Here is a 43,161-nt window from a genome sequence, read left to right as displayed (position 1 = left end):
TACTGACTTGGACTACACAATTGCGCTCAGTCCCGCCAGATCGTGACGCGATCGCACAATGTTTAAGAAAGATGTGGGTAATGCATAGCACGCCGGGGAGAGGGGAGCAAGAAAGGTGTTATATTCCAATTCCCCTTCTCCTGTGCAAAAAAAGCGAAGCATCCTCTGTCCTCCCCCCTGCAAAAAAAGCGAAGCATCCTCTGTCCTCCCCCCTCTTGTAGGGGGGAACGAGGGGGGAACGAGGGGGGTAGGGGGGAACGAGGGGGGTCTGGAGAAGGGGTTAGGGGATGAGGGTGAAATGCTCGCCCTGTATTAGTTTTCTACCTTAAGTTGACACCAATGCACGTCGGTGCGCCCCTACGGGTATCATGAATTATCGGGTGGCGCACCTGTAATCGTAAACGCCGCCCAATAATAGGGATGTTGAAATGGTTTTGCTTGCTGCTTATCGGGTTCCATGTCACGGATTTTGCCCAATTCTATTCTAATCTTGGGGCGGAGGGTATTTTCTTCTTTCGGTAGTTGTTGCTCAAACTCCTGATAATATCGCGCCAACTCCTGATAGGTGAGATTCTTTAACCACTTTTGAGTCTTCGTCAACGCTACCCCAGGCGGTTTCCCTTTTTTCAGTTGACAGTAAAAATAAACGATGAACAGCGAACTACTTATATCATCAAGAATTATCCACAGCGTACTCAAGACATGGGAAACCCCTTGATAAACAAACGCACTGACTAATCCTACATAATCCTTTTCAATCGTTTCTCTTCCAGTGAGCGCCGTTTCACAGGCGGCGAGAGTGACGAGGTAATAGGAATTTAAGCAAAGCTGACGGATATCATTAATCGTTAATTTATCCTGATGATTGAGGAGTAAGGCTGAGTTTTGGGGTGTCTCGTACTCATACGTTCCATGTCCGCTAAAGTGGAAGATAGTGTAATTTCCGTTAAGGGCATTAGTAACCGTGGTTTTCGTGGCTTGCTTACCGGAAATGCGCTGAGAATTGGGGAACAATTGGGCAATTGCGGCTGATTCAATAACGGCGTTGGGAAGCGATTTACAGTTTTGGTGAGGGGGAGAATCAATCAGTAGGGGCAAAATAGGGTGTATCTCTCCACGGTTATGTAAATTGAGTCCAATTTGGGCGCTGGGGAGATAGGTAATCGTAAATGTATCGGGAAATAATGCATGGAGGGGGAAGCGGTGTAAATCGCGGTGGGGAATCAGAATTAGATTTTGAATTTGAGGGGTGGGATTGGGGATGGATTCGGGATTCAGTTGAGTTAAAATTGCGGGAATATTCAGGATATGCTGTAATTCTTCGAGTAAGTTCGGCAATTTATCCTGCCAAGATTGTCCCAATTCTTGCTCATCCATTTTATCCCCCTTCCGTCCCCCTTTTCGATCCCCCTCCCGTCCCCCTTCAAAAGGGGGAAGCCAGATGTTGCTTCGCTTTTTTTGCACGGGGGGCTGGGGGGGATTCTTCCGATACTCTTGATAGGAGTCATCCCAGATTTTAATCCAATCTTCTAAGGGTTTAATCCCCCTAACTTCCCCCGACGGGGAGAAAGACGCATCAATACTAATCGGATTCTCGCTATTGTGTTTAATAATAAACGTCGTCAGAGCATTTGGACTCAGATGCCAATAAACAATCGCGGTTGTGGGATTAGTGAGAGATTGAATCTGGCGATAATCGGGACTAAGCGTGGTTTCTTTGCGGGCATCAAGTATCCAGGTGAGATAGAGATTCTTATTTGTTTCGGCGGTTTCTAATGCCAAGATAGGTTCACCCTCTTCAACTAAAACATCGACCCCGATTTGAGAGAAAGGGAGGAATTCAGCCAGGAGTCGGCGTTTCTGGAATGTGGAATTTTGACTATTTAATAAATTATGGAATACCTTTAAGCCTTGTTTGCGCCATTTTTTGGCTTCTGTGTCTTGGTTTAAGCCCAATAAGACACGAATTAAGTCTTGGATAACCTTTAAATGTAGTTCAGGATAGGCGTCTGGGGTGAGGGTAATCAAGGCTTGGTGATATTCGGTTACGGCTTTATGCCAATAGTCGCGGTAATTGCGCTGGTACTTTCCTTGCTGATAGTGGGCGTTTCCTATTGCTTGATGCAATTGTCCCCAACCTTCGGGGTGGGTGTCTTGGAGACAATGCTTTAAGCCTTCTTGAAAAGATAACAATGCCCCTTGATAACCCCGTTGAGTCAGAATGGGATTGGGCAAGATTGGGGAGGTATTAGGGAATTGGAACTGTAAAAAAGTCGCCGCTTCGGGATTATAGTGTCGGGATTTTCCAGCAGCAACCCCTCGGTTTAGCCAAGCTTCGTGGAAATCAGGTTTGATTTGAAGGGCTTTGTCAAAAGAGGCGATCGCCTCTTCATGTCGTTGTAAATTATTGGACAGTAAAGTGCCCCGGTTGTGCCAAGCTTTGTGTTGATCAGGTTTGAATTGAAGGATTTTGTCAAAAGATGCGATCGCCTCTTTATACTTTCCTAAGTTAGCTAGTGCTTCACCTCGTGTGTTCCAAGCATTGACACAATCGGATTGAATGTGAAGGGCTTTTTCAGAAGAGACAAACGCTTCTTCATATCGTCCTAAGTTAAACAGGGGTAAGCCGCGATTGCACCAAATTTGGTGGCAATCGGGTTGGATTTTCAAGGCTTGATCATAGCAAGTGAGTGCTGCTTCATATTGCCCTAGGTTATCCAGAGCCATGCCCCGACTGTTCCAAGCTTCGTAGTAATCAGGTTTGATTTGAAGGGCTTTGTCATAAGATGCGATCGCTAATTCATATTTACCTAACTGAGCCAGTAACACACCCCGGTTATTCCAAGTTTCGTGGTCGTCAGGTTTGATTTGAATGGCTCTGTCCCAAGATGCGATAGTTTTTTCATATTCTCCTAAATAAGCCAGCACCACACCCCGGTATACCCACGCTTCGTAGAAGTCAGGTTTGATGTGAATGGCTTTCTCAACAAAGGCAAATGCTTGTTGAAACTGCCCTAACTCCAGCAGGTATTTACATCCCTGATGAAGCCATTGCTGCACTAAATATTCATTAATATCCCGTCCTTCTGGTGGTGTCATTTAACAAAGTTCTCCTTCTGTCAAATCGCTTCCATCCCTGACTTATCCCAGTTAGCAGTTGCCCAAATAGCTGCTGATAGTCTGCATCACTGAGGCGTTGACGTTTCACCCGCCTGTGTGGTTTCTGTTTGAGGAAGGGGGGTAATAGGGGCTGAATTAGCCGCATCAGCCAGCGCCAAAACTGCTTCACCATTGGCTTGTGGGAAAGGGGGTATTGTTTGTGATTGTTCACGGGACGTAGAGACGCGCCATGGCGCGTCTCTACAATAGCCCAGACGCGCCATGGCGCGTCTGGGCGGGTTTAGTTACATCTGGGTGCAACCGAAAAGATAATAGTGAAACCCGCCCCTACAAACATTGCGCCACATACCGTGAAAGTCTGGGTATTGTTTTATGGTACATCCTTCTTCTGTCGGGGTTGGGTCGGATGCGATCGCGGGTTTGGAATTCATGCGCCATTTAAGTAAAGGGCGACCCGATACAATTGAGTGGATGGGTAGTGTTCATTGATGCAGGCGAGTCGCCCCTACAGCATCGTCGGCTTGTGTTTGTTCAAATTCACCGCTATGAATCTCGTTTAAATATCTGCCGAATGTGGGTTCTAAAACGGCGACAAAGGACGCCTATACTGTACCTGTAGGGGAGCGTGTAGGAAAACATCACGATTTAGAAACCTGCGAAGGCAGGTTTTGTTTGTGTAGATGCGGTTTTAACCGCCCTATCCTAATTTAATGAAGACTGCCTGTAGCAGCTTCACCAGTTCAAAGGTGACAAAAATAGCGAGGATGGCTGTAACCAAGCTATTCAAGAAGCGATTATTGCCATAGCCAAAGACAGAGGCGGTAAATTTGATCAACACAAAGGTGAGACAGGTAATGACGGCAAGTTGCAAAAAAGTCATAGGTTCTTGTTTAACTAAGTATTTTTGCTGATTAGACTATATCACCTATCCATCGACTCAGGGTGATTGGGCGTGTTGGACAACTTCTTTCAGCAATCCCTATAATAACGTTGTCTCAATCTCTTGTCTTACAGTAGCTGTGAGCTGACAATTACTCTTGAGACAGTCTACGATTAACCGATTGGCATAATCATAGGAATCAAACCGTTTTTGCCATAGCGCACCCAAGTGCCATTCATACCCTATATTTCGATGGTCAATCATTACCGATCGCAACTGTGCTACCCACTCTTGACTATGCTGACGCCACCACTGCTGAATCTTATCTTTATCGTCTTGGCAGTTAGGCAACTGCTGTTTCAATTGCCGGAGTGCGGTACTAAGTGGAGTATCTTGGGTTAGATAGTCGAGTTCAAGGGCAAGGTGTAAGGCATTGAGTCGATCATCAACCAGATCAGGAGTCAGCGCGATCGCAACGGCTAATGCTTGAGTTAAGGCTAAATCTAATCCGATATCCCCAGCTAATTCACCTGCGAGTCTAGGATCAATGGCTAAGGCTAATGTGGAGTCACCCGCGAGTCGATGATTGGGGGGTAAAGCAAGGGTTAAGTAAAAAGCCCGAACAGCCGCCGATTTATAGGAGGTGGTGACAGTCAAGGCTTTTTTTCGCACCCAGTCAAGTAGCCCTGGTAACGTCTGGGCGGTGGGTTCAGCAGGGGACAATTTGGCGGGCGATCGCTCGTTTTTGTGCGGCTTCTCTACCTCTGCCACAACTAAAGCATCAATCTGTTGCTTGAGGCACTGTATCATTCCATCAGCATTGGGTAACATCTGGGCAGTGAGTAAAATCACTTCTCGCCAGCGTTTTTCGGTGAAATGGGACAATAACTGGGGAATAGAGGTTTCAGCATTAGCGACAATTGCCCTTGCTGTAAAATACTCTTGAAAGGTTAAATGAGAAAACGAATAAATTCCCCTCGCCCGTTCAACTAATAAACCATGCTGCGCCTCAATGGATTTCAACACCGCCGCACTATCTAATTCTAGGGTAGCCAGATCCAGGCGATCGCCTAACTGTTGCTGTAAATAGTCACCAATTAGGTGGACGAGGGTGCTTTCGGTAAAGAAGTAATCCCCTTGCTCAAATGTTATGGCGGCTATCTGACTCAGCAATTGTAGCTTATGGGATAAGGATAAATTACGATAAATATCATCCCGTTTAATCCCTCTGGCTTCGTCCCAGCGAATCAGCAGCAGATCAAGTCCTTGTTTGTAGAGATCACAGCGTTTTTTGGGGAATTCTGTTTTAGTTTGAAAGACTAAACAACTCAGATTTAACAGAACGGGCGTCGTTGCCAGTTCTCGAATCGGTTGATTTTCGGGACTTTCTAACTGTTCCAGAAATAGCGCCGCCTTTTTTAATCCTGATGCAGGTTTATTCCGGGCAACGGCGATAAACCAATTTTTGACAAACTGTTCAAGTTGAGGGCGTTTGAAGTCAGCCAGTTCGACCTCAGTAAAGCCGGGAAACCTGTATTCTTTAGCGGCAATCCGACAGGTAATAATAATCTGGTTTTTATAATAGTGGTCGGCTAGCTGGCGAATCTGGCGAATGACGGCATCACTCCAGCTATCTGGCACTTCATCCAAGCCATCGAGTAAGAGCAATGCTCTGCCTTGATTTAAAACCGTTTCCAGCTCTGGGGCTGTCACCTGGCAACGCTCAAATTCTTGGGTAATATAGTTAAAAAGATTCCCATTATTTTCACAACAAGCATCCTCGGCAAAGTTTTTCAGGCGGATAAAAATGGGAACCTGTTCCGGTTTAAATTTACCCGTATTACATTGAATCGCCAAATGTTGTAAAAATGTGGTTTTCCCGGCACCAGGTTTTCCTAATACCATTAATTTGCCATATCGTTCCACGGCTTTGAGTCCGGCAAGCCCTTCCAGTCGAACATTGCCTAAGCCCAAGCGATCAAAGTCTTTTGATTTGTCGCCTTGTAGATCATTGAGGTCGAGCCATCGTTGACTGCTAATTTCTTCGAGGATATTAACATCGACATAGAGTTCATCTAAATCAATCGGTCGGGTAATATCTAATAGACGTAGGGTTCCACATTGATGGTGCAGTTTATCATGATGCTTTTGTCGCACTTGATTGACGAGAGTATTAATATCATTGTCAATCGTTTGAACATTCGGCTTGGGGTGGGGGTTAGCCGTTGACGGTAACGCGGCTATTTCGTCGAGATCAAGATCGAGGCGAAAGCAAATTTCGATAAAAACGTGATGATCAACAGGTTTCCCCTTAAAAAATTTCCAAATCGGCTGACGAGTTTCTAAACCTACTTCTCCGGCTAAGTATTCCTGTGTCCATCCCTTACGCAGGAACGCTTGTTTGGCTTTTTGGATGCCTTCTGTAGATGCTTTGAGCGAACGTCTTGCCATAGCCTATCGGTGATCAAGTGCAGGACAAATCCTACTGGATTTAGCTAGAGTGTTCCCACTTATTTGGTAAAATGCGACATTTTAGGGATTTTTTGAGATATTGGGATAGATAAATCGATGACTTGGTGTACTAAAATGGAGAGGTCGGTCGCTACTGGCAGATGGGTGAGCGTATCAAGTTTGCCAATAGCGCGGATGTGTAGGTGTTTTTTGAGGCGGCTCTAGAAAAATGGCTGAATCGCTTGGTGTATCAGGGGTTGAACACCATTGCCGTAAAATCTCAGCCGCGCAATTCCTGAAAGGTATACTGTAACTGGTTTTCAGCGAATTGTATAAATAGGCTCTTGTCAAACTTGATGCCTGAAATGCTATTATTTTTATCAGTCGCGCAACTGTACCTTGATAACTACATAGTCTCAGGCTTACAGATGACCGCCCTCGGAATTCCCCTGAATCCCTATCAGGGATTGAAACCTCCAGATCCTCTAGGTAGTCGAGCAGTGCAGCCTCGGAATTCCCCTGAATCCCTATCAGGGATTGAAACGGATCAACTGGATAAAACTGAATCGAATACTGACTACTCGGAATTCCCCTGAATCCCTATCAGGGATTGAAACGAATATCGGCTCAATTGGAATCAACTCTTGGGCGACTCGGAATTCCCCTGAATCCCTATCAGGGATTGAAACAGATTTGTATAACGAGACTCTGGAGAAGATTAGAGACTCGGAATTCCCCCTCATCCCCTAACCCCTTCTCCCTCCGTGGGGAGAAGGGGAACCGGATTCTCTTGCTCCTTCCCTGGTGTGCCGACTTTTTCCATGGTTTTTGATGGAAACACCTTGCATCACCTATGTTTTGGGCTAGTAAGCTGTTCGACATTTAAACCTTAATATCAATAATGGTGAAATCCTTGTAGTGCGTTTAGCGAAGCCATGCCGCAGGCTTTGCATCTTGCTCGCTACTAATACCCAATTTAAATGCATAACAGCTTAGCTATGCCCTAATTACAGTAGGAGCCAGGGCAACCCTAGACAAACTCCTAAAGTATAGCAACCGCCATGGCGGTTAGGACACATCATTTATGTAGAGACGCGCCATGGCGCGTCTGGAACAATGGTGCCGAAAGTCCTAATCGATGTGTCTACTGCTATATGTGAAAAATCAGGAAAAACCAGACTAAGGATGCTGCCGCTTATTATCTTCGTTTCGCACTCCTGGGGACTGCGCTTAACTATTTCGTTCAATCTGAATTCAAACGCTTGTTAATCTGGTTCATCAGTCCAGTGAACAGCGCACCTGCCATTAAAAGACCGATCGCGGGTGTAAAGACAGGGTTCCACAAGCTATACCACAGGTCTAATCCCAGTGAAACACCAATCGATCGCCCCAACAGCGCGATCGCGAACCAGAAGAAGCTGAATAAAACCAGGAAGAAATCAGCAACTAATAACTGATTTACCCAATAGATAAGTTTGTCTTTCATAATAGGTAAGTTATCTTCAGAGAATAGGACGTGAATGGCACAACGTCAATGCTTACTATACAATCAAGGACTTATACCGTATACCGTCGCCTGGGAACAACAGCGATCGCTCCTGTCACAACGGATTAACGATCCCACCCTTGATGATGTTCTCTTATTAATGGAACATCCACCAGTCTATACTTTAGGTCAAGGTGCAAGTTTAGACTTCCTCAAGTTCAACCCTACAGAAGCTGATTGGGAGGTTCACCGCATCGAACGGGGAGGTGAAGTCACTTACCATTGTCCCGGTCAACTCGTCGGCTATCCCATTCTCAATCTACGATATTATCAGCAAGATTTACATTGGTATCTGCGACAGTTAGAAGCCGTCTTAATTGAAGTGTTGGCGGTTTATGGACTCAAAGGCGATCGCGAAACCGGGATGACTGGTGTTTGGCTTGAGGGACGCAAGGTTGCCGCCATTGGCATTAAAGTTAGTCGTTGGATTACCATGCACGGCTTTGCCCTAAATGTTGACCCCGACTTAAGCGGGTTTAAGCGCATTGTCCCTTGTGGAATTGCCGATAAACCAGTGGGTAGTCTTGCCCAGTTTATTCCTAATATTACCGTAGACCAAGTCCGCCCCATAGTAATTGCCAAGTTTGCCGAGGTTTTCCAGGTTAGGTATCACAACTCAGACCGATTTAACCCGGTTTAAGTCAAGTTTTCCGAACAGCGAGTCGCTAAGAACTTATTCAGATCAGCATAGGTTCCCGCATAGGTAGTGGTTGGCTTCTCATACCCTTTCAGGCTAACAATATGTTGTTTAAAGCCCAGGTTGTTGTATCCTAGCTGTTCCAGATAGCTATAGGTATCTTCTCCCAAAGCAATATCCAGACCAATTTGTTTCGTCGCCGACTCCAGACGAAACGCCGCATTCACTGTATCGCCAATTGCAGTATAGTCAGGGCGATCTCCACTGCCCGTATTTCCCACCATCGCATAACCCGTATTCACTCCCGTACCAATGCGTAGCGGGAAAGGTAGGGGGTACTGACTGGAAAGGGATGCCGTCATCCGGTGCAAATCGCTAACCGCTTGCAACACATTCATGGCTTCGTCTTTACTCACCCCTTTATGCCCATGAAACCAAATTGCCATCACCGCATCGCCAATATATTTATCCACCCAACTTCCCGATTTGCGGATAATATTTCCCGATTGGCGAAACCAGGTGCCAATCACGGCAGAGAGAATCTTTTCATCCAGTTGGCGAGTTAGAACCGTAAAGTCACGGATATCCACCACCATCACCGACATGAGGCGGCGCACATGTAACGTAGAGGTTAGGGTTTCACTACTTGCGGGTTGGCTATAATCGCGGGTACGGGTATCGGATGGTGAATGAAATTCCAGTTCAGTCTGACCAAACATCAGCTGATCGCCATTTCGTAATGTCACCGGAATACTCACTCGGCGTCCATTCACGAAAGAACCATTGCGACTTCCCAAATCAATTAGATAGAAATCACCAGTTTCAGTACACTGTAACATCGCGTGATTTCGGGAAATCCAACGATCAGAGAGGACAAAATTGTTATCATCTCCGCGACCAACTGTCCAGCAATTACTACCCACCAGGGGGAGGTAGCGGTTACCTGTCTCAGTCGGTAGAAGTAAATAGGGAGTGGATCGTAGAGTCACCACAGGCACAGAAGCAACGACGGGTTAAAAAATAAACAGAGGATTAAGTCTATATCCTAGTAGATGCATTCTGAAGCCAAACGAGTGATTCCGGAAACTTCACTACCCTTATGGTTTGATGTCAATATTTGTTTACTGTAGACATTCATGAGCTTTTATTGCAGTGTAGCTGCTAGCCAAAATAGGCTATCTACCAAAATTGTACTCAATACTGCCCCACTAAATGCCCACCACGGCAATCGCCCTCGGGTCAATGCCCCACATCCTACTAATCCTAGTGTACATCCTAAAACCGCTGCCCAGCTAATTCCCCAAGGGGTTTGTACTTGTGCGATCGCCTCTTGCAAGATCGGGGTGATCAAGGCTGGATCAACGTCCATGATTTGACGCCAGTAGGGAATCAAATCCGTTAAATAAAAATATACATCGGTGAGAGCCGTCCCGAACAGAGAACCCAGGTAAAACAAATTACCTACAGCGCCTCTACCCCGCCATAACCCCCACAGGGCAAACGGTAGACCAATGGCTTCGATGGGTAAATGTAACAGCGGTTCAGCCCGCAGCCAGCCCCAATAAATTGAACCGGCTAGCCAGCACCAACTAAAACCCAGTAACAAATCTCCCCATACTCGCATCTCTGGACGCGCCAGTAGCTTGAATCCCAGCCAGATCCATCCTAAGGTCAACAGTAAACTCAACCAGGGAAGTTGCCGGACTAATGGCGCTTGCACAAACACAGGGACAGAAACCAGAAATGAGGCAGCAGCAAACAGCCACCAGCCTTGAACTCTAGCTTTTGAGCCTATCCCTAGACCATTCAGGGGGCTACGGATTGACCTCAAAAGCCAAACCTCTTCTGATGGATCGGAGTAGTTGGAGGATGTATCAGAAAACATACTATTGCGAAACACGATTTGTTTAATTTTCTTTACTTATGTTTACATATCTCAATATATCATGAGCATTATCCCCCCTAGGGGGATATGACCTATTATAGGGTATAGCTAGCACCTCCAGAAAGTTTGCGATCGCGATCAAGCTATGCCAGAATTCCGATTAAAGCGGGTGACTGGTCATTAGTAATTAGGGATTGGGAATTTTAACAAGCCTCAGCTCCTGACTGTTCCCTGTTCTCTTGTCCTTATGCTCAACTTGAATTATGTCCGACTACTTATCCGACTACTTACATGATCAAATTGCAGTGGCGGTGGTCTAAATTTTTAAGGATTAGCCTTCTGAGTGCCTTACTCACCATACCGTTGAAGAGTTTTGGCACCACCATTCCCACAGACGTCGCCGTACCCACAACCCAATCCACCTCCCAGATGAACATAGTTCAGGCGTTGGTACTGGGAATGGTGCAGGGGTTAACGGAATTTATCCCGATTAGCAGTACAGCGCATTTAAAAGTCGTGCCTGTGGTATTAGGCTGGGGTGATCCGGGGGTGGCTTTTACGGCAATCATTCAACTGGGGAGTATTGCCGCCGTGCTGTGGTATTTTTGGTCAGACTTATGGCAAATTTCCACAGGCACAATTCAAGCGATTCAGAGGAAGGATTACCAAGCCAACGATTTTCGCATGGCGGTGGGTATCGGCTTAGGTACTTTACCGATTGTCTTCTGTGGCTTGTTAATTAAGATATTTATTCCCGATTTTGATAATTCGCCCCTGCGGAGTACCGTCGCGATCGCCTGTGCTTCGATTTTTATGGGGCTGCTGTTGGGCGTTGCGGAAAAGATCGGTACGAGAGAGCGCAATTTCGATAAGTTGGGTATGCAGGATGGCATCTTGATGGGATTTGCTCAAGCCTTGGCACTTGTTCCTGGCGTATCGCGATCGGGTTCAACGATTACAGCAGGCTTGTTTATGAGATTGGAAAGAGGAACAGCCGCCCGCTTTTCCTTTTTGCTGGGTATCCCCGCGATTACCCTAGCCGGGTTAGTCGAGTTAAAGGATTTATTAGAATCCGGAGTTGGGGAGGGGGGATTCATGCCTCTCACCGTGGGCGTGATATCATCAGCCATATTTTCTTATGCTGCGATCGCGTGGCTGATTCGTTACCTACAAACCTCAAACACTTGGATCTTTGTCTGGTATCGCGTCGCCTTTGGTGTGGCAATTTTAGCCGCGATTATCGCCGGGATAATGCCCGATAGTTAGGTAGTGAGGGGAGGGAACAGGGGAGCTGGGGGAGCTGGGGGAGCTGGGGAAGCAGGGGAAGCTGGGGGAGCTGGTGGAGCAGAGACATTCTGATGAAACATCTTTTGTAGGGGCGGGTTTTACCACTAACGTTTCGTTGTCACCCTGATATAACTAAACCCGCCCCGACCTAACCGTTCAATTATCACAAATGACGTAGTTTGCTTCTCAAGGGAGCGAGTATAACAAATGACAGATGACGATCCTCGCCATTAACTTTAATTTTTCCCACCGACTTATTCAGGCTGTTCATTAACTTCTGGTAGTGAGTTGTCAGCTTCATTCGTGCGTTGGGCAAATCCCCACAGGAAGATCAAGGCAATAATGGTAATCATTAACCATTCGGGCGGCACGAATTCTGGATTAATCGCTCTAACCAAAAGTCGCAATCCGACTATACCGACGGTAATGTAACCTGCATCCTCCAGATTGGCATACTCCTGTAGCCAGCGGATGAATAAACCTGCCATAAATCGTAGGGTAATCACACCAATAGTGCCACCTGCCAGAACCAGCCAGATTTGGTCAGAAATTGCGATCGCGGTGGTGACACTATCCAAGGAAAATGCTAGATCAGTAATGGCGATCAGAGGAATTACTTGTAACAGTGATGTAAATCGGGGTCCATGATGGTGATGTTGTTCATCTTCCTCGGAGGTGAAATGCTCGAAGACTAACCAGAGCAAATAAGCCGCGCCGAGAAGTTCAAATTGCCAAAACTTGACCACCCACGTTGCCGTCAGAATCAGACTGATCCGCAGAATGTAAGCCACCACCAAGCCAAAGTTCAGCGCTTGTCGCTGAAGTTGCTTGTCTTCTAACCCTTGAGCAATTGTTGCCAGCGCGATCGCGTTATCGGCTGACAGCACCGCTTCGAGGGCAACCAAAATCAGCAGGACTAAGGGGGCTTCTATTCCTAGATTGAACGGTAACTTAAAAACTTGATCCAGCATTAATGAAATAAATAATGATTTCGAGTATTGACGAGGATGTAAGCTGCACTTGCTCGGCAACTATGGTTCCTTCTGTTAACTAATCTTAACGTGTTGCCCAAAATTTCTGCCGAAAACGGAGCAATAGCCAGTAGACTAAAGGTCATATTGATGTTTAATTAGGAGCTTGTAAACCATGTCCCTTTCAGATACCCAAGTTTTCGTCGCTCTCGTCGTAGCGCTCATTCCCGGTATCTTAGCCTTCCGTCTAGCTACGGAACTCTATAAGTAGTTCTCATTCTCAATCGGGCTGGGAACTGGCGAGGATGAGGGGTGTGATGTCAACCCTTGTCTTGTGGATACGGTTTGAGTTGCACCCCTCATCTCATAATTTCGGATCATGGCAGCAAAATGCTGTAAGGTATCTGACTATCCTCAGCAGAGTATTGCCTGCGGAAAACTCTTCGTCTATGATCTGAACTTTAGACAACCAGCTCGGTCATGTCAGTCGGTGGACTGGTGAGTGCCGACACTGCCAGGATGAAGCCGGACGAAAATGTTAGCGATTGTCAACCTTTTGGCAACGGACATACGTTCCATTAGCCCCTAGGCGTACAGTTTAAAAGCACGAGTCTGTAACTATCCAGACGAGAGGCGAACGCTGGCGCGTCAAACGTCGTTAGTCAATAAGGCGGTAGGGGTCTTACCAACTTTTGTACAAGGGAAGCGATTACTTTTTGCCGAGCTTTCCTCTGCCGCTAAATCAAAGACGATAACGGGAGTCTCCAGCGAGTTTTTTTGAGATGAATGCAATCCCAACCTCTCGACCCACTCGGCAACCTTTACCAACCCGCCGCAGGGTTCCTCGCCAAGAGCGTCGTCCACGGCGGCATTCCGACTCCGTTGTGGCAGGTGAAATTACGGTTAAATTAGTGGTAAATCTGATTCTTTGTACTGCCGCGATCGCGGGATTGGCACAACTGTTGCCTTATCATCTGTCCCAAAAGGCGAAGTTGCAAGAAGTACGATCAGAAGTGAAACGCACCCAAAGCCGTGTTCAGAAACTCCGCAATGACTTCGGCGAAGCGTTTGATCCGGCACAAGCTAGACGAGTTATGCAAGATCAAAGTTATCGGGTTGATCCAAATCAGCGTCAAGTCGTCTGGGAAGATCGACGTCTCATGCCCGATAACTAAATAGGGGCTGCTGAATAAATTCTGGGGTGGGAACAGGGAACAGGGAACACTTTCAACCCCCAGTTGAGGTTTGAATTCATGCGCTTAAGGGATCAAGTAACTCACCCATCCAGGTTTCAACTTTCTGGCGCAGGCGACCCGAGGTTCCTGACACAGGGAGTTGAGAGAGGGCGCGTTGATAGTCAGCGATCGCGCAGTTCCAGTCTCCCCGCAGATGATAGGTACGACCTCGTTCGGCATAGATGTGGTTTTGTAGGCATCCCAGGATTAAAGCCAAGTCGAGGTTTTCTATAGCGAGGTCATAAAGCCCTAATTCCCGAAACGTGATGGCTTGGTTAATCCAAGTGCGAACATTACGCGGATTGAGATCCAATGCTTTTTCGTAATCGGCGAGTGCTTTGGCTAATTGTCCCATGGCAGCATAGTAATTGCCGCGATTATTGTAAGCGCTGTCCAATTCGGGATTGAGTTGTAAAGCTCGGTTGTAATCGTCTAAAGCTTTTTGACGCTGACCCATTTGGAAGTAAATCAATCCTCGGTTGTTATAGTCAATGGCGTGGGTAGGATGATGTTTAATTGCCTGACTCAAAAGCGCGATCGCACTACTGTACTCTCCCTGTTTGGCTTGGCGTTGAGCTGAGGTGCGTAAATTTTTAATCGAAAGGTGGTCAGGGGTTCGAGGGGTCAGTGTAATCATGGGTAAAGGCTGGGGTTTCCGGCGGGACATGGGAATCCATTGTCTATTCTCTTCATCGCCTTTGATAAATACATGAGCGTTCATAATCGTCCTCCAACAACACCTGCGGTCTATCTACAATCAACCTTAAGTCTGGCTGCACCCCGCGAGTTGGTGTCGGTGTGTCACTTCCTGAGGCGTCTTTACTCCTCTTCATAATCACCAGCCAACCCAACTGATTGATGTTCTATGAGAAATCTACAGCACAGCTTAGCTGCTTTCCTGAAATCTTAATCAATGAAGCTGAGTCATTCCCTCTATCCTGGGTGTGGTTCACCCCGCTAGCTGTGTGAACCTACAAAAATTGGCACAATCGAACACGAGTTCATTCCGCTCGCAATCAGCACTCAAACCTTTATTGCCATCTGGCGATGCTCTGCCCCCCAACCTTACAGGGCTAACGGTAACCTGCCAGAAATCTGCAACGTTTCTTTACATTCTCCAGCAAGAGATTGCCCAGTCTAACTCACCAATAAAGAATGTCCAGTCTAGAAGGTGGTAAAATGCAACCCAAGTAACTGATTGGTTTGGGTTGGGAATAGTTAAGGACACTGAAAATATGGCAACCACAACAGCATTACAGGATGCTCCTGACGTTAGTGCGGATAACTATTTAGTGGTAGGGTTAGCCACCTGCTTCTTGAAACAAGAGGGTGAAGTTGAGGAGGTGAAAATCCTGGAACCGATTCCTTCGGCGGCTCTGGAGGCAGTTCTCAAAGGGATTCCGACCTCCTATTCCATGGCGCATGGCACCACACTGGGCGAGGTGATCAGTGGTGACACCCCAGAAAAACCGCCGGAATTTCCCGCAGAGGCTCATTTTTGCGACGATTTTATCGCCCGCGCGATCGCAGCAGCTCGCACGTACAAAACTCGTCCGGAGGCACAAGCCCACATTCCCCCCGGTACAACACGCGATGATTTTAACTACTCCATCGAACGCAAGCGGGTGCTAAATCAGATCCGAGTTGTGCGTAAGGAAGACGACGTTAAACAGCACGAATACACTCACAAAGTTCTATAACCCAAACGACGATGCTGAAACTTTATGGTGGCTCCCGCAGTCGGGCGTCAATTGTCCAGTGGTATTTAGAAGAACTGGGCGTTCCCTACGACTATATACTGTTGGACATGCAAGCTGGAGAACATCGCCAGCCGGATTATTTGGCGATTAATCCCATGGGTAAAGTCCCAGCTATTGTGGATGGGGATTTTCAACTGTGGGAGTCAGGAGCAATTTTGCTCTACTTGGCTCAAAAATATGGCAACCTGAACGGATTGGAGGAGCAAGCAACCATAGCTCAATGGATTTTGTTTGCCAATGCGACGCTTGGTCCGGGAATTTTTGTGGAGGCGAGTCGAGAGCGGGAAATGCCGAAATTATTTCCCCCGCTTGAGCAGCGTTTACAGAATCAACCGTTCTTGTTGGGAGATCAGTTTAGTGTCGCTGATGTGGCTGTGGGATCGTATTTGAGTTATATCCCGATCATGTTACAGCTTGACCTGAGCGAGTACCCAGCTATCTCAGACTATATTAAACGCCTTGGTGAGCGATCGGCGTTTCAAAAAACGATTGGCGGACGCAGCTAAATATATAAAGCTGTGGAATATTAATCAGGACACCCCTAACTGGAATGCTGCTGACTTAAGCTGGGTTCGTAGTAGGCACGAAGCGTATCAGAAGCGCTCGCATCGCTTACTACAAACTCTAAAGTCAGTGCCATTTCCCCTAACTGGGTGTCCTTGTCATAATTGATTTTAGTGATTTACCGGAAACCCACAGCCGCTTGCCAAACAAACGCTAGCAGCAAGAAAAAGACGGGGATGACTGGGAGAACATCTACGATAGGGTCAAAGATAGAGTAGGCTTCAGGCAATTTCGCCAACAGCATGGCTGCTTCCATAGTTAAGTCTTCCTTTCTAAACGAATTTTCAGAATTGAAATGTATCTTAACATGAACTGGGTTACAACTGAGCTAGCTTCAGGGGGTAGGTTGGGTCTAGAGAAGAGACCCAACCTACAAACCTAAACCTGAGCTGTTGCCAGTTCAGCTTCAGCCGCAACTGGATAAATGCTGACTTTCTTGCCAGATTTACCCTTTCTCTCAAACGTCACCGTGCCATCAATCAGGGCAAATAGAGTATCATCTTTGCCACGACCGACATTGGTGCCGGGGTGAAATTTGGTACCCCGCTGACGCACTAAAATGTTACCTGCTTTGACAACTTGACCGCCAAAGCGTTTAACTCCTAGCCGCTTGGCATTAGAGTCACGACCGTTACGAGTACTACCTGTACCTTTCTTGTGAGCCATAGTCTCCTCTTGTTTTAATGGTGTGATACCAAATCCGGGGAACGCTACCCCCGTTATAACCTAGTCCGCGCAGGCGGACTTTGCTTGTGTAGCAGCGATTTCAATCGCCTCCTCTTGCATGGAGTTATAAAGGCGGATTTGGTGTGAGTGGATTCCTCTTCTTATTCTGAAGCAGTTTCCGATGTTGCTTCAGGGGCTGACTCCTCAGCCTCAGATGGCATTACCTCCACAGGCGTCGCCGGCGTCGGTGTTTCCGTGGACTCAGCGCTAGTACCCGCTAATACTGAACCATTCATACTAATAGCATCAACCATCAGACGGGTAATTTCCTGGCGATGTCCCCGCTTTTTGCGGGTTTTCTTCTTCGGCTTCATCTTGTAGACCAGGATTTTGCGATCGCGAAAATGTCGCATTACCGTGCCTTCAACGGTTGCTCCATCAACCCAAGGCTGACCAATGGTGACGTCACCATTATTTTCAACCAGCAACACCCGTTCAATCGTAACTTTTTCTTCGGGTTCAACGGGTAGGAGTTCAATGTCGTAAAAACGACCAGGTTCAACTCGTATTTGTTTTCCGCCTGTCTCAATAATTGCGTAACTCATGTGATTGTCCTTAAATGTAGCCGTACAGGTAGCTAGCTCATTAGTAGGTTAGGACTAAGACACAACATCAGATATACAAGCGACAGCACTGTCTAGCTTAACACTTGTACTAAGCCTAACGACTTTTCCTTAGTCCTAATCCCGTAGAGAAGCGATAAATCGCTGTGACTCTCAGGCTTTGAGCTGCTTTTGCTATATCTTTACCTGATCCGAGCAGGTGTAGAAAGGTAGCTTTCTATTTTTCCTTATAAATGCTAAATTTGTCAAGTTTTAGCAAAGTTTTTCTGCCAAAGTCGCTTCATTCTCAATACTCTAACCATTTTGATAAATCTCGCTGAAGCAACTCTTGAAGCTGAAGAATGTCTTCTCGATAAAATTCGACGAGTTGCTTGCGGACTTCTTGTGAAACTTTAGGTTTAACAAGATTTCCATTGTTAACAGTGAACGTAATTTGCTGGCGCAGTTTATCGGGAAACAGTGGCTTCAATATCGATTTAATTGGGTTTGGTTTGTTAAAGAGTGCATATAAAGTTTTATTTTTTGGAGCGCGGCGGGATTCTCTAACTCTTTCGGATAAACAAGGAATAAATGTTTCGTTGACTTCTAAAAATTTAAAAATGTCTGGCAAAACACTGAAAAGATTATTCTGGAAATCTTCATAGATATAAACTTTAATCTGATCACGTTCAAACACATCAATGTAGCGTTTCAGTTGGACATAGTATAACCCCCGTTTTTTGTAATGCCAAAAAGGCCACCAGTTATCTAATATTCGCTGTTCTTCTTGTTCAAGAGCTTGGGCAAAATCTGTTAATGGTTCACGACCTTGGTAGACCAAATGTAAAAAATTTGAATAAGCTCTATCAATTGGATTGCGAAGCATAGTAATCAGCTTCACATGAGGAATATAGTGTTTTATCCGTTTAACCGCATTCGAGCTGTAAAGGTAGATTGTAGATGCTTCGCCAATCGCTATTTCATCGGTTACTTTATCAAATAGTGCTTGATAGGCATCAATGTTAGTCACAACTGACTTGGCTTCTTTGGAGTCATCGGGGCCGCAAAAATTCAATGTTTCTCCTTCATAGGCAAAGAACTTTGGTTCTTTTGCAGGACTCATGTAAATTTGCGGATGCTGCTTTAAATATCTATAAAGTGAAGTCGTTCCTGTTTTCGCCGCCCCTACAATTAAAAAATTAGGCATTATCATATTTTGAACTCCTTGAAATCAGTTTATTGGGATTAAATGCAACAAAGTTTTTACATAAAAACTAAACTTTATTTATCAATCAACTCATGTAATTGCCAAAATTTACTCTTTATAGTTAGCCAACTTACATAATTCTTCATAAACTTCATAAGTCTTTGCCGATACAGGTTCAAATGAGTCAGAATTTTGTAAGGAAGCATCAGGAAAGTTACGGTCTACCTTGCCATCAATAAACTCTTCAATTTTATCAAGTCCTGTCCCTTCTAATACTTGGTTATAGTGAATAAATAACCATTTACCTTTGTGTATATGGATTTTTAAAATGTGCTGATACATGAGTTCCCATACTTGCAGTGCTTGACCAAAATTTATTGAAAAATTATGTAAATATTTTTGCTTTTCACGAACTTTCAGAATGCTGGAAGCAGTTGCCGCTGGATGTCTAAATATACACAAAAATACAGTATCCATTAAAAATGGTCTCCAGGCAGGCAATGTATAACAGAAGCGAGGATCTTTAAAGCAAAAAGGTTGTTTCTGCGTTAATGATTCTATTTTTTCTGCTATTCCCTGAGAACAATGAACTTTTTTTTCCAAAGGTATTCTGGCAAGCCAGCGTTGATTTTTAGTCGGTCTGTTTTTGAAAAAATTTCCAATTATTCCTCTTGGTCGTGCAGGTACGACCTGACTCAATAATTCTTCATTAATAGCTTCAACATTTTTTGATTCAAAATAGCCCTTAGGATTGATTCGAGTTGGAGACATTATCCTATCTCCCATGAAATATCCTGCACCATTCAGAGTCCCAGCCACCATACTAGTTCCACTACGTCCTGAACCTAATATAAGACAATTGAACATTTGCTATTTTCCTCCTCAATTTATTCTAACATAGCTTGTTGATTTAATCTTAATTTAAACCAGTTGAAAATTACATAAATTTTATTACTTGTTCTAATAGTTTAATTGCATAAACATTGTTGCCTAATTAATTATATAATGCATTTTTTTATGTGACTCATAATTCTTGATAATCGATTTTCCCAAGAAAATTGACGGGCAAAACAAATTTGCTCTGAATAACCATTCACTCTTCGGGGATAGGTTTCTAGGGTATATTGAAGGCAATGAGCGAATTGATTGGGATTATCAGGTTCACACCAGCCAGCAATAATATTTGCCTCTTTGAATTCCATTAATGGAGGGATCTCTGTTGCTAAAATAGGAGTTCCAGACGCTAAGTACTCAAAGAATTTGAGGGGTGAGGTAAACGTTGCGGCTTCGCCCGAACAGTGAGGATGAGCTAAGATATCGGCAGCTTGCAGTAAACTAGGTAAATGTTCGTGCTGAATGTAACCCAAGAACGTAACATTATCCGCTTGCTTTTCCCTAGCTAGTTGGCGATAGGCTTGTACCTGCGATTCATCTCCTCCGGCAAAGGCAAATTGAATCTGGGGTAATTTTTTAGCAACATCAATTAGCAGATCAACCCCTTTAAATCGATACAATCCTCCTGAATATACTACCAAGTTTTCTCGTCCCTCGGCTAGCAACCTTTGTCGCCATTCTTTAGCCTTGTCAGGTTGTCGAACTAGAAATGATTGATTAAAGCTAAGATGAAGCTTGAGTATTTTCTCTGGTGGCATTCCCTTTTGAATCATTTTCTCGCGCACAGGATCGGCAACTGTGACCGCTACTTGAAAGAGAGGATTTTGAACAATGTCTTGATCATATTTATGGTTCGGATAGTGTTCTCGCTCGTAAATAACTGGAATACCCGATTGAATAGCTGCTTTCACCAAATTCCAATCTAAAGTATGCAAAATTTTAGTATGAGGAAAAATATGAATAGGAAAATAGTACTTGCAAACTATCGTACTGGGGTGAGTCCACTTTCCTCCAATTCGACCAATGGGCCACGGCATAGCGAGGGGAATAACTTTAAGTTTATTGTGAATATTGTAATATTTAACGATTTTTTCCTCTGGCTGGCTTAGGCGAAATGGATAAATCCAGTCAATGGGATTAAGGGATTGCTGTGGTTTCTGAAGATAGACTAAGACAGCGGGATAACCTAGGTTTGCTGCTGCATTAGCCGTATTCACATCATGAACTATATGAGCTTCTGGTTTAGGCAAGACATTTCTCGTGAAAAAAATATAATATTTATTCATCGGATTGTTATATTTTTTAAAGATTTTGAAGAGGATAACGCCTATTTTTTTGCCATTTTAGCACTATTTTCAAATAATTCAATAGTATTGAGAATATTGATAGCTGAACTATACGATTCTTCTAGTAATTCATTCTCCTCTTCTGGAGTATCTACTAAGTCATCCGCTAACAACCGGATGGAACCGAGCATGGAATTGAGCATGGTTCGGACTTCGTGAGAGGCTTTCATTAAAGCAGGATTTGTGGTGGGCGTACCTTGAGGATGTTCAGCAAATTGCATCTGATACAACCGTGCATAATATCCTCCTTTGCGTAAAAGTTCCTCGTGTTTCCCGACTTCCATCACACACCCTTTCTCTAAAACCGCAATTTGATCGGCGTTTTGCACAGTGGAAAGGCGGTGAGCAATAACCAGAGTTGTGCGATCGCGACTCAATTCCTCCAGCGCTTCTTGCACCAAACGCTCAGTAAGTGTATCCAAAGCACTCGTGGCTTCGTCCAGAATCAAGATATCCGGATTTTGTAAAATAGCGCGAGCAATAGCAAGGCGCTGACGCTGTCCTCCTGATAATAACACCCCGCGATCGCCAATTATCGTATCAAACCCCCCAGAGAGTTTTTTAATAAATTTTAAGGCATTCGCCCGTCGCGCTGCTTCAATGACCTCTTTTCGAGAAGCATCCGGTCGAGCATAAGCAATATTATCGTGAACCGAGGTATTAAACAAAAACGTATCTTGGCTAACAATTCCCATATTATTACGGAGACTTTTGATATCAAACTCCCGTAAATCGATTCCATCTAGGGTAATACTACCCTCTGTGGGATCATAAAATCGTGGTAATAAATCCGCTAACGTTGACTTACCGGCACCCGTCGTTCCCACTAAGGCTAATGTGGTTCCACGAGGTAAGTATAAATCAACATCTTTTAACACTAATTCGTTCAGTTGAGTCGGATAGGCAAAGGATAGCTGATGGAAATGAATTCCTTTTTTTAAGGGATGATAAGGCTGAGAACCCGGCTGCATAAAGGGCTTATTATCATAACGCAAGAAGTCATGTGCTACTTCCACACTGGCTGAACTATTCGCTAAGGAACCCCTCGCTCTGTTTAATTGGGAAATTAACGGTAAGAGCCGTTGCAGTAAGATGAGAAAACTTAGTAATACCGCCGATAGAGCCTCGATCTGACTAGCAAAAAATATTCGCCCCATAAACACAATTGTCAGCAAACCGACAATGCTAGTCACTTCACCAACAGGTCCTATGGCTGCATTGTTTGCCTGGGATTGAAAATCTGCCTTTTCGCGATCGCGGATTAGCTGTTGGATTCGTTGATACTCTCTCTCATCATTACCGGTAGCTTTAACCAGTCGAATTCCGCTCAACGTTTCTAGCACGGCAATCGAATAAGCTTTTGACAGACTTGATAGCTGTTTGCCAAATGCTTTGGCACGACTAATTGAGTATTGATTGACTAACGCAACAATAGCAACTAAAACTGTTGAAGCTAATGTCAATTCCCAGGAAAGAGCCAGTAATAAGGCGAGAAATACTAGGGCATTCGTTACCGTCACCATCATATTCAGTATGGTGCTAACCTCCCCAGCAGCTCGACCAATTTCTGTCCCTAGGCGATTCACGAGATCACCGACTTTCATGCGAGAGTAAAAATCTATATCTACGTCGAGTAATAATTTCACGCCGGCTTCACGTAAATCACAGGTAATTCGGCGTCTCAACGAACTGGAGGCTAATGTACTGGCATAATTAGAAAGATTTTTTAATATAATTAGTCCCACAATAGCTCCCGCCATCGCTACCAGCCGATAATTTCCCGGCAGGTTATTAAAGGGAGACATAATTGCCTTAAGAATAGGAGGACCACTTTTTAAATCTAAATCTATCCCTAAAAGATTTAAAACGATCGGAGCGATTAGGGCTGTACCCACACCGTTAAATAATCCACCCGATAATCCTAAGAGAACCGTTATCGCCACTCTAGTTGGATATCGCCTAATAACTTTTGATAATAAATTGGAAGCCATAGAGTCTTATTTGTTTAGTATGGTCAATACTTAAAACTATAATTGACTAATCACTTCAGATAGTATATCTGCCATTTTATCTATACTGTAACACTCCATACACCTTTTTCTCGCTTCTTTTCCTCGCTCAATTGCTTCTTGGTAGTTTTGAAATATCCACCGAATTTTATCAGCAATTTGTTCAGGAGAACTGGCATCGACCAAATAACCCGTGTCTCCTAAAATTTCTGGAATGTCGCCAACGCGCGTCGATAAAATTGGTTTGCCCATTGCCATCGCATCAGTTAGTTTCAGCGGAAACTGGGCTTTAGCGGCTGGAGTATCTCGCTGAGGAACGACTACAATATGAGCTGCCGCAACGACTTCAGGCATTGCTGATACAGGTAATCTGGGTAGCTTAATAATCCAACGTCCCCATTTTTCCATCAGTTGATGATCATAATCATCGTATGGACTACCCCCAACAATGACAAGCCTTAAGTCGGACTCATTTAATTGATCCAGCGCCATTAAAACATCTTCTACCCCTTTATAAGGGCGTGGCGCTCCTGGAAACATGAGAACTCGATAGTCAGCCAGATCATATCGTTTTCTACTGGTTTCTGGATTATACTGACTGGGGTCAAACACTGTCGTATCTTTGCCCTGAGGTAGATATACACCACCAAACCGTTCTTGCATGAAATGGGTGTGGGTGGTAATCACATCAGCTTGGGAAACTAACCCTTCGGTCAACCTTAAATAAACAGGATGATTCGGATTTCTGAGAGCGCCTTCAGGTTTTAAAATATCTCTAGCGAATTGTTTTAAGCTAGGACGGTATGCCCAATCATCACCTCCATACCAACTTAATTCCCAATCGTCTATATCTAAGAGAACAGGACATCGGGTTTTAAACTTTTTAATAAGGGCAACCCCAAAACTTGTTGGTTTTAATTTGCTGGCATAAATAATATTGCCTTGAATATTCTTAATTAGAGTATTAATTGAAATAATGAATTTTGGATAATTATAAGCGGGAATTGTAATAATAGGAATTTCAGAAGGCGGAATATCTGAACTCTGCTCGTGGGGAACAAATCCTATAACTTCGACTTCATAATTGAGTTTTTTGAGAGCTTTATACAATAAAAAAGGTCGCACGGCACCGCCCCACCTGCCCGATCCACTGCTCGATAAGTCACTGACAACTAATGAAATCTTTCGCTTGGGTTTCAACACGTTGGTCTTTTTTAACTGATCCACTGTAGTCGTCCCATTTGCCGTTCATCCAAAACCCGATTAATATAACTACGTTCCTCTTCGGTAACTTTATAGTCAGAAAGCATCGTAGTCACCAACTGAAGATACTCCCAACGGCTCAATTGACCTGTATCGAGAATCCGATCAACAATTTGGGCGATCGCGGGACTAGAGGGGCGTTGAACAGTTCCTGCCATAGGCGGTTAGTCTTTTTTAGCGGTGACCTAGATTTTCGACTACGATAGCCTAGTTAACCGAGGTTTGTCATCTCAAGCTGAGTGAGCGGTAGTAGAGATAGGATGAAGGTTAAAGGCTATGCGAGTATTTCCATTCTAATCTAATGCCTATTGACACGATTTGCCATTGAGGTGGTTTATCTGTCAAATAGGCAAAATGATTGATAGCAGACTTTTCTGAGGAAGAACGATTCAATATGCAAGTCCATCGACTACCAGCCCTTTCAGATAACTATATCTTTTTGCTGCATGAACCCAAACAGAATATTGCTGCTGTGGTTGATCCAGCCGAGGCTCAACCTGTATTACAGCATCTGGAAAAACTGGGTGCTGAGTTAGTAACAATTTTTAACACTCATCATCATTGGGATCATGTGGGTGGAAATCAAGAGTTAATTCAGCGGTATCCTGATGTCTGTGTCTATGGGGGAACCCAAGATCGGGGCAGAATTCCGGGACAACAGGTATTTTTACAAGAGGGAGACGAGGTTCAGTTTAGCGATCGCACGGCTGAGATATTTTTCGTTCCCGGTCATACTAGCGGGCATATTGCCTACTATTTTCCCCCTGTCACCAGCGATGAAGTCGGTGAATTATTCTGTGGTGACACCATATTTGCCGGAGGATGTGGCAGACTTTTTGAAGGGACACCCAAGCAAATGGTTGATTCCTTGAGTAAGCTGCGAAGGTTACCGGACAACACCCGTGTCTGGTGCGCCCATGAATATACCCTAAAGAATCTTAAATTTGCCCAAACCGTTGATCCCAACAACCCAGACTTGCAAAGCCGCTATACTGACGTTGAAGCGGCTCGTCGTCGAAAAGAGGCAACAGTCCCCTCCCTACTGGGCGTCGAAAAACTGACGAATCCTTTTTTGCGCTGGGAACAACCGACACTCCAAGAAGCCGTTAAGAGTACAGAACCCGTGCAAACCTTTGCCCGATTGCGGGGAATGAAGGATAAGTTTTAACGTGGGGAGACAGGGGAGCAGGGGAAGCAATGTAGAGACGCGCCATGGCGCGTCTGGGAGCAGGGGAAGCGCAGCGCTGTAACTCAAAACCATGTCCTAGAACGAAGTGAAGGAGAAGTGAAGGTCAAAACTCCTCTCTTTGTGAGTTGCACTCGGATAGCAAATTTTCGTATGATTGAAATTCTGAGTGAGCATCAGTATCTAAGTTAAATAGCCCGTACCCAAAAAAGACAATGGCAAAACGTGTACAGTTAGTTTTAAATCAAGACGTTAGAAAGCTAGGCAAATCCGGCGAACTGGTGGACGTCGCTCCTGGCTATGCTCGTAATTATTTAATTCCCCATGGGATTGGAACCTTAGCCACTGCTGGTATTCTCAAGCAAGTTGAGCGGCGCAAAGAACAAGAGCGACAACGTTTACTCGAAGAAAAGCAGCAAGCTGAAGCCCGTAAGACAGCACTAGAAACTATAGGTCGCTTTACCATCCGCAAGCAAGTGGGTGAACAAGAGGCAATCTTTGGTACGGTTACGGCAGCTGATGTAGCAGAAGCCATTCAAGAAACCACAAACCAAGAGGTAGATCGTCGGGGAATCACGCTTCCCGATATCAGCAAGCTCGGTTTCTACAAGGCACAAGTCAAACTGCATCCAGAAGTTACGGCGGTTATAGAAATTCACGTTGCTCCGATGTAGCATTGAGAAACATGCTGTGGTACGTCTCTACTCCGGATGTAGGAGCGGGTTTTACTGATAACGGTTTGGCTACTGTCCCGATAACTTAACCAAACCCCCCCTTCCAGGGGAACAAGGAAAGAGGAAATTAAATTAGAGTTACCTGCAAGTAGTATGAACCTTACAGCCCCAGCTCCCCTGATCCCCTACCCTCTGGTTGTACTCGCTATCTCTGGCGATGGCTTCAAACTTTAACCTTTCAATCATCCCTAGCTCTGTACCGCCTCAAAACATCGAGGCGGAGGAGTCTATTTTGGGTGGGATCATGCTTGATCCTGAAGCAATGAGTCGAGTGGTAGATTTATTATCTCCAGAAGCCTTCTACGTTAGCGCTCACCAAGAAATCTATCGATCTGCCTTCATTCTGCACCATGAAGGGAAGCCAACGGATTTCATGAGCGTTACCTCTTGGTTGTATGACCATAAATTATTAGACAAGGTGGGGGGTCAGAGCAAGATAGCGCAGTTAATTGAACGCACGGTGTCAGCCGTGAATATTGACCGCTACGCGGCGTTGGTGATGGATAAGTACCTGCGCCGTCAACTCATCCAATCGGGAAATGAGATTGTTCAATTGGGTTATGAGACACCGATGGCGTTGGACTTTGTTCTTGAACAAGCGGAACAGAAAATTTTCAATTTGACTCAGGTGCGTCCACAACAAGGGTTAGTGCCAATCTCTGAGACATTAATTCAAGCCTTTCAGGAAATCGAAACGCTTCATGAAGGACTTGCCTTACCCGGTATACCCTCTAATTTCTATGACTTGGATGCGTTAACGGGTGGGTTTGGGCGTTCTGATTTAATTATTGTGGCGGGAAGGCCCTCAATGGGTAAAACTAGCTTTGCGTTGGCGATGGCTCGCAATATTGCTAACAGATTTCCTGTCGCAATTTTTAGTTTAGAAATGTCCAAGGCGCAATTAGTCCAGCGGCTTTTATCCAGCGAGGCGGGCATTGAAAGTAACTATTTGCGAACGGGGCGAATTACTCAAAATCAATGGGAACCTCTCTCCCATGCGCTGGGAACGCTATCAGAATTACCCATTTATATCGAGGATACGCCTAACCCCACCGTTATGCAGATGCGATCAAATCTGCGGCGTCTCCAGGCAGAACAAGGGGGAACGCTGGGATTGGTATTGATCGATTACTTGCAGTTAATGGAAGGGAGTGGTAGTGACAATCGAGTCCAAGAACTGTCTCGGATTACCCGTTCTCTCAAAGGATTAGCCCGCGAACTGAATACTCCTGTGATTGCCTTATCTCAGCTTAGTCGAGGGGTAGAGGCGCGGACGAATAAGCGACCGATGATGTCCGATTTAAGAGAGTCGGGTTCGATTGAGCAAGATGCGGATTTAGTGATTATGTTGTACCGGGATGAGTATTACCATCCGGACACGCCAGATCAAGGGATCACGGAAGTGATTATTACAAAACATCGCAATGGTCCAACTGGTGTCGTGAAGTTGATTTTCGACCCTCAGTATACTCGCTTCCGCAATCTTGCCAATCCCAATCAGTGATTATTTAGTCATTCGTCATTCGTCATTCGTCATTCGTCTTATGTCTCGCCAGCCGCCTTGGGTTTAAACCCAAGGACCAACGCTTAAGTCAGAATTAAGCTGACTGGGAGAGGCTAGACAAGTTTTAACTAATTTTTAGTAATTCCACATCAAAAATTAGAGTCGCGTTGGGCGGAATCACGCCACCTGCACCACGGGAACCATACCCCAATTCCGGGGGAATGATCAGCCGACGACGTCCGCCCACTTTCATCGTGGCAACGCCTTCATCCCAGCCTTTAATCACCCGTCCTACACCGAGTTTAAAGGAAAACGGACGGTTGCGATCGCGGGAACTATCAAACTTGGTGCCATCCTCCAGGGTTCCGGTATAGTGAACCACAACGGTTTGACCTTTTTGGGGTTGTGCGCCTTCACCTTCTTTGAGTTCGATATATTTCAAACCCGATGGTGTGGTTACAACCTCCTGCTCGGTGTTCTGTTCCTCAGTTGAATCCGTACTCATAGCAATTGATTGATTTTCAGGGATTGGTTTAGCCTGGGTAACTTGGGTTAGGGGTTGAGGTTGGGTGGGGTTGAGTTCGTCGGCTGTTGCACTCCCACGGCTGAGTTGAGTCACGACCAACAACAATCCACAGGCAACAATAACACCTAAGCTGATTAGAATATCTCTCAAAATCTATCCTCCTATTCAATGTTTGATTAACGCCACAGCTTATTTTCTAGATCCCGCACTTGACGTTCCAACCTATCAATGCGCCCCCGCAATTCATCCACTTCCGTTTGCCGAGGCACACCTAACTCCTGCAACAGATGCCGTAGCTGTCGTTCCATGTTGACTTCAAAGTTACCTTGTTCCGATTTGATCTGCTGCACCATATCATCAACGAATCCTTGGGCTTGCTCTGGATTAATTTTTCCATCTTTTACCCATTCATCGCTAACTTCTCGTAGTTTGTCTGCAACCATTGACGTTGTGCCTACACCAACCATCAATAACTGCTTCAGCCAATCTCTATTATCCATACGCTGTTCCTGTAACTCGGTGCTAACCCCAGGATAGGGGAAGGGAGGTTGATTCCAACCCCCAGTTCCATTTTGTGCTATCTTGCCCACAACTGCTGCCGTATTTACCCGCCCTAAAGCGAGAAGCAGGGGCAGAAAAACAACTATCTTTGACTTGACTTGGTATGATTCAACCGTTTGCACAGTAACCGATCAAGCATTTTATATGGTAATTGAGTATCTTAAAATTAGAGTCTCGCCCGAACTTCGGGAAACCTTTATTCAGAAAGATGCCGAAATCTGGACATCGATGCTGGCTCGCTGTCCGGGATTTATCAGCAAAGAAGTCTGGATTGAGCCAGAAACACCCACCGAAGTCATCCTGATCATTCGTTGGACAAGCCGTGAACAGTGGAAAGCTATTCCACAAGAGCAGTTGGAGGGAACCCAAAAGCAGTTCGAGCAGGAGTTTGGCAAAGATTATCAGATGATTCAGGCGAGTGAATATCAAGTGAGAAAATTCCCCCAAACACCCAGCTAACGTTAGACCTGATGCCCAATTGTCCCCGTTGCCATCAATCTATCAGTAATCGAGAAATTACTTGTCCTCATTGTGGCATGATTCTCAAAGCCTACGGTCATCCGGGTATTACCTTACACCGAGCCGTGGAACAGGAGTATTTGTGTCAAACCTGTCTCTATCATGTTGATGATACTTGTACGTTTCCTCAACGTCCTTATGCTAAGGAATGTACCCTTTACACGGATAAAGACCAGTCTCCGCTCGAACCTGAGTCGATTTATCTGCCGCGTCGTACTCTCTTACAAGCGGCAAAATTGTGGTGTCAGCGTCACCCAGCCGTAGTCGGGTTACTGGGATTGCTTGCCGTCAGTGTCCTGTTTACGTTACTCTCTAACTCCTGATCCGGAATATCCGATTCTTGTCCCATCCGAATCGTCATGTTTATTCGCCCGTTGTGCCAATTGAAATCGGTGCAAAATTAGGTCACCGTCGCTGCTGTCTCGTCCGTCTCTGTTGTTTGTAAGTTGTCTTCTGTTGTCAGTAAGTGGTCTTCTGAAGGCTGCTCAATTGATTGGTCTTTTTCGGTACACACATCCAAATTAAACCAGAAGGTTGTACCAATTCCCACTTCACTAACTAAATAAACTCGGCTGTGATGTTTTTCAACAATATTGCGGACAATAGAAAGACCTAAACCTGTTCCTTCTAGGGTATGAACTCGATTCTCGACGCGGAAAAAGCGATCAAAAATGTTTTCTTGATCCTCCCAATCAATCCCAATACCTGTATCAGAAATTTCCACCCGAACTTGGGGAATTTCATCCGGATGATTGGGATTGGGATTGGGTTCTAGGGGATAGGCGCGAATCACTACTCGTCCACCGGATTCTGTGAATTTCAGTGCGTTGCCTACTAAGTTATCAAAGACTTGCAGCAATAAGTCATAATGCCCTAACACGGGAGGCAATTTAGGCGAAATTTCCTGTACCAGTTCAATCCCTTTATCCCGGGCATTAAGCTGGTAGGTGCGGAGAGTTTGCTCCACGGGTCCTGCAATATCTACGGGTTCAAAGTGATAAATGCGGCAAGATGTCTCCAATCTGGACAAATCTAAAACATCATTAACCAGACGAGTTAAACGGTCCGTTTCTCGATTCGCCGTTTCCAGAAATTCTTGCCGTTCTACCTCGCTCAAGTCTTCGCCGTATTCGTGTAGGGTTTCGATGAATGATTTGATGTTAAATAACGGCGTTCTCAGTTCGTGAGAAACATTGCTAATGAACTGACTCTTTGCCTCATTCAGTTCAACCTCACGGGTAATATCCTGCACCGTCATCGCAATACCTTTAATACTCTCGCGGTATTGGTCAAACACCCGCGTCAGCAGAATCCGAACAGTACGCAGTGTGGGTTCAGTCAGGGTAATACGGAACTCCTCTCCTTCCCGTTCCGCCGTCGTTTCGCCGCCAGCAATTTGATACAGGGGTCGCGTCAGTTCTAGGGTGACGGCTGTCGGTAGATGATGCAGCACGTTTTCACCAACCAGGGTATGACCATCCCAGCCAAAAATACGCCGTGCGGTTGGGTTGACCAAAATCACGTTCAATGTGGTATCGAGCAATACAGCACCATCTGCGATCGTAGATACCAAGGTTTCCAGTTTGGCTTTTTCTGCGGTCAATTCCTCAATATTTTGTTCTTCATAACGCTCTAAGCGTTCTGCCATTTCGTTGAAGCTGGAAATCAGTTCTCCCAGTTCTCCACCCAGGGGTAAGTCAATGCGCTGCTTGAAGTTCCCTGCGGCAATATTTTTCACACCCGTGAGCAACTCTTTAATTGGTTGGGTAATCGTCAACGCATTAAATACAGCGCCCAGAATTACCATCACCCAAATTGAGATAAACACAGCAATGGTGACATCTCTAGTTAAATTCGAGGAGGCGACAACCGTGGGATTGGGGTTAATGCCAATCGCTAAAACGCCGAGATAGTTCCCTTCATGGGTGAGCGGGACAAAAACATCCGTAACTTCTCCGTCTGGGGTGACATGCTGCCGAACCATCGGTAGGTCGGAGTTTTTGGCGTAGTCTTCGGGAAGCTGAATCCGGCGTCGAATGGAGAGAGAATTGTGGACTTCCGATTCAGAAAAGGGGATGCCGAAGAAAATTCTGCCATCCTCATCCGCGTAAATCATATAGCGCACACTAGAGGTACTGCTATAAAAACGGTGAGAAAAGCGAGCGACTTCGGTGAGATTGTTTTCGGCAATCTGAGGGGCGACATTCGCCGCCAGCAGTAGACCCAAATCCCGACCAAAACGAGTGTCGTTCACTCGGGCGTCTTGTTGAATCGTGTTGACTGCCCAAAAGGTCAAGCCACTCATAATCAGGGAGACGGCTAAGGTTGCCGCCGCCATTAATCGGGTCTGGAGAGTAAACTCCGACCACCATCGTCCCAGTATCTCTCGGAAGGTTTTCAGCAAAGCCAGTAAAATTAGTCGATCAGCATTAAACGGAATTACCTTAATTTATCGTGAAGTACCCCAACTTGCTTACGCGCTACGCGCACGCTTTTCGCTCGCTCTTATTTGGGGCTTCACAACTTCCCCAACTAGCAAGCAATCCCCAACTAGCAAGCAAGGACGGTCTTATTCGTCTTCGGGGTTTCCCGTCTCATCCGCCGATGCCTCCACACCCAAAGGTATATTGGTCTTACAAGGGCGTCCACAGGCAGCCGCCCGTCTTCCACAGGCAGTAATTCTGTTTTGCCGCTTGGTTTTCGCGGATTGATTATAGTTGGAGTTCCAACCAATGCTTCTAGCTTATCAGGCTTTTGTTTGGCTTTCCATCCCCACGCCCATTGACGGATGGGGATTTTAGCCGAATTCGTTAAATTCTCGCAAAAATTCAGGCATTGAGCAAGGAGATGGGTATGGGGTGAGGGGAAGATGAGGGAGATGGGGAAGATGAGGGCGCAATTTCCTCATCAACAAAGTACAAATGACACAAAGGACAAATGACAAATTAGGTCTGAATGACACGATGACCGATATCTTTACGATAATACATGCCCTCAAACTCAATACAGTCTATCGCCCGATAGGTGGCTGCGATCGCACTCTCTAAGGTTTCACCCGTTGCTGTCACCGCTAAGACTCGCCCGCCATCAGTTAGCATCTGTTCCTGCTTAAACTGAGTTCCGGCACAAAACACAGTAGCCCCGCTTTCCTGGGCTTGTTCAATCCCGCTAATAGCATGACCCTTCTGATACGCCTCTGGATATCCTTGAGCCGCCGCCACCACACAAGCCGCCGCCCCAGGATGCCAGCTAATTGGGGGCAATTCTGCCAGTTTCCGACCGGTACACGCCAAGAGTAATTCGTGCAGGGGCGTTTCCAACAACGGTAAAATCGCTTGAGTTTCTGGGTCACCAAAGCGACAATTAAACTCCAGAACCGTGGGATCACCTTGAGGCGTAATCATTAATCCGGCGTAGAGAACACCGCGATAGTCAATTCCTCTTTCCTGTAACGCCTTAACTGTGGGTTGGAGAATGTCTTGTTCAATCCGTGCCATCAAGCTAGGATTCACCAAGGGAGAGGGAGCAAACGCGCCCATTCCTCCCGTATTCAAACCCGTATCGCCTTCACCAATCCGTTTATGATCTTGAGCGGGTAATAAGGGACGAATTGTGATGCCATCGGTTAGTGCTAAGACGGAAACTTCTTGACCCGTGACACATTCTTCGATGACCACAGCATTAAACTTATTCTTAAACAAGAACTCAACCGCCGCCACCGCTTCTTCAATGGTTTGAGCCACTGTGACACCTTTTCCGGCTGCTAAACCATCTGCCTTGACGACAATTGGGGCATCTTGCTCTTTCAGATAGGCGATCGCTTCATCCTTGTCGGCAAACATAGCAAACCCAGGAGTGGGAACGCCAGCCGACTGCATCAAGGTTTTTGCCCAAGCCTTACTCGATTCAATTTGGGCACCTGCTTGAGTGGGACCAAAAACCACCAAGTTTTGACGACGTAGGTAGTCCGTAATCCCCAACGCTAGAGGGAGTTCCGGACCCACAACCACTAACGAAATATTATGAACTAAAGCAAACCGAGCAATTCCGGCAAAATCATCCACTCGTAAAGACAGATTCTGACACTGTGGATTTGTCGCTGTACCCCCATTGCCAGGAACACAGATTACTTGTTTAATGCGTTGAGATTGCAACATTTTCCAGGCGAGGGCGTGTTCGCGTCCCCCATTGCCAACCACCAAAATCTTCACGTTAGCCTCGCGCTCCCGAAGAAATGAACGTTAAAGTAGACACTGCTATAAAGCAGGGGGTACATCGGCTTGCGCTGTACCTATGAGTGTGTGAGTTGAGCAAATGTTCTCCATTATGCCATGGGATGTCCCCTGATGAGGTGTAGGGGAGATGAGGAAGATGGGGGAGCTGGGGGAGCTGGGGGAGCTGGGGGAAGCTGGGGAAGCGGGGGAAGCTGGGGAAGCGGGGGGAGCGGGGGAAGACGGTGAATAAGCTGTTGGGCATTTAAACCTTAATGTCAATAAGGGTACAAGCCTTGTAGTGCGTTTAGCGAAGCCATGCCGCAGGCTTTGCATCTTGCTCGCTACTAATACCCAATTTAAATACATAACAGCTTATGACGAATGACAAATGACGAATAACTATCCTTTTTGCTGTTGATAGCGCTGTTTAAATTCTTTCTGTCGCTTTTTGTGATCCACGATGGGTTCAGGATAGCCACAACTCGAACATTCATCTGAGGAAATTTTACCCGTCACCAAGTCTTTAGTATCCAGTGAACTCAACTCCGGTAACCATTGACGAATATACTCCCCATCCGGGTCATATTTTTGTGCCTGACTTGCTGGATTAAAAATTCGCAAGGGTTTCGGGTCCATTCCACTGGACGCACTCCATTGCCAGCCACCATTATTTGCCGCTAAGTCACCGTCATATAATTTTTGCATGAAATACGTTTCACCCCATTGCCAATTAATAATTAGGTCTTTCGTTAAAAAGCTGGCAACAATCATCCGACAACGGTTATGCATCCATCCTGTTTGATTTAATTGGCGCATGGCAGCATCAACAATCGGATAACCTGTTCTGCCTTCACACCAGGCTTGAAACAGGGTTTGATTATTGTCCCAGGGGAAATTTTCAAAGGTATCGCGATAGGGTCCGGAGGCTAATTCAGGAAAGAAATAAAGGGCGTGTTGATAGAATTCTCGCCAAGCTAATTCCTGTTGCCAGGTTTGAATACCATCACGAGTTTCATCGCTACGGCTACGTTCTATCGCTGTTTGTGTCGCTTGCCAAACTGTGCGAATTCCGATCGCCCCAAATTTGAGGGCGGCGCTGAGTCGGGATGTACCATCAATGGCGGGGAGATTGCGTTGGTGTTGGTAGTCGTCAATGGCGCGATCGCAAAATTCCTCTAGTCTCTGTTTGGCGGCTTTTTCTCCCGGTTCCAGCATCAGTGAATTGTCCCAGGTAAACCCTAATTCTTTAGCGGTAGGTAACTCCATTACGCCAACTTTCTTAACCACATCCTGTTCTGTTTCGGTAAGTCCTTCCCCATTTTTTAAGGATTCAGCGGGGGCGGCTTTGGCTTGGTCTTTCCAGTTTTTCCAGAATGGGGTATAAACTTTGTAAGGATTGCCGGAATTGGTGCGAATTTCTCCGGGGGCATGTAAGAGTTGATCCCAGAATGATTCAACCGCAATTCCTTTTTCTTCTAGGGCATCTTGTACCGTGCGATCGCGCGTTCGGGCATAGGGTTCCACATCCCGATTCCAGACTACCGCTTTGGCGTTGAGAGTGTCAGCTAGGGTGGGAATTCCTTGACTAGGGTTTTGATGCAGGATTAACAATTGACTCCCCGCTTCAGCGTAGCGTTGTTGTAACTCCTGCAAGCAGCCCATCATGTACGTGACTCGTGCTGGGGCGATATCATCGCGTTCTAAGATATCTGGGTCAAGACAAAAGACTCCTATCACCTTCTGGCTTTTTTGACAAGCCGCAGCCAGACCAATATTATCAGAAATTCGTAAATCACGGCGATGCCAGAAGAGAATCAGATCAGTCATGAATGATGAGTTTTGAATTGGTAGGGGTGGGTTTAGCCTTTCTGGTTTCGCTGTTGATTATAACGTTTATTCAAAACCCGCCCTCCAAAGTAATCAATCAAGTACATTCAAATGGACTCCAATTCTTATCCAGTCAGCTAAAGCTGACTTTCGCTGTTAGTCTTGTTGAAACCCAAGGCGTTTTAACGCTTGTGGGTCAGTGTTAGGATAAAGTAAACGTCTTACAGGTAGTGTGGTTTCAAATGATTCAAATCCTACCAAAATCACTAACATTTGACGAGTTTGTTGCTGAATACGGAGATCATCCTCGCTATCAACTAATTGATGGAGAATTAGTTGACATGGAGCCAACAGGTTCGCATGAACAGGTAACGGGCTTTATTAACATGCAGTTGAACCTAGCCATCGCTCATCTTAAGCAACCCTACTTTATCCCGATGCGATGTCTGATTAAACCCTAAGGCTAGTGTGTTAGATTAGCCGTAATCCATGAATTTCGCTAGTCGTATTTATATCAACGCCAGGAAACCCAACAAAATAGGGCTAAAGCCCTGACTACGAACCCAATCATCAAGCACCAAATTAAGATAATATCTTTTCCGTTCAGTAGAGACGTTGCATGCAACGTCTCTACAATGTTTGCCACACAACCCTATTTTTCAACATAACCAATAGCTCCCCTCTCCCCCGGTGGGAGAGGGGCTGGGGGTGAGGGGGTTGTTGCTTAAGTTGACACGTATGACTGACGTGCGCCCCTATGGTTTTCCGGATATCTTCAACAACAATTAACCAACTATTGCTGCAAAAACGGACGCGCTAGGTAAAAGCTACAAATCGATTTAGCATCAACCGCATCCCCCCCATGAATCGCTTTTTCTAATTGTTCCGGTGTCATCAATACCGTTTCTAAATCTTCATCCGCATCCAATCCTGGCGGTGTCTCCAATTTCTCTAAATCTTGTGCCAGAAATGCGTAAATATATTCATCAGAATACCCGGGTGCTAAGGGAAAAGTCCCCAAAGATTGCCAACGGTGCGCCCGATATCCGATTTCTTCTTGGATTTCCCGTTGGATTGTGGTTTCGGGATCTTCCAAGGGTTCCACTGTACCCGCCGGAAACTCTAATAACCGCCGTTGTACCGTAAACCGATATTGACGCACAAGTACCAGTTTCCCATCTCGGGTAACAGGAACCGCTAGCGCCCCACCAGGGTGACGAACGCATTCCCAGTCGCCTTTAGCTTGGTTGGGAAGACGCAGGTGATTAACTTCAAAGTTAAATTTGCGTCCCTGATAAACAAAGCGTTGTCTGAGTAGTTGAGGGGGTTCTTTACCTTGAGGCATGTCTAACTATACGGGGTGAACTCCAGAACAGTCTACCCTTTGTACGAGATGTGCGATCGCACATCCGGATGTTGGTTCGATCCAGTCGGGGGCAATTTCGGCTAAAGGAACCAGGACAAAGGCTCGTTCACTCATCCGGGGGTGGGGGATTTTTAGGGTAGGAGTGTTTATTATTAAATTATCGAATAATAAGATATCTAAGTCTAGGGTTCTCGGTCCCCAACTTTCTCCCCGTTCTCGCCCGAACTGTTTTTCGATGCTGAGAAGGGTTTGTAATAAATCGTGGGGGGTTAGCTGTATCTCTAGAATCACACAACCATTGAGATAATCTGGCTGCGGTGGACCAACGGGGGCGGTTCGATACCAGCTAGATTGAGATGTGACCGTGATACCGGGAGTTTTCGCTAACATGACTATAGCCGCCTCTAGGATGGCACGGGAATCCCCCAAATTGCTGCCTAGTGCGATCGCAGATGGTTGAGAGTGTAACACGATACGCCCCTGCTGTTAAGTTTATAGATTACCAGAGAATCGACAAAATTTTTGCCGCGATCGGATAAATTAATGCACGAAGAACAAATCCTCGGTCTTTGGTTAGCGGGTCCCAAGGGAACCGTTTATTCCCTAGCAATGAGTCCCGATGGCAAAACTTTAATTAGTGGTGGCGGTGATACAATTGTGCGCGTCTGGGATTTAAGCAATGGAGAGGAACTCTCCTGTTTTAGAGGTCATTCTGACTGGGTGCATGGAGTAGCCATTAGTCCAGATGGTCAAACTTTGGTGAGTGGGAGTTTTGATCGCACATTGAAAGGGTGGAACCTGAAAAATGGGGAGGAATTATACACCCTAGAAGGTCATTCGGATCGAATATATTGTGTAACGATTAGTCCTGACGGACAACGAATTTATAGCGGTAGCCAGGATACTACGATTAAAGTTTGGGGAATAAAATAAGGAATGCGAAAGATAGGCAAAATGAGGGTAGTCTAGATGTAGCAGATTAAATCTGGAATATCTAGTCAGGGCGGGTTTTGAGGCAAGGTTATCATTAATAACGAAACTTCCTAAACCCCTCCCTACAGACGTACATTAAAACTATGTATTTGAGCCAAGCAAATGCTATAGCAATCCTAAATAGGATGCAACAAGTGAACGGTTTGAAACCCAGGTATAGCAAGGGTTCCAGTTTTGAAAATTGCCACAACCTAAATAGGATTGCTATATTGCCTAATCACCAATCACCAATGATAGTAATTGCTAGTATTGCTGCCCAAAAAACACTCACAATGACGGGGAAGGTCTGCGATGACGATCTTGATTCTGATCCAGATTCTGTTTCCCCTCGTGTTGATTGGGTGGTTGGCTTTTTTGCAGCCCCGCAATCTGCTGGGGATGGGGGTTCAAGCTCTGGTGACGGCGATTGCCCTGGTTGCGATCGCCCGGATGGGTATCTGGGTCTTTCCGCCCTGGTGGACACCCTATCTCTATGGGGTACTGTTTTTGCTGGCGTTGGGGCTGGGGGTGACGAAGCATCAGCCAAAGCATCGGATGCCCTTAAGCTGGCCGGGGTGGGTGATGGTGGTGGGCTGCGTGGCCTTTGGTGTGTATGTTGGCAATGAGGCGGTTCGCAGTTGGGCGGGGCCGTTTCCTGCGGCTGCATCTGCTGTTGACCTCACCTTTCCGCTGCGGGGTGGCCATTTTCTGATCGTCAATGGCGGTAGTAATATTCGCATTAATGCCCACCTGAAAACTTTGGATAAGTCAGTGCCGCGTTTTCAAGCCTATCGGGGCCAAAGTTACGGCACCGATATCATTCAGGTGAATCGGTGGGGGCTGCGATCGCGCGGCATCAGCCCTAAGCAGCCTGGGGCGTACTTGATCTACGGCGCGCCGGTGTTCGCTCCCTGTGCAGGCCAGGTGGTGCAGGCGATCGATGGCCTCCCAGATATGATCATCCCAGAGACTGATCAGGTCAACCGGGCTGGAAATCATGTGATTTTGCGGTGCGGCGAGGCCGAGGTCATCCTGGCCCATTTTCGCCCCCAGAGTCTGTTGGTGCAGTCGGGCATGGCCGTTGCCGTCGGGGATGCCATTGCCGAGGTCGGCAACTCTGGAGCCAGCACCGAACCCCACCTTCATATTCATGCCCAGCGACCGGGATCTTTAGCCATTCCTCTGTCCGGCGACCCCTTGCCGGTACGCTTTGATGGCCGTTTTCTCATTCGCGGCGATCGCGTAACCACGCCACCTCCGGAGAATGCTGGTGTTTTCAGATAGAGGATCGGGGTATTACCATTCTTCCGGACTTATTACGGCGATGCCTGGTGGTTGACCCCGACGATCGCCATCTCTAATTCTCAATTAAGGAAACCGATCCAGAAAAACTCATGGTTTACCTACCTTTGATTAGCATATTTTTATTGGTTGGCCCGGCGATCGCCACAATCGCATTTTTCCGACGGCTTTCGACCCGTTGGCACTTGTTTTTGTTGAGCCTCTGCATCTTCTACGGAATTTCTCCATTGCTCCTGACTTGGGGCGCATTTGGTTTGGCTAAACGCTTCGGTTGCTCGGCAGAGGCGATCCGCTTTCGCTGTCCTTCCCCAGTTTGGTTGGGAGACGTTATTTCTGGGCTGGCGATGGCGCACTGGCTGGCAATTTTTGCCATTCCATCAGCGATTTTAGGCGCGATCGGGCTGCTGATTTCCGGAATTTTACAACATCGGCGCTCCCAAGATACAGGCAGCACTTCAGGCGAAATCCCTGCTGTTTTTTACCGGAGTCGCCGCCACAAAGTCATTGCAGGCGTCTGTTCAGCCCTCGCTCAACAATGGCACCAGTCCCTTTCACTGCTCCGGGTTGTCACTGTTGTTTTAGCGATCGTCATCCCTGGATTTATTTTTCTGTACTTGTGGTTTTGGTTGGCGTTCCCAATCGAGCCGAGATTACAGCAACAGCAATTTTACGTCAAAGAAGATGGTGGAAAATGAGAAAATACCCCGTTGCTTGGTTCTATATCTTGGCCTTTGGTATTTCATGGATTGGCATGATATCAGCCGCCTTAGGCTCGCATGGTATTGCCCCCTTTGACCGCCCCTACGTCCAGCTTCTTACCATCTTTTATGCTGTTGGCCCTGCCCTTTCGGCTTTGATTGTGTCACAAGTGGCCGATGGGAAGACAGGGGTAAAAGAATTGGATAAGGGGCTTATTAAATGGCGGGTTGGTCTAGTCTGGTACATCGTAGCGCTGCTGGGGCCTGTTGTTCTTCTCATTACGGCACAAGTTGTCACAAAATTACTTAGATTACCCGTAACAATCGCAGTACCACAAAGCAATTTATCTTTTTTTGCTTTCGTGATTAATTTCTTAGCAACTACCTGTGAAGAAATTGGGTGGCGTGGCTTCGCATTGCCACGATTGCAGAAACAATATAATGCCTTAACTGCCACCCTCATAGTGGGCATGTTGTGGGGTTTATGGCATTTGCCGCTTATCTTTTTGGTAGGCCAACCGATGTCCGAGTTTCCTTTCCTCTGGTTCATCATAATCGTGACCAATGCTTTTATCTATACCTGGATTTATAACAGTACTAAAGGCAGTATCTTGCTTGTGGCGCTTTTTCATGGTGCTCTAAACATAGCTCCAAACATATTTAGCGCATTTATACCTGGGGTATCCCCTATCGTGGATGCTCTCGTCAATTGTGTGGTGGTCATCATCCTGATTGCAGTGTTTGGGAAAACGAATCTCTCGCACCGCAAACGGGTTTATGTTGACTAATAATGGGGCAATGACACATCACAGTAAATTAGGCTTTAATCCGCGCCTTTTGGCATTCTTTGCCTTGACATTTGCCTGGTCTTGGGCCTGCTGGCTGCTGTCTTCGGTGGTCAGACCTCCGTTGCCTGCTGTTGGGAGCATGTTGATTATCGCGGGGGGTTTTGGCCCCGGCATCGCAGCAATCGCGGTAGTGAGGTATTCCAGTGGACAGGAAGGGCTGCATCGTTGGCTCAGGCGATCGCTGCAATGGCGAGTGGGTTGGCGTTGGCTGGCTCTCTCGTTTTTTTTGCCTCTGGCAGTCGTGGGACTGGCCGCCGCTGGGCACATCGCCTTGGGCGGCACGATCGCCCCGTCTCCTGCATCCGGGCATGTACTTTTAGCCGTGGTGAACTTTGGCCTGATACTGGTGCTGGGCGGCCCACTGGGCGAGGAATTTGGCTGGCGGGGTTATGCCTTGCCTGTTTTGCAAGAGCGCTATAGCTGGCGCGTGGCTAGCCTTTTCTTGGGTGGGGTGTGGGGCATCTGGCATCTGCCGCTGTTTTATATGGCCGACACGACGCAAAGCCACCTCCCCTTTGGCCTATTTATGATGAGTACGGTGGCCCTGTCGGTGCTGTTTGCGTGGCTGTTCAACCACACTCAGGGCAGTGTGTTGCCCGCCCTCGTGCTGCATACTGCGGTCAATGCTTGGGGGTGGGTCATACCGGTCATGGTGATGCCGGATGGGAGTAATCTACGACCCTATGGGCTGGCAGTGGGATTGCTGGTGGCGATCGCCCTAGGTCTATTGTGCGATAAGAAACTCCATCTGTCCCTGCGATCGCGCTGAAGTCAAAATCAGGTTCAGCCATGTTTCATGTTGGCGGGGGGGCGATAGCGGTTTGGGAAACGCCTCAATCAACTCTGGGCGCTGGATTATTTGCCACACCAGGAGTGGTAGGATTAGCGGTGGGTGGTGGGTTAGGATTAGCAGAATATGAAGGGACAGCGTTAACTAACAGGCCGTAAATATCTAGACAATTAGTGACATAACTGGTCAGTGTCTAAGTTATAATCAGTAAATGTTTAGTTTAACTCCCCAAGAAGCAGCTACTCGACTTTGTGTGACGGTCTTGCACGTTGCACCGATGGCAACTCAACGGCTCTCATTCGATCTTCTCGGACGGCTGGCGGTCCGGAGTCGATATGATATTGTTGACTTAATTGACAATAAATCGGGTAACGAATCGGGTAACGAATTAACCGTTGGCGTAGCCGCGAGTATCTAGTCAGAACTGAGGGAGGTAGCCAAAAAGCTATGACGACGATAACTTATTGCAAAGGCTTGCCAACTCCCGCCGATGAACTTAACCCCATCGGTTTCACCGACTTGGAGATGTTTTTAACGTCATTGTCTGATATATTCTATCAAGCAACAGTTGAAACCGTTAACCATTTATTAAATAAAGAAATAAAATTCAATCAATCCAGTTGGAATAGTCTTATGCAAGAGAAATACGGACTCAGTAAGCGTTATGCTAACGGAGTAATTGCATTAGCCAGAGGAAAAACCTCCTCAGCCAAAGAATGTAGAAAGCGCCAGATAAAGCAATTAGAATCACGAGTTAAGTCAGCGAAAGATTGGGTAGCCAGAGCCACTAAGAAAATTAAGTTGGCTCGGAAGTTCTATGGAAAAACGAACTGGCAATCCTCCAAAAATGGCTGTAATTTCCCCTTATCGTCAAACCTCAAGACGAGAAAAACTAACTGGCATCATTTGCGTCAAGGTTTGCATCACAAAAAGCGATATATCCACCGACTTCACAATCAAATTAAACATCTGAAATCAGCGAAAATTAGAGTAAAGGTATCCAGAGGGTCAGTATTTATTGTTGGCTCCAAGGATGAAAGTTATGGGAATCAAACTTGTCAATGGTCTGGAGATACTCTCAAGTTGAGAGTCCCCAATTGTCTGGAAGCAAAATTTGGGAAATATGTCACATCAAAAATAGGCAGCTTCTCCCGTCATATTAATAGATTACCCAATAGTGGTGCGAAAACATGGCACTTCTATAGAAAGGATAATCGCTGGGTGGTCGCTGTTCAATTCACACCCGCATCGGTAGAGAAAGTTAGTCGAGAAATTAAGTATGGTGCCTTGGGTATCGATCTAAATCCTAGTTCTATCGGTTGGGCTTATGTTGATGGTCAAGGAAATTTAAGAGCGCAGGGAACTCTTCCTTTTCAGACGGGTTTGCCCACAGGTAAACAAGATGCTCAACTTGTCGATGTTTGTTTGAAATTGGCAGCTTTAGCCAGGAGTTTCGCTTGCCCGGTTCTGTGTGAAAACTTAGATTTTTCGAGAAAAAAAGCTCAACTTAGAGAGCGAACAAAAAAATATGCTCGAATGCTTTCTGCCTGGGCATACAGTCGTTTTTATCAAATTTTGTCATCGATTTTATCCAATCGAGGAATAGCTATAAAGTTATGCAATCCAGCTTACACAAGTTTGATTGGATTGGTTAAATATAGTCGGATGTATGGACTATCATCTGATGTGGCAGCTGCCCTAGCAATTGCCAGAAGAGGCATGAATTTGAGTGAGAGATTGCCGCGCTCTGTGTCCGCCTATCTCGGAGTGAATCCGAGAAAGCACGTATGG

Annotated in this window: 45 protein-coding genes and 1 pseudogene; 21 read left to right on the top strand and 25 right to left on the bottom strand. The window is 46.0% G+C overall.

Annotated elements, in window-relative coordinates:
• Positions 1 to 366 precede the first annotated feature (366 nt).
• The 4 genes from RH949_RS03455 to RH949_RS03440 all read right to left on the bottom strand — a co-directional run bounded on the left by RH949_RS03455 (position 367) and on the right by RH949_RS03440 (position 6,451).
• The gene (locus RH949_RS03455) at positions 367 to 3,099 is read right to left on the bottom strand and encodes a CHAT domain-containing protein (protein WP_446351929.1); all 2,733 of its coding nucleotides are present in this window, start codon (positions 3,097 to 3,099) and stop codon (positions 367 to 369) included.
• An 86-nt stretch (positions 3,100 to 3,185) separates the two neighbouring features.
• Positions 3,186 to 3,383, bottom strand: a complete 198-nt coding sequence (locus RH949_RS03450; protein ID WP_446351928.1) for a hypothetical protein — start codon at positions 3,381 to 3,383, stop codon at positions 3,186 to 3,188.
• A 434-nt stretch (positions 3,384 to 3,817) separates the two neighbouring features.
• Entirely contained in the window at positions 3,818 to 4,000 is a 183-nt protein-coding gene (locus RH949_RS03445; protein ID WP_006103216.1) for a hypothetical protein, read from the bottom strand.
• Between the two features lie 99 nt (positions 4,001 to 4,099).
• Positions 4,100 to 6,451: an NACHT domain-containing protein gene (locus RH949_RS03440; RefSeq protein ID WP_446351927.1), complete on the bottom strand. Its 2,352-nt coding sequence runs from the start codon at positions 6,449 to 6,451 to the stop codon at positions 4,100 to 4,102.
• Between the two features lie 428 nt (positions 6,452 to 6,879).
• Here RH949_RS03440 and RH949_RS03435 point away from each other — a divergent pair, with 428 nt between their 5' ends.
• Positions 6,880 to 7,047: a hypothetical protein gene (locus tag RH949_RS03435; protein ID WP_446351926.1), complete on the top strand. Its 168-nt coding sequence runs from the start codon at positions 6,880 to 6,882 to the stop codon at positions 7,045 to 7,047.
• Positions 7,048 to 7,694: 647 nt separating this feature from the next.
• On the opposite strand, the gene RH949_RS03430 is transcribed toward RH949_RS03435, so the two are convergent.
• The gene (locus RH949_RS03430; protein ID WP_006103127.1) at positions 7,695 to 7,937 is read right to left on the bottom strand and encodes a hypothetical protein; all 243 of its coding nucleotides are present in this window, start codon (positions 7,935 to 7,937) and stop codon (positions 7,695 to 7,697) included.
• A 34-nt stretch (positions 7,938 to 7,971) separates the two neighbouring features.
• On the opposite strand from RH949_RS03430, the gene lipB reads away from it, so the two are divergent.
• Complete coding sequence (gene lipB, locus RH949_RS03425; protein WP_446351925.1) at positions 7,972 to 8,637, top strand: lipoyl(octanoyl) transferase LipB; 666 nt, start codon at positions 7,972 to 7,974, stop codon at positions 8,635 to 8,637.
• On the opposite strand, the gene RH949_RS03420 is transcribed toward lipB, so the two are convergent.
• Positions 8,634 to 9,626, bottom strand: a complete 993-nt coding sequence (locus tag RH949_RS03420) for an adenylate/guanylate cyclase domain-containing protein (RefSeq protein WP_044209089.1) — start codon at positions 9,624 to 9,626, stop codon at positions 8,634 to 8,636. The two genes, lipB and RH949_RS03420, sit on opposite strands and share 4 nt — an antisense overlap.
• 152 nt (positions 9,627 to 9,778) lie before the next feature.
• The gene (locus RH949_RS03415) at positions 9,779 to 10,519 is read right to left on the bottom strand and encodes a DUF3120 domain-containing protein (RefSeq protein ID WP_446351931.1); all 741 of its coding nucleotides are present in this window, start codon (positions 10,517 to 10,519) and stop codon (positions 9,779 to 9,781) included.
• A gap of 291 nt (positions 10,520 to 10,810) precedes the next feature.
• Between RH949_RS03415 and RH949_RS03410 the strand changes: the two genes are divergently transcribed.
• Positions 10,811 to 11,785: an undecaprenyl-diphosphate phosphatase gene (locus tag RH949_RS03410; RefSeq protein WP_446351924.1), complete on the top strand. Its 975-nt coding sequence runs from the start codon at positions 10,811 to 10,813 to the stop codon at positions 11,783 to 11,785.
• Between the two features lie 275 nt (positions 11,786 to 12,060).
• Here the strand turns inward: RH949_RS03410 and RH949_RS03405 are convergent, their stop codons facing one another.
• On the bottom strand, positions 12,061 to 12,777 hold the full coding sequence (locus RH949_RS03405) for a TerC family protein (protein WP_006103236.1): 717 nt from the start codon (positions 12,775 to 12,777) through the stop codon (positions 12,061 to 12,063).
• A 175-nt stretch (positions 12,778 to 12,952) separates the two neighbouring features.
• On the opposite strand from RH949_RS03405, the gene psaM reads away from it, so the two are divergent.
• Together psaM and RH949_RS03395 are read left to right on the top strand one after the other, a co-directional pair.
• The gene (gene psaM, locus RH949_RS03400; RefSeq protein ID WP_071777246.1) at positions 12,953 to 13,048 is read left to right on the top strand and encodes a photosystem I reaction center subunit XII; all 96 of its coding nucleotides are present in this window, start codon (positions 12,953 to 12,955) and stop codon (positions 13,046 to 13,048) included.
• 511 nt (positions 13,049 to 13,559) lie between these two features.
• Positions 13,560 to 13,952, top strand: a complete 393-nt coding sequence (locus tag RH949_RS03395) for a slr1601 family putative cell division protein (protein WP_044209014.1) — start codon at positions 13,560 to 13,562, stop codon at positions 13,950 to 13,952.
• Positions 13,953 to 14,028: 76 nt separating this feature from the next.
• Here RH949_RS03395 and RH949_RS03390 read toward each other — a convergent pair whose 3' ends face one another.
• Complete coding sequence (locus tag RH949_RS03390) at positions 14,029 to 14,733, bottom strand: tetratricopeptide repeat protein (RefSeq protein WP_006103198.1); 705 nt, start codon at positions 14,731 to 14,733, stop codon at positions 14,029 to 14,031.
• A gap of 514 nt (positions 14,734 to 15,247) precedes the next feature.
• Here RH949_RS03390 and RH949_RS03385 point away from each other — a divergent pair.
• Entirely contained in the window at positions 15,248 to 15,712 is a 465-nt protein-coding gene (locus RH949_RS03385; RefSeq protein WP_006103250.1) for a hypothetical protein, read from the top strand.
• An 11-nt stretch (positions 15,713 to 15,723) separates the two neighbouring features.
• Positions 15,724 to 16,278, top strand: coding sequence for a glutathione S-transferase family protein (locus RH949_RS03380; RefSeq protein WP_006103175.1), 555 nt, complete (start codon positions 15,724 to 15,726; stop codon positions 16,276 to 16,278).
• Between the two features lie 176 nt (positions 16,279 to 16,454).
• On the opposite strand, the gene RH949_RS03375 is transcribed toward RH949_RS03380, so the two are convergent.
• The 9 genes from RH949_RS03375 to RH949_RS03335 form a co-directional block, all read right to left on the bottom strand.
• Positions 16,455 to 16,592 (bottom strand): photosystem II reaction center protein K, encoded by a 138-nt coding sequence (locus RH949_RS03375; RefSeq protein ID WP_006103223.1) that lies wholly within the window; start codon positions 16,590 to 16,592, stop codon positions 16,455 to 16,457.
• 122 nt (positions 16,593 to 16,714) lie between these two features.
• Positions 16,715 to 17,002, bottom strand: a complete 288-nt coding sequence (rpmA, locus tag RH949_RS03370) for a 50S ribosomal protein L27 (RefSeq protein ID WP_446339739.1) — start codon at positions 17,000 to 17,002, stop codon at positions 16,715 to 16,717.
• Positions 17,003 to 17,163: 161 nt separating this feature from the next.
• Entirely contained in the window at positions 17,164 to 17,607 is a 444-nt protein-coding gene (gene rplU, locus RH949_RS03365) for a 50S ribosomal protein L21 (RefSeq protein ID WP_446351923.1), read from the bottom strand.
• Between the two features lie 304 nt (positions 17,608 to 17,911).
• Positions 17,912 to 18,811, bottom strand: coding sequence for a sulfotransferase family protein (locus RH949_RS03360; protein WP_446351922.1), 900 nt, complete (start codon positions 18,809 to 18,811; stop codon positions 17,912 to 17,914).
• Between the two features lie 108 nt (positions 18,812 to 18,919).
• Positions 18,920 to 19,678, bottom strand: coding sequence for a sulfotransferase (locus RH949_RS03355; RefSeq protein ID WP_446351921.1), 759 nt, complete (start codon positions 19,676 to 19,678; stop codon positions 18,920 to 18,922).
• Between the two features lie 131 nt (positions 19,679 to 19,809).
• Positions 19,810 to 20,991: a glycosyltransferase gene (locus RH949_RS03350; RefSeq protein ID WP_446351920.1), complete on the bottom strand. Its 1,182-nt coding sequence runs from the start codon at positions 20,989 to 20,991 to the stop codon at positions 19,810 to 19,812.
• 41 nt (positions 20,992 to 21,032) lie between these two features.
• Complete coding sequence (locus RH949_RS03345) at positions 21,033 to 23,042, bottom strand: ABC transporter ATP-binding protein (protein WP_446351919.1); 2,010 nt, start codon at positions 23,040 to 23,042, stop codon at positions 21,033 to 21,035.
• Positions 23,043 to 23,078: 36 nt separating this feature from the next.
• Positions 23,079 to 24,287: a glycosyltransferase family 4 protein gene (locus tag RH949_RS03340; RefSeq protein ID WP_446351918.1), complete on the bottom strand. Its 1,209-nt coding sequence runs from the start codon at positions 24,285 to 24,287 to the stop codon at positions 23,079 to 23,081.
• Entirely contained in the window at positions 24,275 to 24,481 is a 207-nt protein-coding gene (locus RH949_RS03335; RefSeq protein WP_006103233.1) for a hypothetical protein, read from the bottom strand. Before RH949_RS03335 ends, RH949_RS03340 begins: the two co-directional genes overlap by 13 nt.
• A 236-nt stretch (positions 24,482 to 24,717) precedes the next feature.
• Between RH949_RS03335 and gloB the strand changes: the two genes are divergently transcribed.
• From gloB to dnaB, 3 genes are all read left to right on the top strand, one after another.
• Positions 24,718 to 25,491, top strand: a complete 774-nt coding sequence (gloB, locus tag RH949_RS03330; protein ID WP_006103268.1) for a hydroxyacylglutathione hydrolase — start codon at positions 24,718 to 24,720, stop codon at positions 25,489 to 25,491.
• 233 nt (positions 25,492 to 25,724) lie between these two features.
• A complete protein-coding gene (rplI, locus tag RH949_RS03325) occupies positions 25,725 to 26,183 on the top strand; it encodes a 50S ribosomal protein L9 (RefSeq protein WP_006103244.1) in 459 nt (152 codons plus the stop codon).
• 217 nt (positions 26,184 to 26,400) lie between these two features.
• Positions 26,401 to 27,747: a replicative DNA helicase gene (dnaB, locus tag RH949_RS03320; RefSeq protein ID WP_446351917.1), complete on the top strand. Its 1,347-nt coding sequence runs from the start codon at positions 26,401 to 26,403 to the stop codon at positions 27,745 to 27,747.
• Between the two features lie 124 nt (positions 27,748 to 27,871).
• Here dnaB and RH949_RS03315 read toward each other — a convergent pair whose 3' ends face one another.
• Complete coding sequence (locus RH949_RS03315; RefSeq protein ID WP_006103150.1) at positions 27,872 to 28,423, bottom strand: FKBP-type peptidyl-prolyl cis-trans isomerase; 552 nt, start codon at positions 28,421 to 28,423, stop codon at positions 27,872 to 27,874.
• Positions 28,424 to 28,449: 26 nt separating this feature from the next.
• On the bottom strand, positions 28,450 to 28,773 hold the full coding sequence (locus tag RH949_RS03310) for a phasin family protein (protein ID WP_044209078.1): 324 nt from the start codon (positions 28,771 to 28,773) through the stop codon (positions 28,450 to 28,452).
• Positions 28,774 to 28,978: 205 nt separating this feature from the next.
• On the opposite strand from RH949_RS03310, the gene RH949_RS03305 reads away from it, so the two are divergent.
• Together RH949_RS03305 and RH949_RS03300 are read left to right on the top strand one after the other, a co-directional pair.
• Positions 28,979 to 29,293 carry a TIGR03792 family protein gene (locus RH949_RS03305; RefSeq protein ID WP_044209004.1) on the top strand — a complete coding sequence of 105 codons (315 nt, stop codon included), beginning with the start codon at positions 28,979 to 28,981 and terminating at the stop codon, positions 29,291 to 29,293.
• Positions 29,294 to 29,304: 11 nt separating this feature from the next.
• Positions 29,305 to 29,676, top strand: coding sequence for a zinc ribbon domain-containing protein (locus tag RH949_RS03300; RefSeq protein WP_006103298.1), 372 nt, complete (start codon positions 29,305 to 29,307; stop codon positions 29,674 to 29,676).
• 77 nt (positions 29,677 to 29,753) lie between these two features.
• Here the strand turns inward: RH949_RS03300 and nblS are convergent, their stop codons facing one another.
• The 3 genes from nblS to RH949_RS03285 all read right to left on the bottom strand — a co-directional run bounded on the left by nblS (position 29,754) and on the right by RH949_RS03285 (position 35,394).
• Complete coding sequence (nblS, locus tag RH949_RS03295; protein ID WP_446351930.1) at positions 29,754 to 31,691, bottom strand: two-component system sensor histidine kinase NblS; 1,938 nt, start codon at positions 31,689 to 31,691, stop codon at positions 29,754 to 29,756.
• Between the two features lie 607 nt (positions 31,692 to 32,298).
• On the bottom strand, positions 32,299 to 33,564 hold the full coding sequence (gene purD / locus RH949_RS03290; protein WP_446351916.1) for a phosphoribosylamine--glycine ligase: 1,266 nt from the start codon (positions 33,562 to 33,564) through the stop codon (positions 32,299 to 32,301).
• A gap of 402 nt (positions 33,565 to 33,966) precedes the next feature.
• Positions 33,967 to 35,394 (bottom strand): FAD-binding domain-containing protein, encoded by a 1,428-nt coding sequence (locus tag RH949_RS03285; RefSeq protein WP_006103311.1) that lies wholly within the window; start codon positions 35,392 to 35,394, stop codon positions 33,967 to 33,969.
• Between the two features lie 242 nt (positions 35,395 to 35,636).
• On the opposite strand from RH949_RS03285, the gene RH949_RS03280 reads away from it, so the two are divergent.
• Complete coding sequence (locus RH949_RS03280; protein ID WP_446351915.1) at positions 35,637 to 35,855, top strand: hypothetical protein; 219 nt, start codon at positions 35,637 to 35,639, stop codon at positions 35,853 to 35,855.
• Positions 35,856 to 36,187: 332 nt separating this feature from the next.
• On the opposite strand, the gene RH949_RS03275 is transcribed toward RH949_RS03280, so the two are convergent.
• Both RH949_RS03275 and folK read right to left on the bottom strand, forming a co-directional pair.
• Positions 36,188 to 36,739 (bottom strand): NUDIX hydrolase, encoded by a 552-nt coding sequence (locus RH949_RS03275; protein ID WP_446351914.1) that lies wholly within the window; start codon positions 36,737 to 36,739, stop codon positions 36,188 to 36,190.
• 6 nt (positions 36,740 to 36,745) lie between these two features.
• The gene (gene folK, locus RH949_RS03270; RefSeq protein ID WP_446351913.1) at positions 36,746 to 37,231 is read right to left on the bottom strand and encodes a 2-amino-4-hydroxy-6-hydroxymethyldihydropteridine diphosphokinase; all 486 of its coding nucleotides are present in this window, start codon (positions 37,229 to 37,231) and stop codon (positions 36,746 to 36,748) included.
• Between the two features lie 72 nt (positions 37,232 to 37,303).
• On the opposite strand from folK, the gene RH949_RS03265 reads away from it, so the two are divergent.
• The 8 genes and pseudogenes from RH949_RS03265 to RH949_RS03230 form a co-directional block, all read left to right on the top strand.
• Entirely contained in the window at positions 37,304 to 37,693 is a 390-nt protein-coding gene (locus RH949_RS03265; RefSeq protein WP_052307536.1) for a WD40 repeat domain-containing protein, read from the top strand.
• A 351-nt stretch (positions 37,694 to 38,044) separates the two neighbouring features.
• Complete coding sequence (locus tag RH949_RS03260; protein ID WP_446351912.1) at positions 38,045 to 39,016, top strand: M23 family metallopeptidase; 972 nt, start codon at positions 38,045 to 38,047, stop codon at positions 39,014 to 39,016.
• 110 nt (positions 39,017 to 39,126) lie between these two features.
• Complete coding sequence (locus tag RH949_RS03255; protein WP_446351911.1) at positions 39,127 to 39,729, top strand: PspC domain-containing protein; 603 nt, start codon at positions 39,127 to 39,129, stop codon at positions 39,727 to 39,729.
• Positions 39,726 to 40,520 (top strand): CPBP family glutamic-type intramembrane protease, encoded by a 795-nt coding sequence (locus tag RH949_RS03250; RefSeq protein WP_446351910.1) that lies wholly within the window; start codon positions 39,726 to 39,728, stop codon positions 40,518 to 40,520. The genes RH949_RS03255 and RH949_RS03250 overlap by 4 nt, the downstream gene beginning before the upstream one ends.
• Positions 40,521 to 40,530: 10 nt before the next feature.
• The gene (locus RH949_RS03245) at positions 40,531 to 41,349 is read left to right on the top strand and encodes a CPBP family intramembrane glutamic endopeptidase (RefSeq protein ID WP_157453279.1); all 819 of its coding nucleotides are present in this window, start codon (positions 40,531 to 40,533) and stop codon (positions 41,347 to 41,349) included.
• Positions 41,350 to 41,369: 20 nt separating this feature from the next.
• Positions 41,370 to 41,528, top strand: a complete 159-nt coding sequence (locus RH949_RS03240; RefSeq protein WP_446351909.1) for a hypothetical protein — start codon at positions 41,370 to 41,372, stop codon at positions 41,526 to 41,528.
• Between the two features lie 53 nt (positions 41,529 to 41,581).
• Positions 41,582 to 41,776: pseudogene (locus tag RH949_RS03235) on the top strand (IS607 family transposase); the annotation flags it as partial.
• Between the two features lie 41 nt (positions 41,777 to 41,817).
• Positions 41,818 to 43,161, top strand: a 1,344-nt coding sequence (locus RH949_RS03230; RefSeq protein WP_446351908.1) for a hypothetical protein, incomplete at its 3' end; no start/stop codon positions are given.

Origin of the sequence: Coleofasciculus sp. A1-SPW-01 (genome assembly GCF_040217205.1) — a bacterium.
GTDB lineage: Bacteria > Cyanobacteriota > Cyanobacteriia > Cyanobacteriales > Coleofasciculaceae > Coleofasciculus > Coleofasciculus chthonoplastes_A.
This window is presented reverse-complemented; position numbering and strand designations above follow the sequence as displayed.

Excerpts from the sequence above, each read along its gene's own strand:
- rpmA (WP_446339739.1), bottom strand. The coding sequence starts at position 17,002 with ATGGCTCACAAGAAAGGTACAGGTAGTACTCGTAACGGTCGTGACTCT.
- psaM (WP_071777246.1), top strand. The coding sequence starts at position 12,953 with ATGTCCCTTTCAGATACCCAAGTTTTCGTCGCTCTCGTCGTAGCGCTC.
- gloB (WP_006103268.1), top strand. The coding sequence starts at position 24,718 with ATGCAAGTCCATCGACTACCAGCCCTTTCAGATAACTATATCTTTTTG.
- RH949_RS03380 (WP_006103175.1), top strand. The coding sequence starts at position 15,724 with ATGCTGAAACTTTATGGTGGCTCCCGCAGTCGGGCGTCAATTGTCCAG.
- RH949_RS03285 (WP_006103311.1), bottom strand. The coding sequence starts at position 35,394 with ATGACTGATCTGATTCTCTTCTGGCATCGCCGTGATTTACGAATTTCT.
- RH949_RS03335 (WP_006103233.1), bottom strand. The coding sequence starts at position 24,481 with ATGGCAGGAACTGTTCAACGCCCCTCTAGTCCCGCGATCGCCCAAATT.
- RH949_RS03300 (WP_006103298.1), top strand. The coding sequence starts at position 29,305 with ATGCCCAATTGTCCCCGTTGCCATCAATCTATCAGTAATCGAGAAATT.
- RH949_RS03355 (WP_446351921.1), bottom strand. The coding sequence starts at position 19,678 with ATGTTCAATTGTCTTATATTAGGTTCAGGACGTAGTGGAACTAGTATG.
- RH949_RS03275 (WP_446351914.1), bottom strand. The coding sequence starts at position 36,739 with ATGCCTCAAGGTAAAGAACCCCCTCAACTACTCAGACAACGCTTTGTT.
- RH949_RS03350 (WP_446351920.1), bottom strand. The coding sequence starts at position 20,991 with ATGAATAAATATTATATTTTTTTCACGAGAAATGTCTTGCCTAAACCA.
- rplU (WP_446351923.1), bottom strand. The coding sequence starts at position 17,607 with ATGAGTTACGCAATTATTGAGACAGGCGGAAAACAAATACGAGTTGAA.
- RH949_RS03395 (WP_044209014.1), top strand. The coding sequence starts at position 13,560 with ATGAATGCAATCCCAACCTCTCGACCCACTCGGCAACCTTTACCAACC.
- RH949_RS03250 (WP_446351910.1), top strand. The coding sequence starts at position 39,726 with ATGAGAAAATACCCCGTTGCTTGGTTCTATATCTTGGCCTTTGGTATT.
- RH949_RS03310 (WP_044209078.1), bottom strand. The coding sequence starts at position 28,773 with ATGGATAATAGAGATTGGCTGAAGCAGTTATTGATGGTTGGTGTAGGC.
- RH949_RS03430 (WP_006103127.1), bottom strand. The coding sequence starts at position 7,937 with ATGAAAGACAAACTTATCTATTGGGTAAATCAGTTATTAGTTGCTGAT.
- RH949_RS03280 (WP_446351915.1), top strand. The coding sequence starts at position 35,637 with ATGATTCAAATCCTACCAAAATCACTAACATTTGACGAGTTTGTTGCT.
- rplI (WP_006103244.1), top strand. The coding sequence starts at position 25,725 with ATGGCAAAACGTGTACAGTTAGTTTTAAATCAAGACGTTAGAAAGCTA.
- RH949_RS03345 (WP_446351919.1), bottom strand. The coding sequence starts at position 23,042 with ATGGCTTCCAATTTATTATCAAAAGTTATTAGGCGATATCCAACTAGA.
- RH949_RS03385 (WP_006103250.1), top strand. The coding sequence starts at position 15,248 with ATGGCAACCACAACAGCATTACAGGATGCTCCTGACGTTAGTGCGGAT.
- RH949_RS03360 (WP_446351922.1), bottom strand. The coding sequence starts at position 18,811 with ATGCCTAATTTTTTAATTGTAGGGGCGGCGAAAACAGGAACGACTTCA.
- RH949_RS03405 (WP_006103236.1), bottom strand. The coding sequence starts at position 12,777 with ATGCTGGATCAAGTTTTTAAGTTACCGTTCAATCTAGGAATAGAAGCC.
- RH949_RS03440 (WP_446351927.1), bottom strand. The coding sequence starts at position 6,451 with ATGGCAAGACGTTCGCTCAAAGCATCTACAGAAGGCATCCAAAAAGCC.
- RH949_RS03445 (WP_006103216.1), bottom strand. The coding sequence starts at position 4,000 with ATGACTTTTTTGCAACTTGCCGTCATTACCTGTCTCACCTTTGTGTTG.
- nblS (WP_446351930.1), bottom strand. The coding sequence starts at position 31,691 with ATGGCGGCGGCAACCTTAGCCGTCTCCCTGATTATGAGTGGCTTGACC.
- RH949_RS03240 (WP_446351909.1), top strand. The coding sequence starts at position 41,370 with ATGTTTCATGTTGGCGGGGGGGCGATAGCGGTTTGGGAAACGCCTCAA.
- RH949_RS03375 (WP_006103223.1), bottom strand. The coding sequence starts at position 16,592 with ATGGAAGCAGCCATGCTGTTGGCGAAATTGCCTGAAGCCTACTCTATC.
- lipB (WP_446351925.1), top strand. The coding sequence starts at position 7,972 with ATGGCACAACGTCAATGCTTACTATACAATCAAGGACTTATACCGTAT.
- RH949_RS03265 (WP_052307536.1), top strand. The coding sequence starts at position 37,304 with ATGCACGAAGAACAAATCCTCGGTCTTTGGTTAGCGGGTCCCAAGGGA.
- RH949_RS03260 (WP_446351912.1), top strand. The coding sequence starts at position 38,045 with ATGACGATCTTGATTCTGATCCAGATTCTGTTTCCCCTCGTGTTGATT.
- RH949_RS03245 (WP_157453279.1), top strand. The coding sequence starts at position 40,531 with ATGACACATCACAGTAAATTAGGCTTTAATCCGCGCCTTTTGGCATTC.
- RH949_RS03415 (WP_446351931.1), bottom strand. The coding sequence starts at position 10,519 with ATGTTTTCTGATACATCCTCCAACTACTCCGATCCATCAGAAGAGGTT.
- RH949_RS03450 (WP_446351928.1), bottom strand. The coding sequence starts at position 3,383 with ATGGCGCGTCTGGGCTATTGTAGAGACGCGCCATGGCGCGTCTCTACG.
- RH949_RS03390 (WP_006103198.1), bottom strand. The coding sequence starts at position 14,733 with ATGAACGCTCATGTATTTATCAAAGGCGATGAAGAGAATAGACAATGG.
- RH949_RS03305 (WP_044209004.1), top strand. The coding sequence starts at position 28,979 with ATGGTAATTGAGTATCTTAAAATTAGAGTCTCGCCCGAACTTCGGGAA.
- dnaB (WP_446351917.1), top strand. The coding sequence starts at position 26,401 with ATGGCTTCAAACTTTAACCTTTCAATCATCCCTAGCTCTGTACCGCCT.
- RH949_RS03455 (WP_446351929.1), bottom strand. The coding sequence starts at position 3,099 with ATGACACCACCAGAAGGACGGGATATTAATGAATATTTAGTGCAGCAA.
- RH949_RS03255 (WP_446351911.1), top strand. The coding sequence starts at position 39,127 with ATGGTTTACCTACCTTTGATTAGCATATTTTTATTGGTTGGCCCGGCG.
- RH949_RS03435 (WP_446351926.1), top strand. The coding sequence starts at position 6,880 with ATGACCGCCCTCGGAATTCCCCTGAATCCCTATCAGGGATTGAAACCT.
- RH949_RS03410 (WP_446351924.1), top strand. The coding sequence starts at position 10,811 with ATGATCAAATTGCAGTGGCGGTGGTCTAAATTTTTAAGGATTAGCCTT.